The sequence below is a fragment of the Nocardia farcinica genome (genome assembly GCF_029867845.1).
Taxonomy (GTDB): Bacteria; Actinomycetota; Actinomycetes; order Mycobacteriales; family Mycobacteriaceae; genus Nocardia; species Nocardia farcinica_A.
Window position 1 is genome coordinate 1 of record NZ_JARWRU010001228.1, and the last position, 42,852, is coordinate 42,852.

The 42,852-nt window shown below is 65.5% G+C and carries 59 protein-coding genes and 2 pseudogenes; 19 read left to right on the top strand and 42 right to left on the bottom strand.

Annotated features, from left to right (window positions below; genetic code table 11):
- Window positions 1-298 precede the first annotated feature (298 nt).
- From QH283_RS27185 to QH283_RS27200, 4 genes are all read right to left on the bottom strand, one after another.
- A complete protein-coding gene (locus QH283_RS27185; protein WP_280505779.1) occupies window positions 299-583 on the bottom strand; it encodes a hypothetical protein in 285 nt (94 codons plus the stop codon).
- Between the two features lie 213 nt (window positions 584-796).
- Complete coding sequence (locus QH283_RS27190; RefSeq protein ID WP_280505780.1) at window positions 797-1,249, bottom strand: hypothetical protein; 453 nt, start codon at window positions 1,247-1,249, stop codon at window positions 797-799.
- A gap of 303 nt (window positions 1,250-1,552) precedes the next feature.
- On the bottom strand, window positions 1,553-1,849 hold the full coding sequence (locus tag QH283_RS27195) for a hypothetical protein (protein ID WP_280505781.1): 297 nt from the start codon (window positions 1,847-1,849) through the stop codon (window positions 1,553-1,555).
- 123 nt (window positions 1,850-1,972) lie between these two features.
- Complete coding sequence (locus tag QH283_RS27200; RefSeq protein ID WP_280505782.1) at window positions 1,973-3,118, bottom strand: RNA-guided endonuclease InsQ/TnpB family protein; 1,146 nt, start codon at window positions 3,116-3,118, stop codon at window positions 1,973-1,975.
- A 22-nt stretch (window positions 3,119-3,140) separates the two neighbouring features.
- Here QH283_RS27200 and tnpA point away from each other — a divergent pair, with 22 nt between their 5' ends.
- On the top strand, window positions 3,141-3,557 hold the full coding sequence (gene tnpA, locus QH283_RS27205; protein WP_280505783.1) for an IS200/IS605 family transposase: 417 nt from the start codon (window positions 3,141-3,143) through the stop codon (window positions 3,555-3,557).
- A 177-nt stretch (window positions 3,558-3,734) separates the two neighbouring features.
- On the opposite strand, the gene QH283_RS27210 is transcribed toward tnpA, so the two are convergent.
- From QH283_RS27210 to QH283_RS30405, 24 genes are all read right to left on the bottom strand, one after another.
- Window positions 3,735-3,995 carry a hypothetical protein gene (locus tag QH283_RS27210; protein ID WP_280505784.1) on the bottom strand — a complete coding sequence of 87 codons (261 nt, stop codon included), beginning with the start codon at window positions 3,993-3,995 and terminating at the stop codon, window positions 3,735-3,737.
- Window positions 3,996-4,082: 87 nt separating this feature from the next.
- Window positions 4,083-4,592: a hypothetical protein gene (locus tag QH283_RS27215; protein WP_280505785.1), complete on the bottom strand. Its 510-nt coding sequence runs from the start codon at window positions 4,590-4,592 to the stop codon at window positions 4,083-4,085.
- Window positions 4,589-5,014 carry a hypothetical protein gene (locus QH283_RS27220; RefSeq protein WP_280505786.1) on the bottom strand — a complete coding sequence of 142 codons (426 nt, stop codon included), beginning with the start codon at window positions 5,012-5,014 and terminating at the stop codon, window positions 4,589-4,591. Before QH283_RS27220 ends, QH283_RS27215 begins: the two co-directional genes overlap by 4 nt.
- Window positions 5,011-5,475, bottom strand: coding sequence for a hypothetical protein (locus QH283_RS27225; RefSeq protein WP_280505787.1), 465 nt, complete (start codon window positions 5,473-5,475; stop codon window positions 5,011-5,013). The genes QH283_RS27220 and QH283_RS27225 overlap by 4 nt, the downstream gene beginning before the upstream one ends.
- Window positions 5,472-5,654, bottom strand: coding sequence for a hypothetical protein (locus tag QH283_RS27230; protein WP_280505788.1), 183 nt, complete (start codon window positions 5,652-5,654; stop codon window positions 5,472-5,474). Before QH283_RS27230 ends, QH283_RS27225 begins: the two co-directional genes overlap by 4 nt.
- Window positions 5,655-5,742: 88 nt before the next feature.
- Window positions 5,743-5,982 carry a hypothetical protein gene (locus QH283_RS27235; RefSeq protein WP_280505789.1) on the bottom strand — a complete coding sequence of 80 codons (240 nt, stop codon included), beginning with the start codon at window positions 5,980-5,982 and terminating at the stop codon, window positions 5,743-5,745.
- Window positions 5,983-6,080: 98 nt separating this feature from the next.
- Window positions 6,081-6,281, bottom strand: coding sequence for a hypothetical protein (locus tag QH283_RS27240; RefSeq protein WP_280505790.1), 201 nt, complete (start codon window positions 6,279-6,281; stop codon window positions 6,081-6,083).
- A 77-nt stretch (window positions 6,282-6,358) separates the two neighbouring features.
- The gene (locus QH283_RS27245; protein ID WP_280505791.1) at window positions 6,359-7,144 is read right to left on the bottom strand and encodes a helix-turn-helix domain-containing protein; all 786 of its coding nucleotides are present in this window, start codon (window positions 7,142-7,144) and stop codon (window positions 6,359-6,361) included.
- Between the two features lie 2 nt (window positions 7,145-7,146).
- A complete protein-coding gene (locus tag QH283_RS27250) occupies window positions 7,147-7,638 on the bottom strand; it encodes a hypothetical protein (RefSeq protein ID WP_280505792.1) in 492 nt (163 codons plus the stop codon).
- A gap of 4 nt (window positions 7,639-7,642) precedes the next feature.
- Window positions 7,643-8,116 carry an SLOG family protein gene (locus QH283_RS27255; RefSeq protein ID WP_280505793.1) on the bottom strand — a complete coding sequence of 158 codons (474 nt, stop codon included), beginning with the start codon at window positions 8,114-8,116 and terminating at the stop codon, window positions 7,643-7,645.
- A gap of 229 nt (window positions 8,117-8,345) precedes the next feature.
- Window positions 8,346-9,458, bottom strand: a complete 1,113-nt coding sequence (locus QH283_RS27260; protein WP_280505794.1) for a hypothetical protein — start codon at window positions 9,456-9,458, stop codon at window positions 8,346-8,348.
- Between the two features lie 208 nt (window positions 9,459-9,666).
- Complete coding sequence (locus QH283_RS27265) at window positions 9,667-9,834, bottom strand: hypothetical protein (RefSeq protein ID WP_280505795.1); 168 nt, start codon at window positions 9,832-9,834, stop codon at window positions 9,667-9,669.
- Between the two features lie 143 nt (window positions 9,835-9,977).
- A complete protein-coding gene (locus QH283_RS27270) occupies window positions 9,978-10,178 on the bottom strand; it encodes a hypothetical protein (protein ID WP_280505796.1) in 201 nt (66 codons plus the stop codon).
- A 157-nt stretch (window positions 10,179-10,335) separates the two neighbouring features.
- Entirely contained in the window at window positions 10,336-10,761 is a 426-nt protein-coding gene (locus QH283_RS27275; protein ID WP_280505797.1) for a hypothetical protein, read from the bottom strand.
- A complete protein-coding gene (locus tag QH283_RS27280; protein WP_280505798.1) occupies window positions 10,758-11,591 on the bottom strand; it encodes a phage antirepressor KilAC domain-containing protein in 834 nt (277 codons plus the stop codon). Before QH283_RS27280 ends, QH283_RS27275 begins: the two co-directional genes overlap by 4 nt.
- A 286-nt stretch (window positions 11,592-11,877) precedes the next feature.
- Window positions 11,878-12,831, bottom strand: coding sequence for a DNA cytosine methyltransferase (locus tag QH283_RS27285; RefSeq protein ID WP_280505799.1), 954 nt, complete (start codon window positions 12,829-12,831; stop codon window positions 11,878-11,880).
- Window positions 12,828-13,055 (bottom strand): hypothetical protein, encoded by a 228-nt coding sequence (locus QH283_RS27290; protein WP_280505800.1) that lies wholly within the window; start codon window positions 13,053-13,055, stop codon window positions 12,828-12,830. Before QH283_RS27290 ends, QH283_RS27285 begins: the two co-directional genes overlap by 4 nt.
- An 8-nt stretch (window positions 13,056-13,063) precedes the next feature.
- Window positions 13,064-13,450: an HNH endonuclease gene (locus QH283_RS30395; RefSeq protein ID WP_432420793.1), complete on the bottom strand. Its 387-nt coding sequence runs from the start codon at window positions 13,448-13,450 to the stop codon at window positions 13,064-13,066.
- The gene (locus tag QH283_RS27295) at window positions 13,450-14,193 is read right to left on the bottom strand and encodes an ERF family protein (protein ID WP_280505801.1); all 744 of its coding nucleotides are present in this window, start codon (window positions 14,191-14,193) and stop codon (window positions 13,450-13,452) included. The genes QH283_RS30395 and QH283_RS27295 overlap by 1 nt, the downstream gene beginning before the upstream one ends.
- Window positions 14,190-14,723 (bottom strand): hypothetical protein, encoded by a 534-nt coding sequence (locus QH283_RS27300; RefSeq protein ID WP_280505802.1) that lies wholly within the window; start codon window positions 14,721-14,723, stop codon window positions 14,190-14,192. The genes QH283_RS27295 and QH283_RS27300 overlap by 4 nt, the downstream gene beginning before the upstream one ends.
- Window positions 14,720-14,974 carry a helix-turn-helix transcriptional regulator gene (locus QH283_RS27305; RefSeq protein ID WP_280505803.1) on the bottom strand — a complete coding sequence of 85 codons (255 nt, stop codon included), beginning with the start codon at window positions 14,972-14,974 and terminating at the stop codon, window positions 14,720-14,722. The genes QH283_RS27300 and QH283_RS27305 overlap by 4 nt, the downstream gene beginning before the upstream one ends.
- Window positions 14,975-15,227: 253 nt before the next feature.
- Window positions 15,228-15,449: a hypothetical protein gene (locus tag QH283_RS27310; RefSeq protein ID WP_280505804.1), complete on the bottom strand. Its 222-nt coding sequence runs from the start codon at window positions 15,447-15,449 to the stop codon at window positions 15,228-15,230.
- 11 nt (window positions 15,450-15,460) lie between these two features.
- On the bottom strand, window positions 15,461-15,670 hold the full coding sequence (locus QH283_RS30400) for a helix-turn-helix domain-containing protein (RefSeq protein WP_432420789.1): 210 nt from the start codon (window positions 15,668-15,670) through the stop codon (window positions 15,461-15,463).
- Window positions 15,655-15,861, bottom strand: coding sequence for a helix-turn-helix domain-containing protein (locus QH283_RS30405; protein ID WP_432420790.1), 207 nt, complete (start codon window positions 15,859-15,861; stop codon window positions 15,655-15,657). Before QH283_RS30405 ends, QH283_RS30400 begins: the two co-directional genes overlap by 16 nt.
- A gap of 243 nt (window positions 15,862-16,104) precedes the next feature.
- Between QH283_RS30405 and QH283_RS27315 the strand changes: the two genes are divergently transcribed.
- From QH283_RS27315 to QH283_RS27325, 3 genes and pseudogenes are all read left to right on the top strand, one after another.
- Entirely contained in the window at window positions 16,105-16,449 is a 345-nt protein-coding gene (locus QH283_RS27315) for a hypothetical protein (protein ID WP_280505805.1), read from the top strand.
- Entirely contained in the window at window positions 16,449-17,666 is a 1,218-nt protein-coding gene (locus QH283_RS27320) for a tyrosine-type recombinase/integrase (RefSeq protein ID WP_280505806.1), read from the top strand. Before QH283_RS27315 ends, QH283_RS27320 begins: the two co-directional genes overlap by 1 nt.
- Window positions 17,667-17,763: 97 nt before the next feature.
- Window positions 17,764-17,862 (top strand): annotated as a pseudogene (locus QH283_RS27325) (cytidine deaminase); the annotation flags it as partial.
- A 363-nt stretch (window positions 17,863-18,225) separates the two neighbouring features.
- Here QH283_RS27325 and QH283_RS27330 read toward each other — a convergent pair.
- On the bottom strand, window positions 18,226-19,065 hold the full coding sequence (locus tag QH283_RS27330; protein ID WP_280505807.1) for a peptidoglycan recognition protein family protein: 840 nt from the start codon (window positions 19,063-19,065) through the stop codon (window positions 18,226-18,228).
- Between the two features lie 152 nt (window positions 19,066-19,217).
- On the opposite strand from QH283_RS27330, the gene QH283_RS27335 reads away from it, so the two are divergent.
- The 3 genes from QH283_RS27335 (at window position 19,218) to QH283_RS27345 (ending at window position 21,896) form a co-directional block, all read left to right on the top strand.
- Window positions 19,218-19,772, top strand: a complete 555-nt coding sequence (locus QH283_RS27335) for a hypothetical protein (protein ID WP_280505808.1) — start codon at window positions 19,218-19,220, stop codon at window positions 19,770-19,772.
- Window positions 19,772-20,887 carry a helix-turn-helix domain-containing protein gene (locus QH283_RS27340; RefSeq protein WP_280505809.1) on the top strand — a complete coding sequence of 372 codons (1,116 nt, stop codon included), beginning with the start codon at window positions 19,772-19,774 and terminating at the stop codon, window positions 20,885-20,887. The genes QH283_RS27335 and QH283_RS27340 overlap by 1 nt, the downstream gene beginning before the upstream one ends.
- A 232-nt stretch (window positions 20,888-21,119) precedes the next feature.
- Entirely contained in the window at window positions 21,120-21,896 is a 777-nt protein-coding gene (locus QH283_RS27345) for a helix-turn-helix transcriptional regulator (protein WP_280505810.1), read from the top strand.
- Here the strand turns inward: QH283_RS27345 and QH283_RS30410 are convergent.
- Entirely contained in the window at window positions 21,893-22,183 is a 291-nt protein-coding gene (locus QH283_RS30410) for a DUF7240 domain-containing protein (protein WP_432420794.1), read from the bottom strand. The two genes, QH283_RS27345 and QH283_RS30410, sit on opposite strands and share 4 nt — an antisense overlap.
- Window positions 22,165-22,827, bottom strand: a complete 663-nt coding sequence (locus QH283_RS27355) for a hypothetical protein (RefSeq protein WP_280505812.1) — start codon at window positions 22,825-22,827, stop codon at window positions 22,165-22,167. The genes QH283_RS30410 and QH283_RS27355 overlap by 19 nt, the downstream gene beginning before the upstream one ends.
- A 518-nt stretch (window positions 22,828-23,345) precedes the next feature.
- Here QH283_RS27355 and QH283_RS27360 point away from each other — a divergent pair.
- The 6 genes from QH283_RS27360 to QH283_RS27385 are packed head-to-tail and all read left to right on the top strand — an operon-like array spanning window position 23,346 to window position 25,356.
- Window positions 23,346-23,837 carry a DUF7459 domain-containing protein gene (locus tag QH283_RS27360; protein ID WP_280505813.1) on the top strand — a complete coding sequence of 164 codons (492 nt, stop codon included), beginning with the start codon at window positions 23,346-23,348 and terminating at the stop codon, window positions 23,835-23,837.
- A complete protein-coding gene (locus QH283_RS27365; protein ID WP_280505814.1) occupies window positions 23,834-24,055 on the top strand; it encodes a hypothetical protein in 222 nt (73 codons plus the stop codon). Before QH283_RS27360 ends, QH283_RS27365 begins: the two co-directional genes overlap by 4 nt.
- Window positions 24,052-24,333: a hypothetical protein gene (locus QH283_RS27370; RefSeq protein ID WP_280505815.1), complete on the top strand. Its 282-nt coding sequence runs from the start codon at window positions 24,052-24,054 to the stop codon at window positions 24,331-24,333. The genes QH283_RS27365 and QH283_RS27370 overlap by 4 nt, the downstream gene beginning before the upstream one ends.
- Window positions 24,330-24,590 carry a hypothetical protein gene (locus QH283_RS27375; RefSeq protein ID WP_280505816.1) on the top strand — a complete coding sequence of 87 codons (261 nt, stop codon included), beginning with the start codon at window positions 24,330-24,332 and terminating at the stop codon, window positions 24,588-24,590. Before QH283_RS27370 ends, QH283_RS27375 begins: the two co-directional genes overlap by 4 nt.
- Complete coding sequence (locus tag QH283_RS27380) at window positions 24,587-24,775, top strand: hypothetical protein (RefSeq protein ID WP_280505817.1); 189 nt, start codon at window positions 24,587-24,589, stop codon at window positions 24,773-24,775. Before QH283_RS27375 ends, QH283_RS27380 begins: the two co-directional genes overlap by 4 nt.
- Window positions 24,772-25,356, top strand: coding sequence for a hypothetical protein (locus QH283_RS27385; RefSeq protein WP_280505818.1), 585 nt, complete (start codon window positions 24,772-24,774; stop codon window positions 25,354-25,356). The genes QH283_RS27380 and QH283_RS27385 overlap by 4 nt, the downstream gene beginning before the upstream one ends.
- Before the next feature lie 97 nt (window positions 25,357-25,453).
- Here the strand turns inward: QH283_RS27385 and QH283_RS27390 are convergent, their stop codons facing one another.
- The 11 genes from QH283_RS27390 to QH283_RS27440 are packed head-to-tail and all read right to left on the bottom strand — an operon-like array spanning window position 25,454 to window position 37,998.
- Entirely contained in the window at window positions 25,454-26,062 is a 609-nt protein-coding gene (locus QH283_RS27390; protein ID WP_280505819.1) for a DUF7172 family protein, read from the bottom strand.
- Between the two features lie 7 nt (window positions 26,063-26,069).
- A complete protein-coding gene (locus tag QH283_RS27395; RefSeq protein WP_432420791.1) occupies window positions 26,070-26,648 on the bottom strand; it encodes a DUF7172 family protein in 579 nt (192 codons plus the stop codon).
- The gene (locus QH283_RS27400) at window positions 26,645-27,259 is read right to left on the bottom strand and encodes a DUF7172 family protein (protein ID WP_432420792.1); all 615 of its coding nucleotides are present in this window, start codon (window positions 27,257-27,259) and stop codon (window positions 26,645-26,647) included. Before QH283_RS27400 ends, QH283_RS27395 begins: the two co-directional genes overlap by 4 nt.
- Before the next feature lies 1 nt (window position 27,260).
- Window positions 27,261-27,926, bottom strand: coding sequence for a hypothetical protein (locus tag QH283_RS27405; RefSeq protein ID WP_280505822.1), 666 nt, complete (start codon window positions 27,924-27,926; stop codon window positions 27,261-27,263).
- Window positions 27,923-28,933 carry a hypothetical protein gene (locus tag QH283_RS27410; protein ID WP_280505823.1) on the bottom strand — a complete coding sequence of 337 codons (1,011 nt, stop codon included), beginning with the start codon at window positions 28,931-28,933 and terminating at the stop codon, window positions 27,923-27,925. The genes QH283_RS27405 and QH283_RS27410 overlap by 4 nt, the downstream gene beginning before the upstream one ends.
- Window positions 28,930-30,177 (bottom strand): sugar transferase, encoded by a 1,248-nt coding sequence (locus tag QH283_RS27415; RefSeq protein ID WP_280505824.1) that lies wholly within the window; start codon window positions 30,175-30,177, stop codon window positions 28,930-28,932. The genes QH283_RS27410 and QH283_RS27415 overlap by 4 nt, the downstream gene beginning before the upstream one ends.
- A gap of 11 nt (window positions 30,178-30,188) precedes the next feature.
- Window positions 30,189-36,059, bottom strand: a complete 5,871-nt coding sequence (locus QH283_RS27420; protein ID WP_432420795.1) for a hypothetical protein — start codon at window positions 36,057-36,059, stop codon at window positions 30,189-30,191.
- Window positions 36,060-36,105: 46 nt separating this feature from the next.
- Window positions 36,106-36,510 carry an HK97 gp10 family phage protein gene (locus QH283_RS27425; protein WP_280505826.1) on the bottom strand — a complete coding sequence of 135 codons (405 nt, stop codon included), beginning with the start codon at window positions 36,508-36,510 and terminating at the stop codon, window positions 36,106-36,108.
- Between the two features lie 3 nt (window positions 36,511-36,513).
- The gene (locus QH283_RS27430; protein WP_280505827.1) at window positions 36,514-36,780 is read right to left on the bottom strand and encodes a hypothetical protein; all 267 of its coding nucleotides are present in this window, start codon (window positions 36,778-36,780) and stop codon (window positions 36,514-36,516) included.
- 2 nt (window positions 36,781-36,782) lie between these two features.
- A complete protein-coding gene (locus tag QH283_RS27435) occupies window positions 36,783-37,304 on the bottom strand; it encodes a hypothetical protein (protein WP_280505828.1) in 522 nt (173 codons plus the stop codon).
- Window positions 37,305-37,320: 16 nt separating this feature from the next.
- The gene (locus QH283_RS27440; protein ID WP_280505829.1) at window positions 37,321-37,998 is read right to left on the bottom strand and encodes a hypothetical protein; all 678 of its coding nucleotides are present in this window, start codon (window positions 37,996-37,998) and stop codon (window positions 37,321-37,323) included.
- 143 nt (window positions 37,999-38,141) lie between these two features.
- Between QH283_RS27440 and QH283_RS27445 the strand changes: the two genes are divergently transcribed.
- The 6 genes and pseudogenes from QH283_RS27445 to QH283_RS27470 all read left to right on the top strand — a co-directional run.
- Entirely contained in the window at window positions 38,142-38,495 is a 354-nt protein-coding gene (locus QH283_RS27445; RefSeq protein ID WP_280505830.1) for a type II toxin-antitoxin system RelE/ParE family toxin, read from the top strand.
- Between the two features lie 123 nt (window positions 38,496-38,618).
- Window positions 38,619-38,942, top strand: coding sequence for a helix-turn-helix domain-containing protein (locus tag QH283_RS27450; protein WP_280505831.1), 324 nt, complete (start codon window positions 38,619-38,621; stop codon window positions 38,940-38,942).
- Window positions 38,943-39,035: 93 nt separating this feature from the next.
- Window positions 39,036-39,329, top strand: a pseudogene (locus QH283_RS27455) (glutamate ligase domain-containing protein); the annotation flags it as partial.
- A 97-nt stretch (window positions 39,330-39,426) separates the two neighbouring features.
- Window positions 39,427-40,926 carry a UDP-N-acetylmuramoyl-tripeptide--D-alanyl-D-alanine ligase gene (locus QH283_RS27460; protein ID WP_280505832.1) on the top strand — a complete coding sequence of 500 codons (1,500 nt, stop codon included), beginning with the start codon at window positions 39,427-39,429 and terminating at the stop codon, window positions 40,924-40,926.
- The gene (mraY, locus tag QH283_RS27465) at window positions 40,923-41,999 is read left to right on the top strand and encodes a phospho-N-acetylmuramoyl-pentapeptide-transferase (RefSeq protein WP_280505833.1); all 1,077 of its coding nucleotides are present in this window, start codon (window positions 40,923-40,925) and stop codon (window positions 41,997-41,999) included. Before QH283_RS27460 ends, mraY begins: the two co-directional genes overlap by 4 nt.
- Before the next feature lie 48 nt (window positions 42,000-42,047).
- Window positions 42,048-42,852: Mur ligase family protein (locus QH283_RS27470; RefSeq protein WP_280505834.1), on the top strand; the 805-nt coding region annotated here is incomplete at its 3' end.

The following is a 42,852-nucleotide window of genomic DNA, read 5'->3' on the forward strand; positions in this document are numbered from 1 at the left end:
CCGCCGGGGAAGGTGACTCGCCCGCCGCACCATCGGGCTACCTCGTCGGGGGTGACGCGGTTGGTGAGTTGGACGGCTTCGATCTCGACTGGCCGTTTGCGGTATCGCTCGGGTGTGAGTGCCATGCCCGCGCACGGTAGGGGGGGGGGGGGGGGGGGCGCCCCCCCCCCCCGGGGGGGGGCCCAAACCCCCCACGGGCGCCCCCCCCCGGCCCCGGCCCCCCCGGCGGCCGCCCCCCCCCCCCGCCGCCCCCCCCCCCCCGGGGCGGGCGCCCCCCCCCCCCCCGGGTGGGGGGTGGTTACGCTGCGCCTCGGGTGCGGTCGAGGGTGCGGACGTACCGCTCGTACTCGCGGCGGCGGCGTTCGCGTTCCTCCTGCTCGGCCCGCCGCTTCTCCTCCTCAGCACGCTGCCGTTCGAAGGTGGTGCGGGCGGCGGTCACTCGTTCGAGGGCCGCGTAATAGTTCGCTTCCCAGCGACCGCCGAGGTTGACGTACATTTCGGCTCGTTCGGCGGCGTCCTGCAAGGCGAGGAGTTCGCTGTAGGTGACGTACTCGCTGGCGTGGGTGATCTTCGGGCTGGTCACAGGGTGCCGCCGGTCGAAAGGTAGTGGCCGAGAGCGATGACGGCGGCGATGAGGAGCAGCAGGAGCAGCACGTCAGCGGCGAGGCTGTCGGTGATGCGGTGCAAGAGTTTCACAGATCCGGTTCCTTCCGGTTCAGAGTGAGGGCTTATCCCTCGAACACCTATGACGGTACACACGCATGTGCACGGCGGCAAGGGGTTGGCCCGAAACATTTCAAGGCGTGTCGGCCACCTCCACCACCTGCCCCTCGATGGCTTGCCCCTTCTCCATCAACCGCAGGAACTCAGCCTTCAACTCATCCAGCGACGATGAAGCCTCCGCCCCCATACTCACCTGGTTCACAGTCACATTCGGGCCGGTGAACCCACCCAGCATCATCAGCCGGCCGAGCGCCTTCTCCGCCGCCCGATGCCCCTTCTCGAACCGGTCGAGATCACCGCCAGCGACGCCTTCCAACATGACTGTGACAGCGTGCCGCCACAGCAGTTCCGCGCGAGCCGTGTACCGGGGGCGCAGGTGTTCAGCGGCTTCGGTGGCGGCGCGTTTGAAGTGCGCGTTCACCGCGTACCGTGCAGAGGCGGGGTTTGTGTAGCCCAGCTCGGCCGCGATCTCGCTGTACGTCCACCCCTTCACAGCGAGGTCCGCAGCCTGTTGATGCTTCGCCATCACCTTCGGGGACGCGACAGCGTTACCCTTCGGCGGACCCTTCCGCTTCTTCAAGTGTTCGGGTTTGCGGGGGGTCGCCATCAGCAACCCCTGTCGTTGTTGTGGATGCCCATACCGGTGAGGTTGCAGGGGAGGGGTGCAACCTCGCCCGCGTCCGCCCGTACGCACTGGCAGCTGCGCAAGCTTCGGCGATCCGTATTTCCTCGGTGCGGCGGCAGTGGTGGCAGCCGTCGCCCTTGAACTGTCGCCAGTGTGCACCCCGGTCAGCGCACTCCTCGTACCGCTGCCACCACGGCATGACCGCTACTCGGTGAGGGTGTCGAAGCCGAGACCGCCGGTCTCAACGGCGGGGCCGATGGGGGTGGCGTCGGCGAGTCCGAGGCGCTGGGCGTGTTCGGCGAGGCGGTCCCGGACCTCGCCTGTGGTCTCGCGGACGTTGATCGGTTCCGGCCGGTTCCGGGTGTAGATGCTGGCGCCGGTGGACAGGCTGACCGGATCGATCCCAATCACCACTGTCGTCTCGTACGGGGTGACAGCTTCGATCGTGGTCGGGTCCACCAGGATCACAGCACCGGAAGGGTCGTGGAATTCGAGCAGCATCAGTTCTTCTCCTGGGTGATGGCGGCGAGTCGTTGACGTCCTCCCGGCCCTGAAGGGACCGGGATTCCTCCTGAACCTTGCGGTTCTCCGGTGGGTTCCTGTTTCACAGGGACCTGCCTTCCGCTAAGCGGCTGGACTTACGGTCCCTCCGCAGGCAGTTAGACTCCCGGCCCGTCCGGCCGTGAGTATGTTGATCGCCGCATTCCAATCGCGGTCGTGCGTCGTGCCGCACCCACACGTCCATTCGCGGACGTGCAGGGGTTTCTTCTCCCCGATCACGCCACAGTTGGAGCACATGCGGGTGGAGGGGAACCAGCGGTCGACCTTCCCGAAGGTTCGCCCATACCGGGCGGCTTTCTCCTCCAGCATGGTGACGAACATCGACCAGCCCGCATCGTGCACCGACTTCGCCAACCGGGTGCGGGCGAGACCCTTCACGCACAAGTCCTCCACGTACACCGCTTGGTTCTCGCGGATGATCCGTGTCGAATGCTTGTGGGCCCAGTCCCGCCGCGTATCCCCAACCTTGGCGTGCGCGCGAGCAACTTTCACCCGAGCCTTCGCCCGGTTCGCCGATCCCTTCTCCTTGCGGGACAGGGCCTGTTGTGCCTTCCGCAACCGTCGTTCGGCCTGCCGCAGGAAACGCGGGGACTCGATCGTCTTCCCGTTCGACATCACCGCGAACGTGGTCAAGCCGAGGTCGATACCCACCTCGGACTCGATCGGCGGCAACGGCTGATCGTCCACCTGCACAACGAACGATGCGAAGTAGCGGCCCGCCGCATCCTTGATGATCGTCACCGACGACGGCTCCGAGGGCAGCTCCCGCGACCATGTCACCTTGAGGTCGCCGATCTTCGGCAACCGCAACTTGCGGCCCGCCGTGATCGCGAACCGGGCGTTCTTCGTGAACCGGATCGCCTGCCGCGTGTCCCTGCGAGAACGGAACCGGGGTAGTCCGATTCGTGCGCCCTTCCGCTTCCCCGTGACCGAGGCGAAGAAGTTCCGGTAGGCGGTGTTCAGGTCGGCCAACGCCTGCTGCAACACGACGGACGACACTTCGCCCAGCCATGCCCGTTCCGGGGTGGCCTTCGCTGCGGTGAGACGCTTCGACAGTTCGGCGTCGCTGATCCGTTCGCCCTTCTCGAATGCTTCCATCCGCGCCGCGAGTGCATCGTTGTACACCACGCGCGCACACCCGAACGCCTGCGCCAGCTTGATCTGCTGGCCGGGCGTCGGATAGACGCGGAAGTTGTACCGAAGCTGCACACCCACAGCCTACAGTTGGTTTATGGACAACAGCAATGAGATACGCACAGGTAGGCACTGTGTTTTCGCTCTCCATGCACACTTGGTTTTCGTCACCAAGTACCGGCATCGGGTGTTCGCCGCACGCCACCTCGAACGGATGGAAGAGATCATGCGGGCGGTGTGCGCAGACTTCGAATGCGAACTCGTCGAGTTCAACGGCGAGTCCAACCATGTCCACCTCCTCGTGAACTTCCCCCCGAAAGTTGCCCTGTCGAAACTGGTGAACTCGCTCAAAGGGGTGTCGTCGCGGCGGATGCGGCAAGAGTTCCCCGAACTGGTCCAGCACTATTGGCGTGCGCAACGCTTGTGGTCGGGTTCCTACTTCGCGGGCTCGGTAGGCGGTGCCCCCTTGTCGATCCTGCGCCAGTACATCGAACAGCAGGACCGTCCCGTCTAGGGCACGCTCGGGCCTTGGCGGCCCTCCCGCGTGGGCCTTCACCCCCGCCCTGAAGGGCGGAGCACTAGCCCACATTTCGGTAGCGGCCGGTGAACACCGCCCAGGCGATGGGGATCAGGGCGCCCAGTACGAGGAGTGACACGGACAGGAGGGCGAACAGGGCAGCTTCGATGGTGCTCAACGGCTCCACTTCCAGAGGAGGCCGGCGAGGATGGCCCCGCCGACGATGATGGACAGGAGTGCGGTAACTGCGGACCCGATCAGTTGGGGGAGGGTCGCCCAGATCGCGGTGAACACGAGTGCGCCGATGCCGACACCGATGGGGATGGTGATGATGAAGACGGCGATAAGGGCGAAGGTCTGCCAGACGGGCCGACCGTCAGGGCGTGTCGGGTGGTCGGCGTGTCGGGCAGGGATTCGGGTGGGGGCAGCGGTCACCACTTCCAGACTCCGATGGGTGCGGTGAAGACGGGGAGGGTCTGCTCGAGAGTGACGACCGGGTGGAAGAGGTAGGGGGCGAGGAGTTCACGAACGCACATGGGTGTGTCCTTTCGAGATGGTGTCAGCGACCCAGGGGAGGGGAACGGGTCGGAGTTGGTGGGCGTCGAGGCCGACATGGATTTGCCTGCCCCGCACCTGGATGTGGGAATGGGTGTGTCCGTGGAGCAGCCATTGCCCGGTGTCGGGCATCCGCCATTCGGCGTGTCGGCTCTCTGGGGCGTGGTCGCCGTCCGGGTCGTCCCGGTACGGGAAGTGCGACAGCAGGACACGCTGCCCGGCGATGCGGAGCGTGGCTACGGACTGCACTGTCTCGAACACGTCCAGCCAACGTCGCATCCGCTTGTGTGCACGGGACCGCATCGGATGTGTTTCGTCATGGTTGCCCGACACCAGATGCTTGATGCCGGGGCGGACGAGGCGATCCCAGTTGGCGGCTACTGCGGCGTCATGGTCGTCGACATCGGCGAACCCACGCAGCCCTGCGACCATCCCGTGGTGAATGTGCAGATCGCTACAGAACCAGATCGCTGTCACTGCGCCTCCACCGCCGGGGCGTGCTTCTCGATCTCGTCGATGCGGTCCACGTCCTCAGCGGTAAGGAGGCGCCCGATCCACGAGCCGTCCGGTGCGGTGGTGGGGAGGGCGGACACGTCGCCGCCGGGGTAACAGCCGAGAGCCCAGGCATTGTCGATGGCTTCGATGAAGCTGTAACCGGGGACGATGCACGCACCCAACCAACTGGGTCCACCTGGTCGCTGCTCCTCGCGGGGTGGGGCCTTCTCCGGGTCGCAGAACGACAGCCACCACAGCGGGAGTCGGCTGTATTGGCGTTCATTGATCGCGGTCGCGGCCTCCGCCAACTGGGCGCCGCTCGCATCATGCGGCAGGGTGATGGCGACACCATGACCACGCAACGTGATCGTCTTCGCCGCGACCTGATTCGGGGGCTGGTTCACTGGCCGGCCCCGACCGTTGCTGCGGTGATGGTGAGGTATCGCTCTCCGGTGGTGCGCGCCAACTTCTGCACCAGGTCGGCGAGGTCACTGCCCAGGCTGGGGCGGATGTTGCCTTCGCGGTCCTTCCATGACATCTGCACTGACCCGCCCGCGTCCGCGGTGACGACGAGCGAGTAGGGGACGCTGATGGTGCTGTCCAGGCGCAGTGTGTAGGCGACGATCGGGAGGGCGGTGGGGTGGGCGTGATGCTGATCCAACGCGGCGGTGGCGGCGTGTTCGATGACGGTCGGCCACATGTCCGTCGGCGTGTCCGGGTCGAGACTGATGGTGAATGCGGTGTGGAGGGTGTGGCCGTCGAACGCCCACCCGATCAGACGGCTTCCCTCACCTTGCTCGTTGAGGACAGTGGTGGTGGCGCGGTCCAGCTCGTCGGAGCGGCGGGACACGGTCGGTGCGGTCACTGGTTCTTCGGGGCGGCGGAGGCGATGACGTGACCGATGATCTGCAACGCCTGGGCTTCGCTGAACCCGGCCTGGATCATCGCGGCGTAGTAGTCGTACAGGTGGGCCCCGAACTTGCGGGCAGCGGCGGACGGTTCGACCTTCGCGGCAGGGTCGGGGGTGAAGTGGTCAGGACGCATCAGGGGTTTCCCTTCTCGGGGGTGTCAGGTGTTGGGGTGTACTCGGTTGCGGCGCAGGGGAAGCGGCTCACGTATTCGCGGCGGGCCATCAGATCTCCTCGGCGGTGTACGCGCCGGACAGCAACTGCCGTGCGCGGACATGGGTGGCGGTCATGGGTTCGGTGACGGTTCCGCCGCATTCATGCCTGATGACGGTGCAGAAGATCTCGCGGCAGCTGTCATCGCACAACGGGATGGGGTCGCCGATGGCGTCGACACGGAGGACGCGAACACCAGCCGGGGTGGTTTCGCGGTAGCAGTCTCCGACATGGAGAAGGGGGTGGTTCATCCGGTTCCTTCCGGGTGGTGAGTGAGGGCTCTATCCCTCGAACAAAAGTGACTATACACACGGGTGCATGCCGTCACAAGCGAAACGACTAGCGGGTTTCAGCCATCCGATCCGGTGGCCGGAATGGTGTCGAGAATGTACCCGCACAACCAATCCGACAACGCCGCGACAGCATCGCGATCTGTCATCGGGACGGGGCCTTCCAGCAGCGTAAGGTCATGATCCACCAACGCCACCCGACCGCGATTGTCGGTGACGACATGCACGCCGAGCGGTGACCAGTCGGTGAGTTGATGCATCAGGGCTCCTTCCCCAGCGGTGAGGGCTCCATCCCTCGAACAAACCTGACGGTACACACTCACATGCTGGCGGTCAATCAGGATGCGGCGGCGTGTCTGTCCTCAACGATTGCCCTCTCGATCGTGCGCGGATGCAACCCCATCCGCTGCCCGATCTGAACCGGTGCCAAACCCTCCGCCCGCAACTCCGCAACAGTCTCCCGCAACGCAGCAGTCCGCTCCGCACGAGACGGCACCGTGGTGCGGGACGGCACCGCCATCACCCGCGGATCGTCGATGTCCAACCCCTCCCAATCCAAAGGCGCGGGATGCCCGTCACGTTCAGCGAGGTTGCGTGCCAACCGATGCCGGCCTGTCGTGCAGGGGGTGCCGGACAGCTTCTCGTACACGTCGTGGACGGCGGCCCATGTTTCCCATGCGGTGAACCGGTAGCGGCTGATCCGGTACAGGGCGTCTCGTGCGTACCCCATTTCGTTGGCGATGGCGGGGAAGGTCCAGCCGATCGCTTGCAGGGCGTGCAGGCGGCGGGCGGCGCCGATGGCGAGGACGATCTGCTGGCGCTGGTTGGGGGTGTGGGTGACGGCCATGATGGCGCGGGCGTGTCGGATGCGGGTGGTTTCGGATACGCCGAGGTTGATGTTCTGGATGCACGAGTAGTGGACTTGGGCGTCGCGGGCGATGGATGCGAGGGGCAACCCGAAGTCGTCGTGGAGGAGGTGGACGTGTTCGCGGACGGGGGCGGAGGGGACGTAGCCGGGGAGTCCGGCGAGGGTTGTGCGCATCTCGTATTTGGCGTGTTTGCGGCCTTTCGGTTTGAAGCTGGTGTGGATGTGTCGGGAGGGGGTGGGGATGGGGTTGGGCATGGTTAGGCGGAGTCTCCGAGTTCGAACAGGGGCAGGGTGGTGTCAGTTACGCGGGGCCGGCGAGTTGGCCCGGTGGGGTGGAGTACGTACACGGTGGGCGGGCATTGGATGCGGCGTGCTGCTGCGAGTTGGTCGATGAGTTGGCCGCGGGATTCCTTCAACCGTTCGACTTCGGCGAGGACGCGGGCGTGTTCTTGGGGGGTGATTCCTGCGGGGCGGGTGGAGATGCGGGCGGTGCGGGCTTCATCGACGAGGAGTTTCGTGGTGAGCACGGCGACGGGTTCGCACCTGACCATCTGCACGGTGCGGCGGGAGCAGCGCAGCCATGCGGCGATGGTGTCGGTGGTGATTCCGCGGTGGGTGAGTTGCGCGATCAGCCAGGCCCGGTCGTGTTGGGAGAGCTGTTCGTGGTGGACCCGCCCCGCTATCGCGGCCTCGATGAGGTTGGCGTCGGGCTCCCACTTCGGTTGATGCATGGGGACGACAGAGGACACGGCTTCACCTCCGGGGGTAGATGCGGCGGAACGGGATACGGGCGGCGGCGGCAAGTCCGAGGCACCCCCACGTGCCGGGGGAGTCGGCGCGGTTCGGGGTGAGCGGGAAGGCGAGGAGCAGTTCGGCACCGGACCGCACCATTTCGGCGTTGCGGCGTGGTCCGGCGTCGGGGCAGTACCAGGTGCCGTCCCGGCGTTGTCGTCGCGGGCGTTTGCATTCGACGGTGCACGGCCCTGCCCAGTCGGCGGGGTGGGGTTCGGCGAGCACGGTGGGGCCGGGCATGTCCTGGCGGGCGTGCACCCATTGGGCGGCAGCCTCGTCCGCGCCCCGTCCACAGTCGCCGTGCACCACCGTCAATGTGTCGCCGGGGTACAGGAGGTCGGCGACCGCGTCGAGTTCATCCCACACCTGGGCAGGGTCGGGCCAGTCCCGGCTACCGGTGACGATGACCCGGCGACGGATGGGGATTCCGGTCATCGGGGTTCACCTCCGGGCGGCGGGACGATCGCGGCGGGGGCAGCGGTCATCGGCTTGTGTCGGGACTTCGGGTCGGAGTCGTTGGTGAACAGCGTCCCCATCCGCAGGTGGGGTTTGTGGACGAGGCAGGGGACGGGGGCTTCCGCGTCGGGGCGGTGAAGCCATCCCGTGCCCCGGCACCAGGTGCGGCACGCCTCCAGTTCGGCGGAGGTGGGGGTGTCCGGGGCGCTCACGCCGTCACCCCCAGCACAGGAGCGGGGGCGGGGAGGGTGAGGTCGGCGGGGCGGCGGCGCTCCCTCCAGCGAGGCATCGAGTAGCGGCGGGGCTTGGCGGACAGTTCAGCGCGGACCGTGGCTACAGCAGCGCGGCGGACGCGATGGTCCCGGTGATCACAGGTCGAACCGTCGCGGCGGCCCAGGTCGTCGCACAGGGTGCAGGCGTCGATAGCGGCCAACGCCCGTTCCTGCTCCTCGGCAGCCTGTTCGGCAGCCCGTTCCCGCTCAGCCTCTACACGTTCGGCAGCGGCCTTCTCAGCCTGTGCCGTGTCCCAAGCGATCCTGTTGCGTCGATGCCATCCGCACGCCCCGCACGCATCCGGTGTGCCATTGGGATGAGTGGGGCAAGTGGAGGGGGGAGGAGTGTCCCCGCCCGCTACCGCAGGCTCGATGCTCGGCGCGACCGGCCCTCTAGATACCCCCTCCTCTAGATAGCTCTGGATCAACTGCCCGATCGGGTCGTCACTTTTGACGAGGGGGTCCGGGGTTTCTCCGCTGGTAGATGCATCCCCCCCGGTGGCCGAACCCGTGTCGCCGGGTACCCGTTCGGGGGCCGGGGGGCTCGTCATTCCTGACGATGGGGCCTCGTCATTTTTAACGAGGGGGGTCGACACGTTTCCGCTGGTCAACACCTTCTCCAATGGTGCCCACAACAGGAGGTAGTCGTTGCTCGAGCGGCCACCGTCCTCCCGCCAGCGGGGCCGCGACACCAGGGCACCGAGCCGCCGCAACTCCCGCAGACCCCGGTCCACAGCAGAAGGGGACATGCCGATCAACTCCGCGATCGTCTTCCGCTTCGGGAACCCCGAACGGGTCTTACGGTTCATCAGGCGGGCGATCGCATCCCACACCTTCACCGCCACACGGGACGCGCCGGCATCGAGGAGCCAGTGCGGGATCTGGGTGAAGCGGGTACCAGCGGGACGCTTGGCAGCGGTCTCCCACAGTTCGTCAGGAAGGGTCGGCAGAGGAGCCTTGTCGTTCATGGATGTCTCCGTGTCCGGGTCGATCCCGGTGTCGTGACGGCTGAATCCGTCGGTCAATTGAGAAGGGTGGAGGCTGGTCATCGACCCTACCCCCATCCGTCGGGATCGCTGCATTCACAGCTCTCGTGTCCGGCGTACTTGCAGGGCGAACACCAATCCACACCACTGATCCGATACTCGGCGAGGTCACCGCAATGGCAGCGAGCCCACGGCAGCGCAGTGGCTGGGTATCGGCGCCGCACCGACGGCCGCAGATCCGGCAGGCGGCGGACGATCGTGAGCAGATCCCTCACAGCTCCACCTCCACTGGCTCGATAGCGGCACGGTGGAACGCCTCGATCGCGTCCTGTGCCGCTATGCAGTAGTGGTCGGTGCTGTCGATGTCGAGCCGCTTCCACTTCGGCAGGTCAGGGTCCGCGACACGGAGGCGTTTGTACATCGCCTTCGCTGCGGCCACAACGACCGGACTCCAATGCTGCCCCACGCTGGCGCGCTGCTGCCCGCGGCGGCTCGTCGGCCCCTCGCACACGCACACACAGTCCCGATTGGTGATGTACCTGCACCGCGCGTGGTCGCCATCCATGCACGGAATACAGGTGCTCATGCCGCACCCCCAGCCGTCAGTTCGGTGCCGTCCTTGAACACGCGCAATGACCGGCCCGTCCCGGACACGTACACAGTGATCTCCTGACCGGCAGCGGTCTCGATCCGCAGCACCACCCGCCGATCAATGACGGCGGTACGGGCGACTTCCACCGGACCCCACACGAACCCGTGGTCGGTGTCCTCGAGGGCAAGCACGGGAGCCTTACCGTCGTCCCTCATGCCGCACCGCCCGTCCGGTTGTAGACCGTGCACGTGTCGTCGCACGGCTGCTCGGCGGTGTGGGAGTGCAAGCCGACTACGGGCCATGCATCGAGGACAGGAGTGTGTGCCTCCAACAACAGGGCGTCCCGGATCATGGCTTCACCGCCCGCAGCTTCGGCGGGAACAGCTTCACGGTCACCGACTGCGGTGGCGTGATGGTGATTTCGTAGGTGCCGCGATCCTCGCCGGGGTCGGCGGTCCGGTCTCCCGTGATGACGTACGACTCGTCGTCTTTGGCCGGGTCCGGGTGCCAGAGGTGATCGAAGATGTGGCCGCGCTCGATCTCCACGCGCGTCCTGACCTCGCGGCCATCGGAGTAGCGACCCCACTGTTCGACCAGCGGGCCGAGCACTTCCTTCACCTCGTCGCGCATGGCGTCGATCGCTGCGAGTTCGTCGTGCTCGTCGCTGCAAATGCCGCGCCCGCTGAGGCTGTCCAGAGTCCAGCTCACGGTGTCCGTGACGCGATAGGCCATGTACTTCAACGCATCGAGGCTGGTGTAGTTCGGGGTGCTCATGCCGCACGCTCACGAGTGATCAGGCGGGCGATGGCCTCAGCGCCAGCAGGGGTGACCTTCAGGGTGTGCATGACCTCACCCCGGAAACGGGGGGCCTCATGCACTTCGACGGGCCGGAAGTATGGACGCTTGTGGGCGTACGCCGAGTAGCGGCGGCGCGTCTCCTTGCATTGCTTGGTGTCGGACCAGCGGGTCTCGGTCTCGAAGTAGATCCAGCCCTTGTCCACGAGCAGGTCCCGCAGCCAGTCCTCGCCCACATCGTTGGCGGCGGCGACTGTTCGGAGCTTCAACAGGTCGGCGTCGGCCACGTACTGCTCGACATAGTTGACCTTCGATGCATCCTCGGCGATCTTCGCGGTGAGCGCCTGGTTCGTCGCGGTCAGTGAGCGAACCCTCCCGTCGAGGATCGCGACGGCACTACGAATGATCTCGTCTTCGGACAGAGCGGGCCGCTCGGCGTCGAGCAGCATGTCCCGCACCTGGCGGGCGACGGGCGAATCCCGCAGCAGCATGCCGACTCGGAGGACAGCGCGCCGGGGGAAGACGGCGATCCTGCTGGCAGAGGAGGTGAGTTGCTTCGGGTAACTCGCCTCGAATGCGGATCGGGTGACGACCCGGTAGCCGTCGCTCTCCAGTTCGTCCCGGTTGTCGAGCACCAGCGCCCGGATGGTTCCGGCGTTCACCTCATAGAACTCGGCGACCGATTCGGTGAGGACGTGGAAGTCGTCGGGCAGCATGCGCAGCACGCCCACCTTGTCGAGTACGTCGGTGCGGTCGGCCAGGGCGTCGCGGTCAGCGCGAGCGTGGGCGAGAGTGAGATCGGTACTCATGCTGCACCGCCGATGGCGGGAGCGGCGGCACAGTTATGCCGGACCGTAACGAGTAATAATCCTTTATAGGCTGTAGCATGCACTACTAGCCCCTTTCTGTCCGAGAAACAAAGGGGGTTAGGCCCTGGGATCGCGGAACGAGTTGGTCTTCCACCACCGACTCGAACCCACCTGGGGCCGTCTTTCATCATACCTGATCTTGACGCTTGAACCGTGTTCGCCCTCAGCGGAATCCGCAGGTCAACCCGCATAAAAGCGGGGGCCGCAACAACACCGGCCCCCGCCCTCACGCCACACCACCTAGTCGCTGCGCCACCCGCCGAGCGAGGAACGTAGCCACAGGCACAGCCACCGCGTTGCCAACCATCTTCCGCACCTGATCCGATGTCCCCACCCACTGATACGAATCCGGGAACCCCTGCGCCCTCGCCCGCTCCCGATTCGTCAGCATCCGATAGAACACACCCTCACCCGTCACCGTCGCGACCGCGTGATGATTCCCGCCGGCAGTGACGGTCGCCAACGGATGCCGATCCGCCCTCCGCGGCTTCGCATTCCTCCGATACATCACCAGATGCGGCACACCCTCATCAGTGATCTGGTCGATCTGCGGGGACACATACAGGCGCCGCGTCATCAACTGCCCCCGATCAGGATCGAGCAGCGACGACGCCACAGGGACCGGGCCAGCAGGGACAGTCAGGTCCACCCCACCTTCACGGGTGAACACCCCGAACCACCGCTTCCGGGTTTGCGCCACCCCACCCGGCACCTTCGCCGCATCGAGGATCACGGACTGACACCGATACCCCAACGCAGCCAGGCCATCCAGCCACCAACCGAACAACGACCAGCGAGTGAACTCGGGAACGTTCTCCACGATGATCACCTCATAGCCGTGGACTTCGGCAGCAGCGATCACCGCGAACGCTGTCGCCCGATCGATCGCGCCAGCATCCGCACGCAACCGCTCCAGCTCGGCGGGCGGCTGCTTCCGCCCCCCAGCCCGGCTGTGCCAGACGCACGAGGGAGAGGCCCACAAACCGGTGGTGCGGGGGAACGTACGGAAATCAGTCTCCGACAAGTTCGCCAACACATGCTCGGTCTCGGGGTGGTTCTTCTGATGAGTGGCGACCGCAATATCCCAATGATTCGCGCAGATCTCCACACGATGCCCGGCCTGCCGCAACCCCTCGGAGGAGCCGCCACCACCAGCGAACAGATCAGTCCACGTGATCACGCCGCACCTCGCCAGCCGCGATGTTCGCTCACATGCTCGAAGTAGTCCTGTTTCATGCCGCACTGGCGACAAGTCATCACACCCGTGATGGCGTGGACATGGGGCAGATGCTCGGGGTAGCGGTATAGGGCCACTTCGGTGGTGAAGAAGATGCCGTCACAGGTGGGACTCAGGCAGACGAACGTGTACTTCTTGCCGAACAGTCGCCACCACAACTTGGTCACGCGATGGATCACGCCACACCCCCAAGCGGTGCGGGTAGCTCATGCACTTGCCCGTCGTCATCGAGCAACACCAACCGGCCCAACCTCAACACTGGGGTAGCGGTGGACTGTTCGCCGTGCCGCAACCAATACCCGGCCTCATGCGCGGCCGACGGGTTCGCCTCCGCCCAACCATGGCATCCGCGAACACCATCACCACACAACGCGAGCAGGTTCGACGCATCCCAGCGCCCACCCTGCGACCGCTTCCGCCTGTGATGCACAGTCGTCCCGAACTGCCCACACCGTTCACACCTGCCACCGGAACGAGTCGCCACGATCTCCCGACCGTGTTCCTCAGCGCCAGCAGTGGATGGGCGTTTGCGGGGCGCCGGCTTCGGCCACGCCTGCCGCATCACGCCGGAGCCCCGGCAGGTTCCGCGGGCGCACCCTCAGCGGGGACACCGTTGCTGGCGGCGTGCTCGCTGCGGTACTTCTCCGCCAACGCCCGGATGGGGGCGGGATCGGTGACGTGCTCGATGTTCACCCCATGCAGGCGGTAGTACTCGGCGCCGACAGCAGTCCGGTCGATACCGAGCCGGTCCACCAGTCGACCCAACTCGATCCGCGCCGTCTCCGCCTCAGACTGGGGGCGGGCGGCCCGCTGCGGTTCGCTGTTCACGCCTGCCCGTTCGTGGCTGTTCGCGTCCGGGTCGGGCTCGTGAGTGGGGATGGTGAGCGACTGAATCAGGAACACTCGGTAGGCGACCGACTGGGCTTTCGCCACAGCCTTATCGCTCGAATCGCTGGCTTCGCCGTAGGAGCTGCCCGTGAACTCGTCCCCCGCCGGGCCGATCACCCGATACTCCATCTCCACGGTCACGTTCTTCATCGCCGAACCCGACTTCGACTGGTACCGCTCCACCTCCATCGACACCGGACGCGGCAACACCACCACCCCATGCGTGCGCAGAGCAGGCCCGACAGCATTGAGAACCGCATCGATTCCGCGGAAGTTGAAACCCTGATCCCGGTTCCGGTCGTTCTTCCCGACAGCTTGAACATCACCCATGACCCGCGACCACGCCTGATGCACTGGCACCTTCGGCGGGTCCACCACCTCGGCTACCGGCTCGTCCACTGCCTGCCCATTGGTCACTGCCCGTCCTCCAGCTCACGCCCTGCCAGGCCGGCGGGGATGGCGACACGGCCAGCCAGCATGTCCGCGACGAGCTGTCGCGCGACCCCGGTGGGGCGTACGGAGATGACGCCTTCGGGGTGGTGGATGCGGGTGCCGGGAACCTCTCGGGTTGCCGCGATCCGCAGTGCTTGTTCCCGCAAACTTTCGGGGATCACTTGGCGCACACCCTGCAACAGGTGCGGGGCGTGCTCGGCGAGGACAGCGGCCACTTGGTCAGCGGGCCCGAAGTCGGGGACCTCTTTGATGCGATCAGGGAATGTGGCGTGAATCCAGTCCTCGAATTCGGCGGCGTCTTCGACACGCGCGATCGGCTTCGGATTGGATTTAGTCACAGTGCCGAGTGTTTGTTTCGACTCGGTAAAAGCGGTCAGCTTCGAACCGTCCGCCATTACCCTGGCGCAGTCCTCTTTGGCAATCGTCTGTTCGGACTTCATGAGGTCATGGAAGACGCGCAGGAAAATGGCCCGCTCGATTTCGGAATGAGTCACGCCGCACCCCGCTTCGTGCCCACGTAATGCTCCGGCGTCACATTGAACTGACGCATCCACTCGTGCACGTCGGCGGCTGTGTACCGGACGGGTGCGTTCTGGCCGTCACCGACCTTCGAGTACTTCGGGCCGCGCCCCTTCATCCGCCACTGCGCCAACGTCACCGGATGCACACCGATCAACTTGGCGGCCTGCCGGTTGTTCAGATACTGCCCACGTGGGGCGTCCTGAATGTCAACGTCACTGGACATTTCCGAATCTCCTTCCAGGGCGGAAGGGCGCAGAAACCAGTGCGGCCGGTAGGCAGGATAAGCCGACTCATGGAATCTACCTGCGAGGTGGTGTTGCCCGCTGGTAGGCACATCGGCTAGCCTGACGACGGCTACGCGTGGTTTCCTAGACCTTCCGCGTGGTGTTATAGGTGGGTTGTGGCGGTTGTCGACGAGTGGTGTCCGAGACGACCGCCACAACTATAACTCACTACAGGTTGCAGGCAACCCCCTGCTACCCACTACCTCCTTCGCCGAGCATGTCCCGCCGAATCTTGTAGATCATCGGCTCCGACAACTCCGCATCCTCAGCGATCACCGCCCGCGGCACCTTGGCCTGCACCGCCGCCAAGATCAACTCGTTCCGCCGGCGCGTCAACCTCTCGGTCACCGCCTGCAACTCTGCGACCGTCTCACGCAGTTCCGCACGGATCGCGTCGGCATCCCCTGTCTCCATAGCGGAGGAGGCTACCTGTCAGCGCCGCGTGTGCTGGCGCGTCGGGAGTGCGAGTCTTCCCACGCCTTCACCGTGCGCGCCGAAATGCGTACCGCCCTGCCGACTCTCAGGTGCGCCAGCTCTCCCGCTTTCGCCATCCGATGCACTGTGCGGGTCGAGATCTTCCAACGTTCCGCCACCTCGGCGGGTGTCAGATATTCGCCAGTCACTTTGTCTCCCACAGTAATTCGATGGGGGCACGCAACGCTTTGGCGATCGCGTCGGCCAGGTCTTCGCCCGTGGTGTCTCGGCGTCCGGCCAATAGGTGATCAATCGTGGAGTGGTGTACGTCGACCTTCGCCGCGAGTCTTCGCGTGGTCAGGCACTCCTGCTCCATCAGCGCCCGCAGCGTTGCGGGGGATCGAAGCCGCATCGGAAAACCAACCCCCTACCCGTTACTACCGAATGCTACTAATCACTATCGGGGCAATTCACCCATGATCGATGCCCACATGTCAACTGGTAGTTGCGATTCAGCAAACCGCCAGTAGGCAATCAATAATCGGTGATAATCGATAGATGCGTTACAGCCCCAGCTCACCTACCGTTGAAGCGCCAACCGTGCCAGTAGGCACAGACCAAACGGTTCGTAGTGAGATAGAGGGGAATCCGCACCATGAAGCTCGCCGAGCTGATCGCCACACACCGCCGCGACCGCACCTACACCCAACTCGAACGCGACGGCAACTGCCACCTCGGCGCCGCCCGCTGGGCACAACTCGCCACCGGAAACCTCCGTGCCTTCCCCTCCCCGGACAGCCTGCGCTGCATCGCCAAAGCCCTCGACGTCCCCGAAGAAACCGTCCTCCTCGCCGTCGCCGCATCGCTCGGCATCAACACCCCCCGCCGATCCCGCCTCGCCACCCTCCTCCCAGACCAAACAGATGACCTCTCCGACCAATCCGTAGCAGCAGTCATCCACGTCATCCGCGCACTCTGCGCAGCACAAGGAGTCCTGTAATGAGCAAGGGGGACGGCTGGATTCAGAAGAAGGTTCGAAAGAGTCCACGCACCGGGAAGGTCACCACCACCTTCGTTGCCCGCTTCACCCCACCCGGCGGAGTGGAAGTCAGCAAGTCCTTCAAGAAACTGGGCCGCTCCAACGAACCCGGCACCGCCGCACACTGGCTCGCCCAGCAACGCGCAGACGTACACAACAACCAATGGGTCAACCCAAGAGACCGGGAATGGACAGTCGGCGAATGGGCCGACGAATGGTTGGCCTCCTACACCGGCATCACCAAAGACAGCCTCGACTCCTACCGTGACGTCATCGAATTCGATATCAAACCCAGCGGTCTGGGAGATGAACCACTCCGCTCCGTCGACCGCATCCGCATGGGCAAATGGATACGCGAACTCACCGAAGACCGATGGTGGGCCCCCGACCAAAAACCCCTCGCCCGCTCCACCGCCACCAAACGCCGCACCATCACCGCCATGATCTTCGGCGCCGCACACGACGACGAACTCATACCCCGCAACCCCATGCGCCGAGTACGGGTAGCGAAAGACGACGTAACCGTAGAAGCGATCCTCCCCGAAGAACTCCCCACCCCCGACGAACTATGGAAGCTGTACGAGACAGCGCAGAAACACTCACCCCTGTTCGCCCCACAAATCCTCGTCGCCGCCGGCACGGGCCTGCGGCCCGGCGAAATCCTCGGACTCCAACGCGCCCACATCCGCAACCGTGAACTCCATGTGGTGCGGCAACGACAGATGAAAGCACCCACCCCCATCTACGGCCCTCCGAAGTCAGCAGCCGGGCGACGCCGTGTCCCGTACGGAGACACCGTGGAGCAGGCTTTGACCGAACATCTCGAGGCGATCGATCCGGGGAAGGACGACCCGATCTTCCTGTCCCGTGGCCGCGGCGGACGCATCCGGGAGTGGCATCGCTCAACGTGGTCGGATCATTGGAGGCGGATCGTGGAGGCCGCCGGGCTGGAGCATCGACGCTTCTATCTGTGGCGCCACTATTATGCGTCGGTCCTGATCGAGGGCGGGGCGTCGCCGACGATGGTGATGACCCGCATGGGTCACAGCAACAGCAAGCACACCCTGGAAAGGTATGCGCATCTGTGGCCGAACACGGAGGAGGTGACGCGCGAGTTGAGCGAGCACGGACTGCGACGGGACAAAGACGGGACAATCCGTCCCGAGGACGAGGGCTGAATGCCTCCCGCCTGGGTGTGGGTGGGGGCGTGATGGGAGGTGTGGCGACGTGACCGCTATCGACTGGGATCTGTTGCGGGCCAGCGCATATGAGGCGATGCGGCAGGCTTACGCCCCGTACTCGCTATTCCCCGTGGGGGCTGCCGGGTGGACGGGGGGTCGGGTGGTGACGGGGGTGAACGTGGAGAATGTCTCAATCGTTACGCCCCGGACTACTCTCCGGTAACCAAAAATCATCACGGATTATCACCCGCTATCACGCGCTATCAGGGTCCGAACCCCCAGGAGACGCGACACCAGAGACACCAGCGACAGCCACCACAACGGCAACCGGGACAACGACGGGACAAACCGGGACAAGCCGGGACACCACACCCGGCCCGCACGGTCAGGACAGCAACGCCCCGACGATCGACCACAGCGCACCCGCGATCACCGGGACATCCCCGAAGTCGAGATTGCCCAACACCTTGCCCAGTGCAGCACTCACGGCCGTTCTCCCATCACTCGATCCGCGCGGCCCGACCACCAGACCGCGCCCCCGCCCGAAGGCGAAGACCTACTCGCCGCCACCCAGCGACGACCGCCACGGGTACGGCAGCTCGCTGGTCATCATCTTCGGTTCGGCCGGGGGAACCAGCACCTCGATCAGGCGATCCACCTTGATCTCCAACGCCTTGATCCGCTGCTCATTGCGGAAGTCCGCAGCATCCGAGTTCAGCACATACCCGACGAGGGTGTCCCTGTACTCGGAGTCCGCCACCCGCGACCCGAACCCGAACGTCAACTCGTGATGGATGCGCCGCACCTTCTCCAACAGCTCCCGCTGCTCGGCATCCGACAGACCAGTCACCTTCTCGCCGCCCTTCAACCTGGCCGCGACCGCAGCCCGGAACATGTCCATATCCATCTGGCCGGGATCCCACTTGCCCTGCTTCGCCCCAGCCCATTCCTTGTGCCCGATCACCCGATCCGCACCCACACCGAGACGACGCACGATCGCCGCACAACACCGCACGTAGGCGTCATATTGGGTGGGGGACCAGCCTTCGGTGCCGTTGTTCACGGCCTCGATCCCGATGGCATGGAAGTTCGCGTTGTCCTCCGGCAGCCCCGGATACTTCCCGCGTCCCGCATGCCAGGCGACACCGACCGCGACCACGGTGGCGGTGCCGTCCTTCGCGAGATGGATTTGCGACAGCGGGCCCGCCAGATGCGGGAACCCGTACGCGATCTCTGAGGCCGGCGTGTTGGAGCCACCTGTGTGGTGGGCGATGACGTGCGTGATCTGTTTGAAGTCGCCGTGACCGCGGTCTCGCCAGCCGGGGAACTCGACAACGTTCACGCCTTCGGCGCGCAGCACGTCAGCGAGCCAAATCGGGTCTCCGGTCCAAGCCATATACCGCACGATAGGGATGGGGGGTGCAGTAGGCTGCCGTAGACCGACGATGGTACTTGCTCGAGTAATAATATTACGGGCTGTGATATTATTACCGCGTGAATGACCCTCTCGGTAGGTTGCAGGCGACCCTCACTCCACTCGTTCCCTGCATGCACCAGGCCCTCAACGCTGCAAAGATCGACTCCAACCGCAGGAGCCGCCACCAGCTGCACAAGCGGACCGGCTGCAAATGGCTACGCTCAGACCTGTTTCGCGCCGACCTCGGCGACCACCTCACCGAAACACTCCCCGACGGCTGGACACTCGACACCGACGAACGCGAACAGCGTCGCGGCGCACTGGTACTCAAGTCGGTCGACGGATACATCCAAGCGCGCATACAGCGAGTGAACGCTGACGGCACCATCCCCGAGGCGCGTACGGATCGGCGGCGGGGCTTCTACGACAACTGCGACATCCGCGAAGTCGACCTGCTCGGCCAGTGTAACCACAACCTGATGGTCACCTACAGGGAGCCGGAAGGAGATCTACCGTTCGTAGTGCGCGCCATCCGCCCCTACCACGTTCCCGAACTCATGTTCTCCATCGTCATGCCCGCAGTCGCTGACGACTTCCTCAAAGGCCGTTTCGACATCGAGAACGACGGCAGCCACCAGGAACTGTTCGGCGACGACACTGACTTCGGCACCGGCACCGATAGCTGATGAGGCTAGATCCACACCACATTAAGAGCCGAATCCGAGCCCTGCGAGAGCTACGCGGCTGGACACAGCATGAACTCGCCGACATCGCGAGCATGTCCCAGCCGCTGATCAGCTCACTGGAGAACGGCACCAGAACCGCCACCTTCCAGCATGTTCAAACCATCTCGCAGGCAACCGGCGTCCCCGAAAGGTTCTTCGTCCTCGAAGTCGAGGAACTGACCGAAGCGCAACTGCACTTCCGCAAACGCCGTACCGCTCCAACGAAAAGCACTCGCGCGGTGGTTAGGAAGTTCAGCGAAGCCCGGCACCTGGCGAAGGAGCTGGCAGCCACCTACCGGCCGAAGGTCGAACTGCATCCCGTGAAGGGTGCCGTCGACAACAACGACATCGAGGAAATCGCTCTCGATGTCCGGTCGGCATTGGGGTTCGATGATGGCCCGATCAAGCATGCAATCCGCAGCTGTGAGCGCGCCGGGTTTCCCGTGGTGATGTTCGGCTCCGAGGATGGGATCGTCGAAGACCACTGCGGCGTCTCCTACACAGACGCCACAGGATTCGGTGTCATCGCCGCCCGCACCGGTCAGTCCGGTGACCAGCTACGGATGACGGTCGGGCACGAACTGGCTCACCGCCTTCTGCACACGTTCCGTGACGTTCCTGAGAAGCAGCGCGAGCAGGAAGCGTTCCGGCTGTCGGGCGCACTGTTCCTACCGCGCGACGTCGCACTCGAGGAGCTGTCGGACTCGTTGACACTCACCGGGTACGCGCGACTGAAAGCGGCCTGGGGGATCTCCATCCAAGCGTTGATCATGCGCGCCCATGCCCTCGGCGCCATCGACGACGAACGCCGCGCGTCGTTGATGCGTCAGATCAACCGCCGTGGTTGGCGTACCGACGAGCCTGTTGAGGTCGGTGTGGAACGCCCCGCCCTACTGTGGCATCTGCTCAACCAGCGGTTCGACAAGGCCACCTATTGGCGAGCGTCGGAAGAGCTGGGGTTCGCCCAGTCTGACTTGATGGAATGGATTCCAGCACAGAGCCGACCAGCGGGTGAAGGGCAGGCGGATGTCATCCGGCTGGATGAAGTAGCGCGCAGGAGAGCGGCCAGGGCATAGCCCACGCAAGGTTGTTCGACAGTAGGGGCACGGCGGCCACCCCCTCACTCGAAGGGGTGGCCGCTGTCGTTTGGCCGGGATGATGCACACACATGTGCCGCGCCAGCAACCGTCCCGCCATCCGTGTCAACCTGCGTGTTTCCAGTCACTCCAGTCACTGGAGCGACACCAGCGCATGGACTATACACACATCTGGCTGATACTTTGGGGGACAGAAAGGAGGTGCCCACACATGGTCACTCGCTACCTGGACACAGTCGAAATCGCCCACCGCCTGCGCCGGCCACAGAACACCATCGCCCTATGGATCAGGACTGGGAAACTCCCCGCCCCCCACGTGCAGATCGGTGAAAGGTTCCGCGGCTGGCTACCGGAAGTCATCGCCGACCCGAACCTGTGGGGCGCCCCCGTCGACACCGTCCACTACCTGCGACGCCAGGAACTCACCCAGTGGATACGCAGCCAAATCGGTGAAGGCACCCCCTACCGGATACCCGAACCCGACATTCAAGTCGGTGACGTGCCCGGCTGGCTGCCGCCCACACAGGTCGATCCGGCATGGCTGATCAACACTGCTGACATCTACCCGGAAGACGCCCTGAAACATCGGATCGTCTACCTCGGTGCCGGTGACATCAGCGAACGTCTCGGCCGCCCACGCTCCACCATCAACAGGTGGATCACGGAAGGGAAGCTGCCACCCCCGAACGCCCGCATCGGCACGAGGGCTCAGGGCTGGCTACCTGAGGTGATCGACAACCCCGACAGTTGGGGTGCCACCAATCATGTGACGATCCGGTATGTGTCCGCCCCCGAGCTGGCGCGGCTGATCGGCGTGAAGCGGGGTACCCTCAACCATTACAAACTGCCACCCGAGGACGCGCTGATCGGCAACATTCGCGGGTACTTGACGGAGACGATCGACGCATGGAATGCGCGCCGCCCCGGTGTCCGTCCCCCGTGGTCGGGGGAGGATTGGCATCTGCCACCCGAGGTGCGCGCCTCCTAGTCCCCAGCCAAAGCGGCGAACGCGGCGAAGCTGGCCTGCTGCTCGGCCACCTCGAACCCTGGCGGGGGTGTGTCGTCATCCAGTGACGGTCGATAGAGGGTGGTGTTGAGTCGGTCCCGGTCCTCTTTCGTGTGGGCGGCGTCGATCAACATCACCTCCACCACATCCAGGATGGCATGCATATCCGGGAGCTGACGTAGCGGGTCAGGGATACCTGACAGGATGAGGCGTCCCCGTATCCGGGGCCAGTCCCGCGCCGCGAACTCCGCTAGGGTCGCGACGGCAATGTAGGGCGCGACGTACCCATCGTGGCGATCTTCGACATGAGTTCACCGAAAATCTTGATGTCGATGGCTGTGTCCGGGTTCATCATCGCCGCCAACAGGTCACCGTAGGAGCGGTCCGAGATGTGCATGCGCACAAACAAGGTGACCATATCGGTCTGTGTCTTCGCCGGGGTGTGCTTGGAGACGGCCATCGAGAATGCCTGCAACGCGGCCGGTTGCGGCTTCCGCGCCTGAATCGTCATCCCATGCAACTCGATCGTCCCATGCCTCCACACCGGCGCCGGGTTGCCGTCACTGTCCAACACGACCACACCGTCATCGTCACGGTCGTACTCGCCGGCCGGGATGGGATCACCGTTGCTGTCGCGAACAGGCTGACCGTCCTTGTCGAGTTCGTACGCTTGTCCGGTGGGGTCGATGACCGGGCCGAGTTCGGTGGATGCTGCGGGCTCCGTGAGCGCGTCACCGCCCACGACGGGGCCGATCGGTGCCGTCACTTGCTGGCGGCGCTGCCGCACCAACGCAGCCTCCTGCCGCAGCTGCTCGAACATGGCACGTTCCGCGGCCAACGCTTCACGTTCCTGCTCGAGATCGTTGGTCTGCGAGGCCAAGTCCTCGATACCACTCGGCGGCTGATACACCATCGTCTTGTCTCCATCCCTGTTGCTGCCCTGGATTACTGGGAGGGGACGGTAGAGAGACGGGGTGCAGGACAGGGCTGATCCGTCGCCGCGACGCCTGCCCGATCCAGTGGACGAATCGCACGCATCCCCGACCCGATGCGTGCACGTCCTCGGCTTCCGCCACGGATTGCACGCATGTTCGTGCACGTATCCCCGCCGGGCCGCGACCCGCTATCCTGATCGTGGGACGGAACGTATGCCGTCCTGCTCGAGGTTTGGGAGACTGGCGGAAGCGCGCATCCAAAACAGTCGAGACCGCAACGCCCCAGGATTAGCTACCCAAGGGGCGGGGACACAGCCCCCAGTCGGGGGCCCTAGCGGGACGGCTGGCAGCGCAGTTTTGAGGGCCGCACACGTGGTGCCTTGCATATCGGGTTCGACTCCCGACGCCCTTACCTCGAGGACGTAAAACATGCTTTGGCCTGCTAGAATGTAGGTAGTCCGAGGGATGAGCCCTCACCGTCACCGGAAGGAACCGGATGACCAACCCTGATGACCTGCGCCGAGAAGCCGAAGCCCGACTCGCTGAAGCGCGTGAACAGTTGCGCGCTGCCGAACAGGCATACCGTCAAGTCGTCCCCTGCCAGCACGAACGATTCAGTTGGGATGGGGACCAGTTCACTTGCGACGACTGCGGCACTGAACGCGACGACCCGCGAGGCTGCCTGCACCACCGCATCGACAACGACACCTGGCAGTGCAAACGGTGCGGGGAGAAGATGATCGGCCAGCAGCGGGAAGTGGAGACCGTGCTCGACGCCCCCAACGCGGCAGCATGCACCAACCCCGAATGCAGTGGCGACATTCATGACCCGAACTGCGGCAACCCGACCGGACTGTACGTGCCTGACCGGATGCAGGAGCGGGAGGTGCGGCAGGACAACTGGCGCAGGATCACCCGTCTTCGGGGCGCGGATGATCGGGACCGGTTGTGCCGGGCGCATCTCGCCGAACACGAGGAGCAGCAGTGAGCGAACCCGACGTGACCAACACGCACGCGCATCGCCTGCCGCCACCGTCGTCGGTTGATCCTGCCGGGTTCGCCCGCCTACATCGCGCCGTGTCGGATGCGTTGATCGCCCACGCCGGCAAAGCAGGGGTGAAGCCGCCCCGGTTCTCCGAACGGTATGACATCGCGGTTCGGGTGTGGCGGAACCTCAACCCCAGCAAGGAAGGCGAACAGTCGTGACCGAACCGAAGATCCCGTGGGGTCGGGGCTGGCAATGCTGGAGCGTCGCCGACGTTGAGCAGCTTCCCACCCACTCGATCATCTCTTGGCGGGACAGCCGCGACCAGGACGAGGAGACCGTGGCGCTCATCGCCCGCTGGGATGGCCCGTCCGCTCCTGTGACGCTGGAGCACACCGATAGCAGCTGCTACTGGTTGAGCGATCCCGAGGACTTGGTTCAGTGGCCTGCCACGGTGATCCGCGTAGGCCGGCCCAACACGGAAGGATCGAAGGCATGAGTGGGGATGAGCAGAGGAACCCGGATCTGTCCGGCCTGTCCGATGCGTTGAACAACTTCCAATCCGCCATGACCAGGCTCGGTCAGACCGCAACCGCACAAGGGGCGTTCGGGTGGATGGTGCGTGGTGATCTGGAGAAGGCGCGGGAAGCTCTGCGGAAACTGCCGCCGGACAAACTGTTGGAGGTGTCGGCCGCAGCGTCAGCGTTGTCCGCTTTGGCCGACGAGGTTGCCGCCGAAGGAGGGCCGCAGTCGTGAGCGACGACGAGGGGACGGTGTACGGCATCCGCCCGCACCGCCCCATGACCGAACAGCAGGTGGCGACGGCTATGCGACTGTCCCGCGAATCCATGCGCCTGACTTTGGAGCGGGCGAACAAGATACGCGCCGAGGTCGGGTTGCCGCCGTTGACTGAACTGCCGAACCGAGGAGGCCAGCCGTGACGAACCCCGAGGATGCTGTGCTGGCTGCGATCGACGAGCTGGAGCGGGACGACATCGACCGCCTCGTGGACTGGCAGATCGAACAAGGCTATGCCCGCGGTGACGGACCTGACCCGCACCGCGAGGAGACCACCGCATACACGTACGGCGAGCGCGCCGCCCTCGACCTGGACCACGTGGCTGGAGTTCTGCGTCGGATGGATGAGGGAGTGGCGCAGCGGATCGCATACACGCGGCTCACCGATGCAGGGTTCGCGATCGGCTGGCGACACTATGGCGCGATGGCAGCCGAGTCGCGAGACCAGTTCCGGCAGGTTTACCGACTGCCCGCGCCTGAACCCGGACCTGCTGTGGAGGACTGCGAGGAGTGTGCGGCCCGCACCCGCGACTACGGTTGCCCGCCTCGTTCATGCTCCCGCTGCTGGCTGGCCGACAACCCCGGCGGGCGGGTGTTCGAGATGCCTTTCCGCGCTGTCGAGATGAGCCCTGATGCGCTGCGCATGCTCTTCGGCGACAACGTGACCATCGAGGATGGACGGTTCAGGATCGCCAGCACTGAAAGCCCTCCAGCATCGGCGTGACCGCGTATCCTGGTGTCTGCTCCGCTATCTCGCCGCATCCCACCTGCGGCAGACCTACGCCCCGCCCTAACCCCCTGGGGCGGGGCGTAGTTGTCTCTCAGGGGAACACAGGGGTGGAGAACAGGTCGAGTCGGACGGGCCCGACGCGCAGTACCCGGTGGGGTGCCGGGTTGCCGTAAATAGACGCCCAATCCAACCCCCATGCGAGGGTGGACCACGACACCTGGCAGCGGGCCTTCATCGTGTGTCCCGGCGCGAGCGTAGCTATATCGCCGATAGGGACGGAGGTGGTGGGATGCCGATCCTCGAACAGGTAGAAAACACCCACAGTGTCGCCGGACACTGTGCCGGTACCGAGGTCTCCGTAACCGCGGAGCCGCATCTCCTCGGTAAGCGTGGGGTCCGCGGGCGACGAGCCGTAGGAGGTGCCCCACTGCCACCGCACCTGAACATGCTTGAGATTGTCGAGCGCATACCGGGACGCCCCATACGTCATCAAACAATGCACGTTCTGCGAGATGGGAGTGTCGTTCGTCCACGACACGTTCACCGTGAACAGAGTGGTGCCGCTCGCGTTGCTGACGACGGCCGGGCTCGCACCACCGGCTTGGGCGGTAGCGCGATGCGCGTACTGCCAATTCCGCAGCGGCGCCACCTCACCATCAGCGACGGTGAAGAACGCGTCATCGACACAAGGCTCAGTCAAGGCACACCTACTCGGGTACAGCCCACAAGCGCAAACGCACCCAGAAGGCACGCACCACCTGCAAAGCATTCGACGGAGTACGCCACTGACCCGGTGTCGTATACAGGGCCGCGTACCGGATATGCACCGTCTCCCCAGGCGGGACCGTGCCGATCACATCGTGGCGGACACTGTCATCCCACGCCCGGAACATGCGCGCGTAATGCATCTTATTGTAGGACCAGGGAGTGCCCTGAATCTTGGCGCCGATCCCATCCTCATTCCCGTACGGCTCCGCCGCATTCGGAGACAACGCGATATCCCAAGACAAGGCGTCGTCGAGCACATAACTGTTGGGGTTGGCTGCCACGATCTGCCGAGGCGCTCGATGCGTCCCCAACCAACAACGCTGATTCACCCCAGTGCTGTTGGTCCAGGACAGCTCAGCCTGAATGAACGGCACCGGATCACTGGCACGCGCGACCTCACCATCACGACTCGACGCGACGAACCGTTCAGTCACAATCCGAGGCATCCACGCATCCGCCATCCCCGTCCCCAACGGGGTCGAAAACATGAGGTCCGAACTGCAAATAGGGATACTCATCGCACCGTCTCATCCGCCATCGGGAACGCCCACAACCGCAACTTCACACCCCGCGCATACACCTCATGCAACGGGCTGTTCGCGCTCGCGTTGTTCGACCACGGCGGCGGCGTCCACACGAAACACCGATAGTTGATGTCGATCTCCTCCCCAGCCGGCAACTCGACCCACTCTTCGCTTGCGGTGGCCGGGTAGTCCTGATGCACCCGCGCATAGTTGGGAAGAGCACTGGAGTTGGTGCCGTGGTCGATCGCCAACCGGCAGATGGAGTTGACCAGACCGTAAGAGGTGGGGTCGGCGGCGGGCTGCCCAACCCCTATCCGCCACGAATCCCAGATCTCGACCGCGTTCGGATTCGACGTGACAATCGTCCGATACGAGCGGATCACCTGCAACCGCATCATCAACGGCAACGGACTGTCAGACATCCACGTCAAACCCGTGTTGACCAGTGGGCGCCCGGTCGGGGTGGAGATACCGGACGTGCCGATCGACCCGTCATCGGTGGAAGCCGCCGACGCTTGCGCCACCACCCTCGGCACCGTCCACGGCTGTAGCCCGAGCTGCCCGCCCTCGATCGACAGGTTCCGTGACACACACACTTGAGGCATGTCATCCCCCCCTAGAGGTCAGCGACAGGGACAGTGATGTCGGGATGGCGGTGGTGAAGATCGTCGCCGCACCCACCGTGCGTGTCGCCGGAGGCGACACGAACAACTGCACCGACTGCCCCGCCGTCAACGACAGCTGGCCCGCGATCGTGATACACGGAACCGAGATGCCGTTCGGCTCGTACATGCGGCCACCGATCGAGGTCACCGTGTCCACCAACACCACCAGATGGATCAAGCCACCCCCCTGGGACAGGAACGCCGTCGCTGAAATGTCGTAAACACCGGTCTCGGGGACACGCATCGAATCGAACAGAGTCATGCCGGCAGTCCAATCCCCCACCTCGGAGGACACGCCATCGAACATGACCACACCACCGCTGCCGGTGATGGTTTGCGCGGCGGTGCGTGTGGCGGTGACGGCGGGCCAAGCGTTGTCGGTGATGGCGTCGGGGTCGTTCTCGCCGCCGCTGGGTTTGCGGGCGATGATGACGCTGCCGCCCGCGACGTGGGAGGCGATCAGGTGACCTTCGGTGGAGGTGGAGAACACCCATTCACCCGCGCGGACGCTGGTGGGGTTTTCGGCGGATTCGATGCGACGTTGTGTGGACCGCGCCCACTCCGCGTCATTCTTCGGTTCCCGGATCGGCTCAGCGGTACCGGTCAATTCGCGACCCTCCCTCCAGCCTGCTCCAGCTCCGACAAGTTGTCCGGCGTCGACAGCGTCAAAGCGACATCGGTACCGGTAGGCGACCCAGCCACCTGCACCTGGTCGACACGCAGCACCGTACGCAACCCCAGTGCAGACACCGATAGATTGATGCCGGGCACCAGATCATCCAGCTCGATCGGCGCATCCGCCGTCAACGTCGAGGACGCGGGCACTACAAGTTCGTCCCGGATACGGGCAGTGCGTTTCACATAGTCAGCCGCGGCCCGCTGAATGTTCGACACCCCGAACAGGTCGTCCAGGTTCACGATGGACTGAAGGACCAGCCCGCCGAGTTCACGACGCTCCGTGAACGCCCCGTTCTTGCCCTGCACCCGCACATCCGTCTTCACCCCGCGCCCGGACCGGCGGATCTGAATCCCCTCCGCCATATGACATTCCTCCAGCTCCGCAGCCGGGGCCGCAGGCTGGTTACCGAGGACCGGGCGACCCCGCACCACAGTCCACCGGAGGCCGAGCTTCGACAGCTCCGACATCTCCTGATGAAGCATCTTCAAATCCGACTTCACCGCGAAGTCGAAACGGGACTCGGTACGGGATGGCAACACGATCGGGTCCGCAGACACCCCATGCAGGTCGAGCATTTCCCGCCACATGTCCGCCGCGATCGGCGCCACATCCATCTGCCGCCACTGCTTCGTGGTCAGGGTGCGGGTCTCCCACATCAAGCGGGACACGTCCATCGCTTCGATGGACATGGCGGTGCGGGACCGGATCGGATCAACCACCACCCCGAACCATTGCAACGATGTGCCGTGCCAGCATGAGACCCAATGCGCCCACGGCGTCACCACCTCCGCAAGTTCCTGAATGGGAGCGGTCAGGGTGAGTTTCGAAACCTCGTTGAGCTCTCTGCTCCACGAGAAGGACTCTGGGCACTCAATGGTGCCGAGCTGTGCACCGGTCTTGTCGTGGATCGCGAACGACGCCGCATCAAGCCTCACGCCTGCCGCCCCCTGATCGAAGCCTGAACCGAGAAGTCCAGCCCCGGTTCATGCTGGGCCACCAACTCCCAACACCCACTCGCATCGAGCACGATCGGTGTCCACGGCGCACCCGTCGGCGTGCCCACAATCCCCACCTGCCGCACCTGCTGCCCGCCCACCACGCCGTACGCGCGGCGGGCGACACTGTCGGCCACCACCGTCGCACCCGCCGGCAAGCCTGCGATGGACAGGAACCCGGTCCTGTCGCACATGGCGGTGTTCCCACACGGCCTGATCCAGAAGTTCGCCGACACAGGTTCCTCGCCCGCGGTGATGGTGAGCGACAGCACCTGATCTACACACAGCACACCCGAGGCGGCGGGCAGTACCGCCACCCTGGTTTGCACCTCACACACCGGGACACAGCCCGCGCACACAGGTGGCTGCACGGGGCGAACGTCGATCACGTTCGGCACACACGTCACTGACGCCAGGACTGGGATCTCCTCGCAGGAGGTGGGGGAGTCGCAGTCGGGGGCGTGCGCCCACGTGATCCCCTCCGTCACCGACGCATCCCAGTCGATGGCGAGGTTGGTGGCAGGCCCGTACGTGTACGGGTCGAGCACGGCCAGTTCGAAGTCCACCGTTTGCAGGGCGCCTTGCCGGTGTTCTTCACCGCGCAGGCCACGCGAGTTCGTCACCCGCGGCTCGCGGGTGAGGACCACCCGGTTCATCACCCGACGTAAGGTTTCGGGGTTGACCGCCGAGTTCTCCGGGTGCGCCGCCAGGAACTCCAGCGTGGTGCCCGCAGTCTTCGCTGCCCGCAACTGGCACGACAGCCAGTCCCGCCCGTACTCGACCCCCGCGTGTGTGCACCCGATCAGCTGCGCTTCCACCCTGATCTGCCGGTGGGTGTCGCGGTTGGCGGGGGCGATACCGCCCGCGCAGATCGCTTCAGACACCTGCCGGGACACAGGCACCGCACCGAACCCCTCCACCGACAGCACCCAGATCCCGAGGAACTCGCCGGACTGGGGGATGGCGGGGTCGTACCAGGGGGCATTGGCGATCGTGTACGGGTCATCCCCCAGGAACGATTGCAGGCCTGGCCAGGAGTCGTCGTATTGGATGTAGTCATTGGCGCATCGGCATTGCGCGAGCGCTTCCTCCCACGACTGCGGCACCCCCGGTTTCGCGTGCGCAATCAGACGTGAGGTGTTGGTGAGTTCGGCCCCGCCCAGCTGGAGCCATCCGCGATACATGAGGGTGCCTCCTACAGCAGGGACAGCAGGTCGGTGCCGATACGACGCCCACCACCAGGGGACTCGTACACGGTCATCGGCACATTCACGGTCCGGTTGCCGGACTTCTCCAACGCAGCCACCAACCGATCGAAGCTTTCGGTTTGCGACGGGGACAGGACACGTTCCGGGGCGATCGTGTCCTTCACCATCAACCCCTTGCCGTAGGCGACACCACCGGAGTCGAACGCATCGATCGCCGCGCCCGCACCAACCGCCAGCGTGGACACGAACACCGCCGCCACACCAGCGAGCGCCGCACCCACGACCGCACCGACCGCAGCGCCGATCGCTGTACCGATACCGGGGATGACCGAACCGATCGCCGCACCGATCGCGGTGACCGCGACCTGGATCATGATGCCGAGGATCGCGGACAGGATCGGGATCAGCACCGACGTCATCAGATAGCGCAGGACAGCCTTGATCAACTCCCTGTTCAACCGGTTCTGCTCGGAGATCACCAGGTCACGCGAGGACTCGTTGCGCTGCATCAGGTCCGCGGTGTCCGCCACAATCCGGCCCGAAACGTCGAAGGCGTTGACCAGATCCCCACGGAAGTCCCGGATCTCCTGCCACGTGTCGACCAGGGTGTCCCGGATCTCGATCTCCACACCAGTCAAGCGGACGATCATGTCCACCAGTGGCCCACCCGAGATGTCCCGGCCCAACACGCCCCGAGGATTGTCGACCCGTGACGCCTGCTGCGCCAGCGCCGCATTCGCGATGTCGTTCGCCACCGACATGAACGCCTGCTGCGCTGTCTGCGCCACCGACACCACAGCATCCGAGATCGCGGTCACCGCGTCGAACGCGCTACCCGGCGCACCGAACGGGGCAGGCGCCAACGCCGGATCAACGCCCACATCCAGGGCCTGCACCGCCGCTGTCGTCCCATCCGTGGATGCCGTGATCTGATCCGCCGACCCCTCCACCCAACGCTCCACCAGCCCGATGCCCTGCTGCACAGCCGACTGCATGATCGGCAACAACACGCCCTCGGACAGGCGGATACCGAGGCTGGCGAGCACGGCCTGCACCTGCTCGAAACCCTCCGCCAGCACACGATCAGTGGACGACTCGGAACGGTCCGCCAGATCCTGCACCGTCCCGAGCACCCGCCCGGTCACGTCCACGACCTGCCGATTCTGCTCCATCTGCTGCGCAAACTCCGGCGCCACCGACGTGTCCTCCTCCACCCCCAGGACACGCGCGAGATGGTCAATCCCCTGCTGGAACACTGTCGCCGTCAACGGCTCAGGGCCCGGACCGGTACCGGACGCCACCTGCTGCAACGACACCACCAGCGACTCGAACAAACGGGTCTGCTCCGGCGACAGGACTCGTTCGGGGGCGATCACATTCTTCGGCATGAACCCGACACCGCTCGCGACACCACCGCTATCGAACGGATTCAACGCATCGAACACATTGCCGGCGAACTCGCGAGCCTTCGACCACGCCCCCGGCAACAGATCACCCAAACCACCCACCATCCCGGTCAGGTGACCGGCCACCTTGTCCTCGACGGTGGTCAGGTAGGCGGGCGGGACCTCACGCCATCGTGGCGGCGGCGCACCGACCGCCGACAGCAGCGTGTCCCGGATCGGGCTCGTGAACTTGCGGATCGTGTCGAGCACCATGCGCTCCACAAACCCACGCTGCTCACCCACCGACGGCCCCACACCCGACCCGGTGCCCGGCTGGAAGAAACCGTTCGCACCGATCGGCAAGTGATATTGAGTCAGGAACGAACGCGGGTCCGGGCCATCGTTGTAATGCACATCCCCACGCGCACCACCCGACTCCACCCGAGCCACCGCGAACAGACCAGGCACCTCACCCAGTACACCCGCCGTATGCCCGCCACCGGGCCCACCCGGATCGTCGGTGACACCGATCGTGAAGCCAGGCCCGACGCCGGCGACGAACCCTTGCGGCCCGGTCGCGCGCTGGCCACGCCCGAACGAACTGGTCGCCCAATACCTTTGCCACGGATTCAGCCCGAGGATCGCCGCGGCGATGGAGCCCATGAAACCCGAGCAGTCGAAAGAATCGCCCCGCCAGCGGGGGCCCGCCCACTGGTAGGGGCGGCCGTGCTGGGCGCGCGCGAACTCGTGACCACGCGCCAACTGCTGCATCCACGGCTCGACAAACACCGCGCCACCGGTGCGATACCGCGGCATCAACTGATCGAACAGCCCCTCCGGGGGCACGTTGCCGATGCCTCGGTCCCGCACCGCAGACCCGTAGGCGCTGAGGTTATCGCGGCCGAGCTGGGAGATGATGCGCCCGTTGTCCCACGTGAACGGGATACCTCGCGCGATCATGTCACGGATCGCGTACAGGATGTTCTGACCACCAGCTTTGAGGACTTCCGCGGCGGTGACGACATGCTCACCATTGGACAGGTAGGCAAGGATGCTGTCGGAAGTTCCTGTGCCTGGACCATTGACCCCACCACCACGGGCGAAGCCGAGAGTGACCTTCTCCATCGGCGCCATGCCGGGAATGAATTCCTGCACCGCATTCCAGGCCTTCAACAAGCCTTCGTTCCAGACGGTGTTCACGATGAACCGCACCGGGACAGCGGCAGCTTCTTTGATCTTGTCCCACGCCTTCGTGATGCCATCAACGCCGGTCTCGAACCAGCCCTTCACCTTGTCGATCGCTGTACCGAGAGCGGGGAACAGGGTGTCCTTCACCCAGTCGATCGCCTCGCCGATCTTCTCCATCGCCCACTTGAACTGGTCCGCGACCTCTCGGATGATCGGCAGCACATACGGGATGAGGACGTCCTGCACCAGCCACGTGAACGCCTCCATCAACTTGATCAGCACCGGAGACAGCTCGACCAAAATGTTCAGCAAGGGGGGCAGGAGGTCGGCGGCGAGCTTCACAAGTTCCGGCAGCAACGGCAGGATCGCCATCAACAAATTGGTGAACGCGGTGACGATGCCGGGCAGCATCGGCGCCAACTGCTTGATCGCATCCGCGAGAGCGAGGCCGATCGTCTTCGCCACATCCGCGAGGATCGGCGCGATCTCCTGAATGACCGGGCTCATCTGCTCCGCGAACTGCGCGATCACCGGGGCGAGGGCGACCGCGATCTCCGAGATAGCGGGAGCCAACGCCTGCAACACGGTCGACAGCGAGTCCGCGAACAACGGGATCAGCGGCGACACCGCGGTCACGATGTCAGCGAACGCCTGCGCCAACGCCGGAAGACTAGGCGCGATAGCAGTGATCGCATCCGCCAACGCCAAACCCACCACCTGCGCAACCTGCGACAGGGGCTCGATCATCGGCTGTAGCGCATCGAGGATGACGGTGAACAAGTGCGCGATCACCGGCAGGACCGGCTGCAACCCCTCCGCCAACGCTTTGATGAACGACCCGAGCGACGGCATGATCATCGTCAGCGACTCAGCGAACACCTTGCCGATCTCGCCCAAGCTGGGACCGAGCGACCCGATCATGTCACCGATCGCCGTGAACAGCGGACCCAACGCAGGCAGCACAGCGCTAGCCATTTCGGCGAGCCCCACCATGATCGACCCCAACGAAGGCCCCAACGCCTCCAACGCAGCCGACAACCCGTTGACAATTTCCTCGAGCAGCCCCGACTGCGCGATGTGCTCGAACGCCTCACCCAACGCGGAACCGATCGACCCGAACGCCTTGCCGAGCGATTCGGACAGCGGAGCGAACGCCTGCATCATCTGCGACATGCCGGCGAGGAAGCCGTCGGAGCCTTCCCGCATGCCGCGCATGAAACCTTCGGTGGATGCGAACGTGGCGTCCAGTCCCGCCATCCCCTCCGCTGAGGTGAGGAAGTCAGCGAAACCCTTAGCGCCTGCGTTCATTTCGGTGGCGATACCACCGAGCCCCGTTTCCAGAGACGGCATCACCGTGTTCGCCAAATTGGTGAACGTTTCATCGAGGCCGTCGAAGAAGTCGTCCTGTATGGAGTCCTTCACCTCATCCCACGCGGGAGCGAGTTCACGACCGGCGAGGACGAACGCCTGTGCGTGAGGGGACAGTTCTTCCATCGCTTCGGCGAACTTCTTAGCTGAAGCGCCACCATTGGATTGCGCCTCAGCCAAAGCCATTTGCGCGATCGTCACCTGCTGCTGCGCCCGCTCCGACGCTTTCGCCGCGTCCGCTACCCGCTGCTCCGCATCCGCCGCAGCTTCCTTCGCTGCCACCACCCGATCCGAATTTTCGATGCCCTTCTCCTGGGCCTCGTTCACTTCCTCGGCAACGTCCTTGCCGGCCTCGATCGCCTTGTCGTAGTTGAGTTGTGCACGCTCAACCCTGACCAGCGCTTTCTGTCGCTCGTCCACTGTCTTCGCGGAAAACACATCGGCCTGCGCTTCTTTGAGCGCGATCGCGGCTTCCTTCTGATCGATGACCGAGCCACGCAATTTGAACTGCAAGTCTTCGAGGTCATCAGCCGCATCCGAATACGCTTCACCGATAGCGTCCGCCGCGGACTTCGCATCCTTCTGGGCGTCAGCGAGGGTGCGCTGCGCGGACGCCGCCCCATCCGCCGCCGACTGCAACGACAACTGCGCCGACGCCACCGCTTTCGCCTGCGATGCCGCTTCCTCCGGCCCGTTCTTCGCGGCCTCCGCAGCCGCATCGAAAGCGTCTTTCACACCGCTCAGGGCGATAGTCGCGGTACCGACAGCGGCAGCGATCGCTGGGCCCAACGCCATACCTGCGATAGCGAGACCACCGATAGCGCCAGCCGCCAAACCAGCCGCACCTGTGAGTGCCCCCAGTGCTGCGGTGACAGCGACGATTCCACCGGCGCCGATGCCTACTGATTGCAGCGAGTCCCGCAGCCGGTCGATCCTGGTGGCCTCGGTCTCGGCGTTGCTGCTGAACCGGAAGGTGGAGGTTTGGGATTGCAGTGCCTGAAGCAGGGCGGCGATCCGCGCCAGTTGTGCTTCGTCGGCGTCGATCCGAACCCGGATCGTCACATCCTTGTCGGTCAACTGGGCGAGGCTCGATGCGGCGGCCAACGCTGCCGCATCGATGTCGAAGTTCACTTTGAAGTTGATCGTCTTGTCCGCCAACGACTGCAACGCCTGAAGGCTCGCCAACCCTGAAGCATCGATGTCGAACACGACTTTCGTGTTGATCGTCTTATCGGCCATCGACTGAATCGCCTGGAGATTGGCGAGCCCGGTGGCGTCGATATCGAACTCGACCTTCGTGTTGATCGTCTTGTCCGCCATACCCTGCACCGCTTGCAGCTCGGCGAGCGCGGACGCATCCACATCGAAATCGACTTTCGCTTTGACGGTTTTGTCGACCATCGCCGCCACAGCCTGCATGTCCGCCAAACCAGCAGCATCCACATCGAAGTCGACCTTCGCGCGGATCGTCTTATCCGTCATCCCCTGGATCGACTGGAGCCCCGCCAACTCGGTCGTATCCACATCGAAGTCGACCTTCGCCGTGATGGTTTTATCGGCCATCCCCTGGATCGCTTGCAGCTCAGCGAGAGCGGTGGCATCCAAATCGAAATCGGCTTTGATCTTGACGCTGCCTCCAGCGCCAGCGATCGCGGTCTCCACGTCCTGCTTCAGGCCGGCATCATCGAACTTCGCGCCGATCCGCACCTCAGGATCGAGGGTCCGTTCGATCTGCTCCAGTTCGGCTTCCAGCTCCCGAGAGAACTTGACCGAGTCGAAGTTGCCGCCGATCTTCACGTTCAACGGGGTCATGTCCAGTTCCCGCTGCACGTCTTTCATGGCGTCGATGACGACCCGGCGTAGCTCCTCATCGAAGCCGTCACCATCGGCGGTGATCGGGATACTGATTCCGGGCATCGTCACGCCGGGCACGATGTCAGGCAGGGGTGCAGCGCGACCGGGGTCAGAGGCCCTGGCTCAACTCCTCGGTGATGGCGTCCCGCAGGAAAGGGTTCCCCTTGTATCCGGGGTGCCAGACCCGCTTGCGGAAGACGAGCCGACCCCGCCACCAGAACCGCAGGGCGCGTGCATGACGCGGTCGGATCTCATGTGCCCGCGTCCCTTCGTGAATGTAGATGGCGTGTTCGGCGCGGGCGTGTACCTCAACCCGCACTCTGGTTCCCTCGGCTCGTGCAGTGGTTCGGCCGATCGAATCCCGCAGCAACCCGGAGCGCACGTTCACTCGCCGTTTCGCGGTGAACACGACACGTTCAGCGAAACGGTCGAGACGCGGGGTCGCCAGTACTGCCGCCTGCTGCCCGGCCCCCACAGGCGGGGTGAAGACTTGACGGGCCCGCACCTCACCCACGGTCTAGTCCTCGGCGGCGGAGTCGGTGTCGCCGTCGTCGGAAGTGTCGGCTGCCTTGCGGCGGCGGGACCGCTTCGGCAGCTTGGCCGCTACGGGAGCATCCGTCACCGGGCCATCAGCAGCGGGCTCCACTTCGGGGTGATGCCATTCGATCACCTTCACATACCCCCTGCCCGCCAGTCGCCGTAGATGCTCGGTCCACTCCACGGTGTGCTGCTCACCCCGCCTGCACACATCAGTGGACACAACACCCTCAATGGTGACCTGCATGTTCAACTCCTCTTGTCTGGGTTCAGCTCGACATAAGCGGGTTGCAGCCAAACGGCAACGAGGCCCTCGGGACCCACGGGCACGCCCGCACCCAGCCCGTATTCGGTGATCACATCCGCGGCCTTCGCCGCCTTCATCGCCGCACACAAGGCGGCATCGATCCTGTGCGAGTCGTCCCACTGCACAGCCGCGTGATGCTCCAACTCCGCCAACGTCCCGTCCAAGGGGTGGCAGCGGGCTATGCCGGCCTCAATGGTGATGGCTTTCGATGTGCCGCATTTACCGACCACGGCTTCGACGGGGAAGCGTTCGGTCCTCCACCGTCGCGCTAGCCGCACCCACAGGTAGGGGCCGCATCCTTCGCAGGATGTGTCCTCGTCATCACCGACCAGCCACGGCGGGGGAACAACCGTGTCCCCGGCGAGGAGGTACACGTCATCAGTCCCGCCACCCAACGGCGGGTTCGCATGTGATGGGGAGAAGACAGCCCGTAGCTTCTCCACGGCCAGGCCGAGCACGGTCACCGATGCATCCACGGCTCTACCCCTCGAAATCCGGCGACGACACGGCAGAGGGTGCGGACAGGCGGTGCGGGTTGTGGGCGGTCAACCACATGTCGACCTGCGTGATCCCCGTCCGATAGTTCTCGAACAACTGTTCCGGGTCGACCATCTTCATCGTCACGCCACGGCGCGTCACCTGTTCGGTGCGTTTCGGGAGTGCGCATTTCTCGCCCTTGCACAGCGCATAGAACTCCTTCGCCAACAGGGCGACCATCGTGCCTGCCCCCGCTGGCGGCGGCTGCCCCTGTAGGTACTCGACACTCCACGTGTTCGGTACACCGAGCGGGCGTTGTAGGTCTTGGTCCGGCCAATCCCCGACCGTCGAATACAACCAGTCCCCCTCGAGGCGGTAGGCGGTCTCCTCCCACACCACGCCAGCGACGGTGACGGCGGTGACCTCGCAGACGGGGCCGGGTAGGTGCACCATGCCGGGCCCGCCCCGTGAGCAGGTGGGGCCGCATCCGCAGTGGGTGTTGCGCCAGATCCCGCCATCCAGTTCGGGATGCCAAGTGTTGCCCGGTAGCCACAGGTTCTGCCATTGGGGGGACGGGCAGGGGCGGATGATGCGCGGGCAACACCCGTACTGGCGGCCCGTGAAGGACCAGAGGACACCGACAGCGGTGTCGATCGCAGCCTGCAACAGATCCTGGTCCACCTCGGACTCCACCTCGGGCAGGCATGTGCGGTCCGTTGGCCAGGTGCATGACATGGCGCGCACGGTAGGGGGGAGGGGTGCAGGCGGGGGATCGTTATCCGCCGTTCACCCCTGGGTGATACACAATTATGTATATTCGAGGAGTGAAGGGCGCACCCCAACCGAAGCCGGTGAGATTCATCGGCCGAGCACTGAACGAGCTCCGAGACTTCCCGAAGGAGGCGCGAGAAGATGCCGGATACCAGATCCACCTAGTCCAGATCGGCGAGACACCGCCAACGTCGAAAGCGGTACCCGACATCGGCAAAGGTGTCCGTGAACTGCGGGTAGCCGAAAACGACAGTTGGTTCCGAGTCCTCTACGTCGCCGAACTGGCAGGCAAAGTGTGCGTCCTCCACGCCTTCCAGAAGAAGTCGAACCAGATGCCGAAGACAGCCAAGGACACCGGCAAAACCCGGTATCGGCAAGCTCTCGACGACGCATCCACCACCGCATAACCGTGCGAGACCTTCACCGCTAACCCGCGAGACTTCCCATCCCCGAAGCACGTCACGCCGCCGCTCGCCCACCCCAGTAGCGAAGCCACCGCTATGGGCGAGCGCCCACCCCAAGGGCACATCATGGACCTGAACTCCACCCCCGAATACGCATCCGTCTTCGACGCCATCACCGACACCCCAGCCCAAGCCGAGAACCTGCGAGTCCGAGCCCTCCTGATGCACGCCATCGGTGAACGCATCGACGAGTTCGGATGGTCGCAGCGCGTCGCCGCCAACAACCTCGGTGTCACCCAGCCCCGCATCAGCGACTTGAAGAACGGCAAGTTGTCGCGCTTCTCGGTCGATGTGCTGGTGAACCTGGCTACCCGTGTCGGGCTGACCGTCCAGGTGAACGTGGTCGCCACCGACGAGCACGCGAACGGCCGCGAATACGCCTGCAACTAGCTCGCCCCTTGAACGCCCCGGACGCTTCGTGTGGCCGGGGCGTTCGCCACATCCCAGAAGGAACCTGCGATGCAACTGCTCGCTCTGGTCCACATCCTCACCGACGACAATCCGCGCAGCGAGGACCCGGCCGCCATCAGGGCCGCGCTGCGGGCGGGCGCGCTCGACGTGCCCGAGGCGGTGCGCGGAGAGGTGCTCGAGATCGGTGACCGCGCGGAGGCGATCGAGGCCGCCGTACGCTGGGCGCGCCGCGGCGACGCGGTGCTGGTGGCGGGCAAGGGCCACGAGACGGGGCAGGAGATCGCGGGGGTCAAGCACCCCTTCGACGACCGCGAGGTGCTCGCGGCGGCCCTGGCGCGCAAAGTGGGTGCGGAGGCACACACGTGAACGGTGAAGCGGTACAGCATGTTCGGCACGATGGGCGGGAAAGCGGCCCGGAACATGCCCGTTCGGATCGGACGGGCTCGGAGGACTTGACGGTTTCATGATCGAGATGACACTGCGGGAGATCGCGGAGGTCGTTGGCGGCACGCTGCACGACGTCGCAGACCCGGAGGTGCGGGTGACCGGCGCGGCCGAATTCGATTCGCGCCGCGTCGGTGCGGGGGACCTGTTCCTGGCGTTGCCGGGTGAACGGGCCGACGGACACGATTACGCACAGGCCGCCGTCGACGCGGGGGCGACGGCGGTGCTGGCTGCGCGGCCGGTCGGCGTGCCCGCCGTGGTGGTCGCGCCGAGCCCGGGCACGGTGCCGGCGGGCGCGCTCGCGGTGGCCCACGACCCGGACGGCTCCGGCGCCGCGGTCCTCGCCGCCCTCGGCGCCCTGGCCCGCCACAGCGTCGAGGCGCTGACCGCCGCGAGCGGACTGGAGGTGGTCGGCGTGACCGGCTCCTCCGGCAAGACCTCCACGAAGGACCTGCTCGCCGCGGTGCTCGCGCCGCTCGGCTCGGTGATCGCCCCGCCCGGCTCGTTCAATAACGAGCTCGGCCACCCGTGGACCGCGCTGCGCGCCGGCGCCGGCACCCGTTTCCTGGTGCTCGAGCTGTCCGCCCGCGGGCCCGGCCACATCGCCGCGCTCGCGCGGGTCGCCCCGCCCCGGGTCGGTGTCGTGCTCAACGTCGGCACCGCGCACCTGGGCGAGTTCGGCAGCCGCGAGGCGATAGCGCAGACCAAGGGCGAACTGGTCGAGGCGCTGCCCGAGACCGGGCTCGCGGTGCTCAACGCCGACGACCCGCAGGTGGCGGCCATGGCCGAGCGCACGAAGGCCAGGGTGGTCACCTTCGGCCACGCCGAGAACGCCGACTTCCGGGCGAGCGAGGTGATGCTCGACGACGAGGCCCGCGCGTCCTTCACCCTGCACACCCCCGGTGGGTCCGCCCCGGTGCGGCTGGCCGTGCACGGCGAACACCAGGTCGGCAACGCGCTGGCCGCGGCTGCGGTGGCCACCGAGTTCGGCGCCGACCCGCAGACCGTCGCCGCAGCCCTGTCCGGCGCGAAGGCAGCCTCGGCGCGCCGGATGGACGTGCGCACCACCGCCGCGGGGGTGACGGTGATCAACGACTCCTACAACGCCAACCCCGACTCCATGCGGGCCGCGCTCAAGGCCCTCGTCACCATGTCCAGGGCGGCGGACACCCCGCGCCGCAGCTGGGCGGTGCTCGGCGAGATGGCCGAGCTCGGCGAGGACTCGGTGGTCGAGCACGACGCCATCGGCAGGCTCGCGGTGCGCCTGGACGTCGACCGGCTGGTCGTCGTCGGCACCGGACGACCCTCCCGGGGAATGCATCAGGGAGCGGTGATGGAAGGCTCGTGGGGCGAGGAGTCGGTGCTGGTGCCCGACATCGACGCCGCGCTGACCCTGCTCGACGCCGAAGTCGAGCCGGGTGATGTGGTGTTGGTCAAGGCATCGCAGTCGGTCGGCCTGTGGCGGGTCGCCGAGCATCTGACCCGCGCGGCGGGCAGCGACACGGAGGCAGCGCAGTGAGACAGATCCTATTCGCGGCGGCGATCGCGCTGACGGTGTCGATCCTGTTGACTCCGTTGCTGATCAAGTTCTTCGCCAAACAAGGCTTCGGACAGGAGATCCGGGTCGACGGCCCGGCCAGCCATCAGGCCAAGCGCGGCACCCCGACCATGGGCGGCGTCGCCATCCTCATCGGCATGTGGGCCGGTTACCTCGGCTCGCACCTCATCGGCATCGGCTACGACGCCGACGGCCCTTCGGCCTCGGCGCTGCTGGTGCTCGGCCTGGCCACCGCCCTCGGCGCGGTCGGCTTCCTCGACGACTTCATCAAGCTGCGCAAGGGCCGCAATCTCGGCCTGACCGCCGCGGGCAAGTACGTCGGCCAGCTCACCGCCGCCATCGTGTTCGCCATCCTGGCCCTGCAGTTCAAGGGCGGCAACGGGCTCACTCCGGCCAGCACCCACCTGTCCTACGTCCGCGACATCACCACGGTGTCGATGGGCGTGATCGTCTTCGTCGCCTTCGTCTGCCTGGTGGTGGTGGCCTGGTCCAACGCGGTCAACCTGACCGACGGCCTGGACGGCCTGGCCGCGGGCTCGATGAGCCTGGTGCTCGGCGGCTACGTGATCATCACGTTCTGGCAGTACTACCACGCCTGCGAGATCAAGCCGGAGGCAGGCTGCTACAACGTGCGAGACCCGCTGGACCTGGCGCTGGTGTGCGCGGCGGGCGCGGCGGCCTGCATCGGCTTCCTGTGGTGGAACGCCGCACCGGCCAAGATCTTCATGGGTGACACCGGTTCGCTCGCGCTGGGCGGCCTGCTCGCCGGTCTGTCCATCACCACCCGCACCGAGCTGCTGATGGTCGTCATCGGCGCGCTGTTCGTGGCCGAGGCCGCCTCGGTGGTGCTACAGGTGGCGGTGTTCCGCACCACGCGCAACCGGTTGTTCAAGATGGCCCCGTTCCACCATCACTTCGAGCTGAGCAAGTGGGCGGAGACGACGGTCATCATCCGGTTCTGGCTGCTGGCGGCGATGGCCTCGGCGGTCGGACTCGGTCTGTTCTACAGCGAATACCTCTCCGCGGTCGGGTGATCCAGGATGGTCGAACATTCTCCGCGGGCCCTGCGCTCACCGGGGCCCATGCTGGAATTCCTGCGTGGTCGTGACGTTCTCGTCGCGGGCTGGGGCGTCTCGGGGCGCTCGCTGGTCGAACCGCTGCGCGACATCGGCGCGCACCCGGTGGTCACCGACAGCGGCGCCGCCGCCCTGGCCGAGGCCGCCGGTCTCGGCCTGGAGGTCGCGACCTCCGTCGAGCTGGAGTCGGCCGACCTGAGCCGTTTCGCGCTGGTCATCACCAGCCCGGGCTGGCGGCCGGACTCGCCGGTGCTGGTCTCCGCGGTCACCGAGGGCATCCCGGTGTGGGGTGATGTCGAGTTCGCCTGGTGGGTCGACCAGGCCCGCATCTACGGGCCGGTGCGCAAATGGCTCGTGGTCACCGGCACCAACGGCAAGACCACCACCACCCAGATGACGCACTCGATCCTGCGCGCCGCCGGCATCCCCAGCGTGGCCTGCGGCAACATCGGCCTGCCCATTCTGGACGCGCTGCGGCGCAATCCCGGCCCGCAGGTGCTCGCGGTCGAGCTGTCGTCGTTCCAGCTGCACTGGGCGCCCTCGGTACGCCCGGAGGCGGGCGTGGTGCTCAACGTCGCCGAGGACCACCTGGACTGGCACGGCGGCCTCGACGCCTACGCCGCCGCCAAGGCGAGGGCGCTGGTCGGCCGGGTCGGCGTGGTCGGCCTGGACGATCCGGTCGCGGCCACCCAGGCGCGGGGGGCGAAGGGCAAGCGGCCCCGCGGCGTGCGGGGGGGGGGGGGCCCCCCCCGCGGCGTTTGGGGGGGGGGGGGGGCAGGGGCCGGCCCCGCCCCGCCCACACCCCCCCGCC

Bases quoted from the DNA above. Each gene is read 5' to 3' on its own strand.
- QH283_RS27190 (WP_280505780.1), bottom strand. From the start codon at position 1,249: ATGGCGAAGCATCAACAGGCTGCGGACCTCGCTGTGAAGGGGTGGACG.
- QH283_RS27195 (WP_280505781.1), bottom strand. From the start codon at position 1,849: ATGCTGCTCGAATTCCACGACCCTTCCGGTGCTGTGATCCTGGTGGAC.
- tnpA (WP_280505783.1), top strand. From the start codon at position 3,141: ATGGACAACAGCAATGAGATACGCACAGGTAGGCACTGTGTTTTCGCT.
- QH283_RS27230 (WP_280505788.1), bottom strand. From the start codon at position 5,654: ATGCGTCCTGACCACTTCACCCCCGACCCTGCCGCGAAGGTCGAACCG.
- QH283_RS27235 (WP_280505789.1), bottom strand. From the start codon at position 5,982: ATGAACCACCCCCTTCTCCATGTCGGAGACTGCTACCGCGAAACCACC.
- QH283_RS27240 (WP_280505790.1), bottom strand. From the start codon at position 6,281: ATGCATCAACTCACCGACTGGTCACCGCTCGGCGTGCATGTCGTCACC.
- QH283_RS27245 (WP_280505791.1), bottom strand. From the start codon at position 7,144: ATGCCCAACCCCATCCCCACCCCCTCCCGACACATCCACACCAGCTTC.
- QH283_RS27255 (WP_280505793.1), bottom strand. From the start codon at position 8,116: ATGACCGGAATCCCCATCCGTCGCCGGGTCATCGTCACCGGTAGCCGG.
- QH283_RS27260 (WP_280505794.1), bottom strand. From the start codon at position 9,458: ATGACCAGCCTCCACCCTTCTCAATTGACCGACGGATTCAGCCGTCAC.
- QH283_RS27275 (WP_280505797.1), bottom strand. From the start codon at position 10,761: ATGAGCACCCCGAACTACACCAGCCTCGATGCGTTGAAGTACATGGCC.
- QH283_RS27280 (WP_280505798.1), bottom strand. From the start codon at position 11,591: ATGAGTACCGATCTCACTCTCGCCCACGCTCGCGCTGACCGCGACGCC.
- QH283_RS30395 (WP_432420793.1), bottom strand. From the start codon at position 13,450: ATGCGGCAGGCGTGGCCGAAGCCGGCGCCCCGCAAACGCCCATCCACT.
- QH283_RS27305 (WP_280505803.1), bottom strand. From the start codon at position 14,974: ATGTCCAGTGACGTTGACATTCAGGACGCCCCACGTGGGCAGTATCTG.
- QH283_RS27310 (WP_280505804.1), bottom strand. From the start codon at position 15,449: ATGGAGACAGGGGATGCCGACGCGATCCGTGCGGAACTGCGTGAGACG.
- QH283_RS30405 (WP_432420790.1), bottom strand. From the start codon at position 15,861: ATGCGGCTTCGATCCCCCGCAACGCTGCGGGCGCTGATGGAGCAGGAG.
- QH283_RS27315 (WP_280505805.1), top strand. From the start codon at position 16,105: ATGAAGCTCGCCGAGCTGATCGCCACACACCGCCGCGACCGCACCTAC.
- QH283_RS27320 (WP_280505806.1), top strand. From the start codon at position 16,449: ATGAGCAAGGGGGACGGCTGGATTCAGAAGAAGGTTCGAAAGAGTCCA.
- QH283_RS27330 (WP_280505807.1), bottom strand. From the start codon at position 19,065: ATGGCTTGGACCGGAGACCCGATTTGGCTCGCTGACGTGCTGCGCGCC.
- QH283_RS27335 (WP_280505808.1), top strand. From the start codon at position 19,218: ATGCACCAGGCCCTCAACGCTGCAAAGATCGACTCCAACCGCAGGAGC.
- QH283_RS27340 (WP_280505809.1), top strand. From the start codon at position 19,772: ATGAGGCTAGATCCACACCACATTAAGAGCCGAATCCGAGCCCTGCGA.
- QH283_RS27345 (WP_280505810.1), top strand. From the start codon at position 21,120: ATGGTCACTCGCTACCTGGACACAGTCGAAATCGCCCACCGCCTGCGC.
- QH283_RS27355 (WP_280505812.1), bottom strand. From the start codon at position 22,827: ATGGTGTATCAGCCGCCGAGTGGTATCGAGGACTTGGCCTCGCAGACC.
- QH283_RS27360 (WP_280505813.1), top strand. From the start codon at position 23,346: ATGACCAACCCTGATGACCTGCGCCGAGAAGCCGAAGCCCGACTCGCT.
- QH283_RS27375 (WP_280505816.1), top strand. From the start codon at position 24,330: ATGAGTGGGGATGAGCAGAGGAACCCGGATCTGTCCGGCCTGTCCGAT.
- QH283_RS27395 (WP_432420791.1), bottom strand. From the start codon at position 26,648: ATGAGTATCCCTATTTGCAGTTCGGACCTCATGTTTTCGACCCCGTTG.
- QH283_RS27400 (WP_432420792.1), bottom strand. From the start codon at position 27,259: ATGCCTCAAGTGTGTGTGTCACGGAACCTGTCGATCGAGGGCGGGCAG.
- QH283_RS27415 (WP_280505824.1), bottom strand. From the start codon at position 30,177: ATGTATCGCGGATGGCTCCAGCTGGGCGGGGCCGAACTCACCAACACC.
- QH283_RS27420 (WP_432420795.1), bottom strand. From the start codon at position 36,059: ATGCCCGGAATCAGTATCCCGATCACCGCCGATGGTGACGGCTTCGAT.
- QH283_RS27430 (WP_280505827.1), bottom strand. From the start codon at position 36,780: ATGCAGGTCACCATTGAGGGTGTTGTGTCCACTGATGTGTGCAGGCGG.
- QH283_RS27450 (WP_280505831.1), top strand. From the start codon at position 38,619: ATGGACCTGAACTCCACCCCCGAATACGCATCCGTCTTCGACGCCATC.
- QH283_RS27460 (WP_280505832.1), top strand. From the start codon at position 39,427: ATGATCGAGATGACACTGCGGGAGATCGCGGAGGTCGTTGGCGGCACG.